This window comes from Lactobacillus sp. M0396 (assembly GCF_016101625.1).
Lineage (GTDB): Bacteria > Bacillota > Bacilli > Lactobacillales > Lactobacillaceae > Lactobacillus > Lactobacillus huangpiensis.
This window is the reverse complement of record NZ_JACFQE010000006.1, coordinates 57,672-115,342: the sequence shown is the minus strand read 5'-3', so window position 1 is coordinate 115,342 and position 57,671 is coordinate 57,672. Positions and strand designations below refer to the sequence as shown.

55 protein-coding genes, 2 tRNA genes and 1 riboswitch (2 of these 58 cut by a window edge) are annotated in these 57,671 nt (G+C 34.8%); of the genes, 15 read left to right on the top strand and 42 right to left on the bottom strand.

Annotated elements, in window-relative coordinates; translation table 11 throughout:
• From H3T43_RS08140 to H3T43_RS08070, 15 genes are all read right to left on the bottom strand, one after another.
• Nucleotides 1-927, bottom strand: partial view of a rod shape-determining protein gene (locus H3T43_RS08140; RefSeq protein ID WP_187154282.1) — the 5' portion only. Its footprint begins 63 nt before the window's first position; 927 of the gene's 990 nt are visible here — the first part of the coding sequence; the start codon lies at nt 925-927; its stop codon lies beyond the left edge, outside the window.
• 80 nt (nt 928-1,007) lie between these two features.
• Nucleotides 1,008-1,238: a DUF1146 family protein gene (locus H3T43_RS08135; RefSeq protein ID WP_198213854.1), complete on the bottom strand. Its 231-nt coding sequence runs from the start codon at nt 1,236-1,238 to the stop codon at nt 1,008-1,010.
• Between the two features lie 73 nt (nt 1,239-1,311).
• Complete coding sequence (locus H3T43_RS08130) at nt 1,312-1,749, bottom strand: F0F1 ATP synthase subunit epsilon (RefSeq protein ID WP_034981186.1); 438 nt, start codon at nt 1,747-1,749, stop codon at nt 1,312-1,314.
• Between the two features lie 11 nt (nt 1,750-1,760).
• Entirely contained in the window at nt 1,761-3,200 is a 1,440-nt protein-coding gene (atpD, locus tag H3T43_RS08125; RefSeq protein WP_034981189.1) for a F0F1 ATP synthase subunit beta, read from the bottom strand.
• Between the two features lie 22 nt (nt 3,201-3,222).
• Nucleotides 3,223-4,185 (bottom strand): F0F1 ATP synthase subunit gamma, encoded by a 963-nt coding sequence (locus tag H3T43_RS08120; RefSeq protein WP_198213852.1) that lies wholly within the window; start codon nt 4,183-4,185, stop codon nt 3,223-3,225.
• Nucleotides 4,186-4,196: 11 nt separating this feature from the next.
• Nucleotides 4,197-5,708 (bottom strand): F0F1 ATP synthase subunit alpha, encoded by a 1,512-nt coding sequence (gene atpA / locus H3T43_RS08115; protein WP_034981193.1) that lies wholly within the window; start codon nt 5,706-5,708, stop codon nt 4,197-4,199.
• 14 nt (nt 5,709-5,722) lie between these two features.
• On the bottom strand, nt 5,723-6,271 hold the full coding sequence (gene atpH / locus H3T43_RS08110) for an ATP synthase F1 subunit delta (RefSeq protein WP_198213849.1): 549 nt from the start codon (nt 6,269-6,271) through the stop codon (nt 5,723-5,725).
• Nucleotides 6,271-6,783 (bottom strand): F0F1 ATP synthase subunit B, encoded by a 513-nt coding sequence (gene atpF / locus H3T43_RS08105; protein ID WP_034981197.1) that lies wholly within the window; start codon nt 6,781-6,783, stop codon nt 6,271-6,273. Before atpF ends, atpH begins: the two co-directional genes overlap by 1 nt.
• A 42-nt stretch (nt 6,784-6,825) precedes the next feature.
• Nucleotides 6,826-7,050, bottom strand: a complete 225-nt coding sequence (atpE, locus tag H3T43_RS08100) for a F0F1 ATP synthase subunit C (protein ID WP_034981200.1) — start codon at nt 7,048-7,050, stop codon at nt 6,826-6,828.
• Nucleotides 7,051-7,068: 18 nt separating this feature from the next.
• Nucleotides 7,069-7,782 carry a F0F1 ATP synthase subunit A gene (atpB, locus tag H3T43_RS08095; protein ID WP_198213847.1) on the bottom strand — a complete coding sequence of 238 codons (714 nt, stop codon included), beginning with the start codon at nt 7,780-7,782 and terminating at the stop codon, nt 7,069-7,071.
• Between the two features lie 117 nt (nt 7,783-7,899).
• Nucleotides 7,900-8,529, bottom strand: coding sequence for a uracil phosphoribosyltransferase (gene upp, locus H3T43_RS08090; RefSeq protein ID WP_034981204.1), 630 nt, complete (start codon nt 8,527-8,529; stop codon nt 7,900-7,902).
• Between the two features lie 84 nt (nt 8,530-8,613).
• Nucleotides 8,614-9,618, bottom strand: a complete 1,005-nt coding sequence (locus H3T43_RS08085) for an L-threonylcarbamoyladenylate synthase (protein ID WP_198213871.1) — start codon at nt 9,616-9,618, stop codon at nt 8,614-8,616.
• Nucleotides 9,618-10,466 (bottom strand): peptide chain release factor N(5)-glutamine methyltransferase, encoded by an 849-nt coding sequence (prmC, locus tag H3T43_RS08080; RefSeq protein ID WP_198213845.1) that lies wholly within the window; start codon nt 10,464-10,466, stop codon nt 9,618-9,620. The genes H3T43_RS08085 and prmC overlap by 1 nt, the downstream gene beginning before the upstream one ends.
• Complete coding sequence (gene prfA / locus H3T43_RS08075) at nt 10,459-11,547, bottom strand: peptide chain release factor 1 (protein ID WP_034981210.1); 1,089 nt, start codon at nt 11,545-11,547, stop codon at nt 10,459-10,461. Before prfA ends, prmC begins: the two co-directional genes overlap by 8 nt.
• A gap of 17 nt (nt 11,548-11,564) precedes the next feature.
• The gene (locus H3T43_RS08070; RefSeq protein WP_187160276.1) at nt 11,565-12,164 is read right to left on the bottom strand and encodes a thymidine kinase; all 600 of its coding nucleotides are present in this window, start codon (nt 12,162-12,164) and stop codon (nt 11,565-11,567) included.
• 143 nt (nt 12,165-12,307) lie between these two features.
• On the opposite strand from H3T43_RS08070, the gene H3T43_RS08065 reads away from it, so the two are divergent.
• Nucleotides 12,308-13,660, top strand: coding sequence for a Mur ligase family protein (locus H3T43_RS08065; RefSeq protein WP_198213843.1), 1,353 nt, complete (start codon nt 12,308-12,310; stop codon nt 13,658-13,660).
• 64 nt (nt 13,661-13,724) lie between these two features.
• On the opposite strand, the gene H3T43_RS08060 is transcribed toward H3T43_RS08065, so the two are convergent.
• Complete coding sequence (locus tag H3T43_RS08060; RefSeq protein ID WP_198213841.1) at nt 13,725-15,326, bottom strand: ABC transporter ATP-binding protein; 1,602 nt, start codon at nt 15,324-15,326, stop codon at nt 13,725-13,727.
• Between the two features lie 445 nt (nt 15,327-15,771).
• On the opposite strand from H3T43_RS08060, the gene H3T43_RS08055 reads away from it, so the two are divergent.
• Nucleotides 15,772-16,599, top strand: coding sequence for a PRD domain-containing protein (locus H3T43_RS08055; protein WP_034981220.1), 828 nt, complete (start codon nt 15,772-15,774; stop codon nt 16,597-16,599).
• Nucleotides 16,600-16,611: 12 nt separating this feature from the next.
• Nucleotides 16,612-18,483 (top strand): beta-glucoside-specific PTS transporter subunit IIABC, encoded by a 1,872-nt coding sequence (locus H3T43_RS08050; RefSeq protein ID WP_198213839.1) that lies wholly within the window; start codon nt 16,612-16,614, stop codon nt 18,481-18,483.
• A gap of 64 nt (nt 18,484-18,547) precedes the next feature.
• On the opposite strand, the gene H3T43_RS08045 is transcribed toward H3T43_RS08050, so the two are convergent.
• From H3T43_RS08045 to H3T43_RS08020, 6 genes are all read right to left on the bottom strand, one after another.
• Entirely contained in the window at nt 18,548-20,293 is a 1,746-nt protein-coding gene (locus tag H3T43_RS08045) for a BspA family leucine-rich repeat surface protein (protein WP_198213837.1), read from the bottom strand.
• Nucleotides 20,294-20,734: 441 nt separating this feature from the next.
• A complete protein-coding gene (locus H3T43_RS09450; protein ID WP_232350313.1) occupies nt 20,735-21,058 on the bottom strand; it encodes a hypothetical protein in 324 nt (107 codons plus the stop codon).
• Nucleotides 21,059-21,070: 12 nt separating this feature from the next.
• A complete protein-coding gene (locus tag H3T43_RS08035) occupies nt 21,071-21,262 on the bottom strand; it encodes a hypothetical protein (protein ID WP_198213835.1) in 192 nt (63 codons plus the stop codon).
• 112 nt (nt 21,263-21,374) lie between these two features.
• Nucleotides 21,375-21,938, bottom strand: a complete 564-nt coding sequence (locus tag H3T43_RS08030; RefSeq protein WP_232350312.1) for a hypothetical protein — start codon at nt 21,936-21,938, stop codon at nt 21,375-21,377.
• A 1,365-nt stretch (nt 21,939-23,303) separates the two neighbouring features.
• A complete protein-coding gene (locus tag H3T43_RS08025; protein WP_198213833.1) occupies nt 23,304-24,443 on the bottom strand; it encodes a site-specific integrase in 1,140 nt (379 codons plus the stop codon).
• Between the two features lie 168 nt (nt 24,444-24,611).
• Nucleotides 24,612-25,589 (bottom strand): helix-turn-helix transcriptional regulator, encoded by a 978-nt coding sequence (locus tag H3T43_RS08020; RefSeq protein ID WP_198213831.1) that lies wholly within the window; start codon nt 25,587-25,589, stop codon nt 24,612-24,614.
• Between the two features lie 138 nt (nt 25,590-25,727).
• On the opposite strand from H3T43_RS08020, the gene H3T43_RS08015 reads away from it, so the two are divergent.
• The 6 genes from H3T43_RS08015 to H3T43_RS07990 all read left to right on the top strand — a co-directional run bounded on the left by H3T43_RS08015 (nt 25,728) and on the right by H3T43_RS07990 (nt 30,784).
• Nucleotides 25,728-25,931: an XRE family transcriptional regulator gene (locus tag H3T43_RS08015; RefSeq protein WP_198213829.1), complete on the top strand. Its 204-nt coding sequence runs from the start codon at nt 25,728-25,730 to the stop codon at nt 25,929-25,931.
• A 267-nt stretch (nt 25,932-26,198) separates the two neighbouring features.
• Nucleotides 26,199-26,450, top strand: a complete 252-nt coding sequence (locus tag H3T43_RS08010; RefSeq protein ID WP_198213827.1) for a hypothetical protein — start codon at nt 26,199-26,201, stop codon at nt 26,448-26,450.
• 5 nt (nt 26,451-26,455) lie between these two features.
• Nucleotides 26,456-26,707 (top strand): DNA-binding protein, encoded by a 252-nt coding sequence (locus H3T43_RS08005; protein WP_198213825.1) that lies wholly within the window; start codon nt 26,456-26,458, stop codon nt 26,705-26,707.
• 116 nt (nt 26,708-26,823) lie between these two features.
• A complete protein-coding gene (locus H3T43_RS08000; protein ID WP_198213823.1) occupies nt 26,824-27,591 on the top strand; it encodes a bifunctional DNA primase/polymerase in 768 nt (255 codons plus the stop codon).
• Nucleotides 27,591-29,021: a phage/plasmid primase, P4 family gene (locus H3T43_RS07995; protein WP_198213821.1), complete on the top strand. Its 1,431-nt coding sequence runs from the start codon at nt 27,591-27,593 to the stop codon at nt 29,019-29,021. The genes H3T43_RS08000 and H3T43_RS07995 overlap by 1 nt, the downstream gene beginning before the upstream one ends.
• Before the next feature lie 800 nt (nt 29,022-29,821).
• Nucleotides 29,822-30,784 carry a hypothetical protein gene (locus H3T43_RS07990; protein WP_198213819.1) on the top strand — a complete coding sequence of 321 codons (963 nt, stop codon included), beginning with the start codon at nt 29,822-29,824 and terminating at the stop codon, nt 30,782-30,784.
• 1,422 nt (nt 30,785-32,206) lie between these two features.
• Here the strand turns inward: H3T43_RS07990 and H3T43_RS07985 are convergent.
• From H3T43_RS07985 to H3T43_RS07960, 6 genes are all read right to left on the bottom strand, one after another.
• Nucleotides 32,207-32,599: a hypothetical protein gene (locus H3T43_RS07985; protein WP_198213817.1), complete on the bottom strand. Its 393-nt coding sequence runs from the start codon at nt 32,597-32,599 to the stop codon at nt 32,207-32,209.
• Nucleotides 32,600-32,995: 396 nt separating this feature from the next.
• Nucleotides 32,996-33,067 (bottom strand) — tRNA-Gln (locus H3T43_RS07980).
• 8 nt (nt 33,068-33,075) lie between these two features.
• Nucleotides 33,076-33,147: transfer RNA gene (locus tag H3T43_RS07975), tRNA-Glu, on the bottom strand.
• 158 nt (nt 33,148-33,305) lie between these two features.
• Nucleotides 33,306-34,157 carry a PRD domain-containing protein gene (locus tag H3T43_RS07970; protein WP_198213815.1) on the bottom strand — a complete coding sequence of 284 codons (852 nt, stop codon included), beginning with the start codon at nt 34,155-34,157 and terminating at the stop codon, nt 33,306-33,308.
• Between the two features lie 29 nt (nt 34,158-34,186).
• On the bottom strand, nt 34,187-35,593 hold the full coding sequence (locus H3T43_RS07965) for a glycoside hydrolase family 1 protein (RefSeq protein WP_232350311.1): 1,407 nt from the start codon (nt 35,591-35,593) through the stop codon (nt 34,187-34,189).
• A gap of 37 nt (nt 35,594-35,630) precedes the next feature.
• The gene (locus H3T43_RS07960; protein ID WP_198213813.1) at nt 35,631-37,556 is read right to left on the bottom strand and encodes a beta-glucoside-specific PTS transporter subunit IIABC; all 1,926 of its coding nucleotides are present in this window, start codon (nt 37,554-37,556) and stop codon (nt 35,631-35,633) included.
• 299 nt (nt 37,557-37,855) lie between these two features.
• Here H3T43_RS07960 and H3T43_RS07955 point away from each other — a divergent pair, with 299 nt between their 5' ends.
• On the top strand, nt 37,856-38,866 hold the full coding sequence (locus H3T43_RS07955; protein WP_198213811.1) for a serine hydrolase: 1,011 nt from the start codon (nt 37,856-37,858) through the stop codon (nt 38,864-38,866).
• A gap of 31 nt (nt 38,867-38,897) precedes the next feature.
• Here H3T43_RS07955 and H3T43_RS07950 read toward each other — a convergent pair whose 3' ends face one another.
• Complete coding sequence (locus H3T43_RS07950) at nt 38,898-39,074, bottom strand: hypothetical protein (RefSeq protein WP_162833769.1); 177 nt, start codon at nt 39,072-39,074, stop codon at nt 38,898-38,900.
• Between the two features lie 364 nt (nt 39,075-39,438).
• On the opposite strand from H3T43_RS07950, the gene H3T43_RS09635 reads away from it, so the two are divergent.
• From H3T43_RS09635 to pgmB, 3 genes are read left to right on the top strand one after another with little or no spacing between them, the layout of a single operon-like run.
• The gene (locus H3T43_RS09635; protein WP_223897038.1) at nt 39,439-39,591 is read left to right on the top strand and encodes a hypothetical protein; all 153 of its coding nucleotides are present in this window, start codon (nt 39,439-39,441) and stop codon (nt 39,589-39,591) included.
• Between the two features lie 17 nt (nt 39,592-39,608).
• On the top strand, nt 39,609-39,977 hold the full coding sequence (locus tag H3T43_RS07940) for a hypothetical protein (RefSeq protein ID WP_198213808.1): 369 nt from the start codon (nt 39,609-39,611) through the stop codon (nt 39,975-39,977).
• Nucleotides 39,958-40,623, top strand: a complete 666-nt coding sequence (gene pgmB / locus H3T43_RS07935; protein WP_198213807.1) for a beta-phosphoglucomutase — start codon at nt 39,958-39,960, stop codon at nt 40,621-40,623. Before H3T43_RS07940 ends, pgmB begins: the two co-directional genes overlap by 20 nt.
• Before the next feature lie 124 nt (nt 40,624-40,747).
• Here pgmB and H3T43_RS07930 read toward each other — a convergent pair whose 3' ends face one another.
• From H3T43_RS07930 to H3T43_RS07895, 8 genes are all read right to left on the bottom strand, one after another.
• Nucleotides 40,748-41,836: a PTS sugar transporter subunit IIC gene (locus H3T43_RS07930; protein ID WP_198213806.1), complete on the bottom strand. Its 1,089-nt coding sequence runs from the start codon at nt 41,834-41,836 to the stop codon at nt 40,748-40,750.
• A gap of 486 nt (nt 41,837-42,322) precedes the next feature.
• A complete protein-coding gene (locus tag H3T43_RS07925) occupies nt 42,323-43,780 on the bottom strand; it encodes a glycoside hydrolase family 1 protein (protein ID WP_198213805.1) in 1,458 nt (485 codons plus the stop codon).
• Nucleotides 43,767-44,129, bottom strand: coding sequence for a PTS lactose/cellobiose transporter subunit IIA (locus tag H3T43_RS07920; protein WP_034977712.1), 363 nt, complete (start codon nt 44,127-44,129; stop codon nt 43,767-43,769). Before H3T43_RS07920 ends, H3T43_RS07925 begins: the two co-directional genes overlap by 14 nt.
• A gap of 2 nt (nt 44,130-44,131) precedes the next feature.
• The gene (locus H3T43_RS07915; RefSeq protein ID WP_198213804.1) at nt 44,132-45,370 is read right to left on the bottom strand and encodes a PTS sugar transporter subunit IIC; all 1,239 of its coding nucleotides are present in this window, start codon (nt 45,368-45,370) and stop codon (nt 44,132-44,134) included.
• A 21-nt stretch (nt 45,371-45,391) separates the two neighbouring features.
• A complete protein-coding gene (locus H3T43_RS07910; RefSeq protein WP_034977708.1) occupies nt 45,392-45,700 on the bottom strand; it encodes a PTS lactose transporter subunit IIB in 309 nt (102 codons plus the stop codon).
• A gap of 168 nt (nt 45,701-45,868) precedes the next feature.
• A riboswitch (purine riboswitch) is annotated at nt 45,869-45,966 on the bottom strand.
• 109 nt (nt 45,967-46,075) lie between these two features.
• A complete protein-coding gene (locus tag H3T43_RS07905) occupies nt 46,076-47,464 on the bottom strand; it encodes an MFS transporter (protein WP_198213803.1) in 1,389 nt (462 codons plus the stop codon).
• A 190-nt stretch (nt 47,465-47,654) separates the two neighbouring features.
• Nucleotides 47,655-49,004 carry a glucose-6-phosphate isomerase gene (locus H3T43_RS07900; protein WP_198213802.1) on the bottom strand — a complete coding sequence of 450 codons (1,350 nt, stop codon included), beginning with the start codon at nt 49,002-49,004 and terminating at the stop codon, nt 47,655-47,657.
• Between the two features lie 79 nt (nt 49,005-49,083).
• Nucleotides 49,084-49,710, bottom strand: coding sequence for a VanZ family protein (locus tag H3T43_RS07895; RefSeq protein ID WP_198213801.1), 627 nt, complete (start codon nt 49,708-49,710; stop codon nt 49,084-49,086).
• A gap of 142 nt (nt 49,711-49,852) precedes the next feature.
• Between H3T43_RS07895 and H3T43_RS07890 the strand changes: the two genes are divergently transcribed.
• The gene (locus H3T43_RS07890) at nt 49,853-52,045 is read left to right on the top strand and encodes an LTA synthase family protein (RefSeq protein WP_198213799.1); all 2,193 of its coding nucleotides are present in this window, start codon (nt 49,853-49,855) and stop codon (nt 52,043-52,045) included.
• Between the two features lie 35 nt (nt 52,046-52,080).
• Complete coding sequence (locus H3T43_RS07885; protein WP_198213797.1) at nt 52,081-52,947, top strand: SPFH domain-containing protein; 867 nt, start codon at nt 52,081-52,083, stop codon at nt 52,945-52,947.
• A 45-nt stretch (nt 52,948-52,992) separates the two neighbouring features.
• Here H3T43_RS07885 and H3T43_RS07880 read toward each other — a convergent pair whose 3' ends face one another.
• The 5 genes from H3T43_RS07880 to H3T43_RS07860 form a co-directional block, all read right to left on the bottom strand.
• Nucleotides 52,993-54,444, bottom strand: coding sequence for a HAMP domain-containing sensor histidine kinase (locus H3T43_RS07880; protein WP_198213795.1), 1,452 nt, complete (start codon nt 54,442-54,444; stop codon nt 52,993-52,995).
• A gap of 8 nt (nt 54,445-54,452) precedes the next feature.
• Nucleotides 54,453-55,172, bottom strand: a complete 720-nt coding sequence (locus tag H3T43_RS07875; RefSeq protein ID WP_034977691.1) for a response regulator transcription factor — start codon at nt 55,170-55,172, stop codon at nt 54,453-54,455.
• On the bottom strand, nt 55,169-55,564 hold the full coding sequence (locus H3T43_RS07870; protein ID WP_198213793.1) for an SdpI family protein: 396 nt from the start codon (nt 55,562-55,564) through the stop codon (nt 55,169-55,171). The genes H3T43_RS07875 and H3T43_RS07870 overlap by 4 nt, the downstream gene beginning before the upstream one ends.
• A gap of 25 nt (nt 55,565-55,589) precedes the next feature.
• Entirely contained in the window at nt 55,590-56,558 is a 969-nt protein-coding gene (gene manA, locus H3T43_RS07865; protein WP_198213791.1) for a mannose-6-phosphate isomerase, class I, read from the bottom strand.
• A gap of 234 nt (nt 56,559-56,792) precedes the next feature.
• Nucleotides 56,793-57,671, bottom strand: partial view of an FAD-dependent oxidoreductase gene (locus tag H3T43_RS07860; RefSeq protein ID WP_198213789.1) — the 3' portion only. It continues 867 nt past the right edge of the window; only the last 879 of its 1,746 coding nucleotides appear in the window; its start codon lies off the right edge, out of view; its stop codon occupies nt 56,793-56,795.

Sequence of the window (57,671 nt, the reverse complement as noted above, 5' to 3'; positions counted from 1 at the left end):
AAGTGGATGATCAGCTGTAAGTACCGGCACTTTGAGGTAATATGAAATCAGCTTGTCAATATTTCTCAAAAGTGCCCCGCCACCAGTCAGCATGATGCCGCGGTCAATAATATCCGCGGAAAGCTCAGGCGGTGTTTTTTCTAAAACTTCTTTAGTAGCCGCAATAATGTTCATTAGACCGTCATGAAGTGCTTCTTGAATTTCAGGCGCTGTCACAGTAGCCTGCTTCGGCAAACCATCAACCACATCACGTCCACGAACCGAAATGCTTTTTTCTTTTTCTGGTTCATAAGCACTACCAATTTCAATCTTTATTTGTTCAGCCGTTCGGGAACCGATCAACAAGTTATACTTATTTTTTATGTATGTAACTATAGCCTGATTTAAGTGGTCACCGGCAAAACGAAGAGACTGACTTGTCACTATTTCACCCATTGATAAAATTGCAATATCAGTAGTGCCACCACCAATATCAATCACGATGTTGCCTTGGGGTTTAAAAATATCAAGACCAGCCCCAACGGCAGCAACCTTAGGTTCAAAATCAAGATAGACCTTTCCCCCACCAGATTTTTCAGCAGCCTGAATAATTGCTTTTTGCTCGATCTGAGTTACCCCTGTAGGAGCACATATTAAAATATTTGGTTTGGACATAAAGCCTTTTACATTTAATTTTTCAATAAAATAGGATAGCATTGCTTCAGTAATATCAAAATCCGCAATAACTCCATTCTTTAAGGGACGAATCACGCGGATATTACCCGGAGTTCTTCCCACCATTTTGTAGGCTTCTGTTCCAACAGCTACCACTTTATTTGTACTTGTATTGACGGCAACAACTGAAGGCTCATTTAAAACAATTCCCTTGCCTGAAACGTTAATGAGCACATTTGCTGTTCCTAAATCTATTCCTATATCTCGTGCCACAATAATCCTCCATAATATTCAATTCATATTTTACCACAAATACTTTAAATTTGTAGGCAACTTATTAGTTTTAACAAGTCTTAAAAGAAATTACTTAATTGCAAAGAAGTATCAAATAATGTGATGAAAAAATTACCAACAAGAAAACCTAGAGCAATCGCAGCAAAAATCAGCAGCAGCTGTGCTTCGAAGATCCTGTTTTTACGAATTATTTTTTCAATACGGACGCTTTTCATAATTTGAAAAGACAAACCGATTGTAATTAAATAAATTACTATACTAATTAGTGCGTGGACGCCAAGTTGAAACATATTCTTTCTCGCTTTTCTTAAGTCACAATAAAAGCGGACGCACAAAGCAGTGCATCCGCTTAAAACTTTAGTTTTATTTGTCTGAATTGTAAACACTTATTCGATTGACGGCTCTTCTTAGTGCAACCTGTGCCCTCTCAAGTGATCGCTGGTCGTGAGCAGCTTGAGCTTTTTTCAGTGCATTTTGTGCACGTTCTCTAGCTGCTTTAGCCCGAGATACATCAATATTACCTGCTCGTTCAGCACTGTCAGCTATAATCGTAGCTACATTATTAGAAAATTCAAAGTAGCCACCGCTAACAGCAATGTGATTGACAATATTGTTCATTTCGCGGCTTCTTTTGACCTTAATCTCACCAATTGCCAGTGGAGTCAATATTGGCAAGTGATTGTACATCACTGAACGTTGACCGTCAATTGCTCTCATTTCCACAATACTGGAGTGGTGAGAAAAAATCAGTCCATCTGGAGTTACAACATTTACCATAAAAAGTTTTTCTGGATCTGCCATTTGACATCACCTTACTTTTCTAATAATGCTTTAGCTTCTGGATCACTAGGAGTTACACCCATTTGCTCAGCCTTCTTTAAAACATCTTCAATTCGGCCTACACTACGGAATGCATCTTCAGGAAGATCATCTAAGTGACCATCCAAAATCATCTTAAAGCCTTTAATTGTTTCCTTAATTGGAACATAAGAACCAGGCACACCTGTAAATTGCTCTGCCACAAAGAAGTTTTGTGATAAGAAAAACTGTACTTTACGAGCACGGCTAACAATGACCTTTTCCTCGTCAGACAATTCATCCATTCCCAAAACTGAAATGATATCTTGCAATTCATGGTAACGTTGTAAAATATGCTGTACCCTTGTTGCCACTTCATAATGTTCTTGACCAACTATTTCTGGGTCCAAAGCACTGGAGGTTGACTGCAACGGGTCAACGGCCGGGTAAATACCTTGCTCAACTAAGCTACGTTCCAAGTTGGTGGTAGCGTCAAGGTGAGCAAAAGTAGTAGCTGGAGCTGGGTCAGTATAGTCATCGGCCGGCACATAAACCGCCTGAATCGAAGTAATAGAACCCTTCTTAGTTGAAGTAATTCTTTCCTGCAGCTGTCCCATTTCAGTAGCTAAAGTTGGCTGATAACCAACGGCACTAGGCATACGTCCTAACAGAGCGGAAACCTCGGAACCAGCCTGAGTAAACCGGAAAATGTTATCAATAAAGAGCAACACGTCTTGACCTTCAACGTCTCTGAAGTATTCAGCTAAAGTAAGTCCAGTCAATGCTACTCGCATTCTGGCACCAGGCGGCTCATTCATTTGACCAAAGACCATGGCTGTCTTGCTTAAAACGCCAGATGCTTTCATTTCAAAGTAAAGGTCATTACCTTCACGTGTTCTTTCACCAACACCGGTAAAGACAGAAATACCACCATGTTCTTGGGCAATGTTGTGGATTAGTTCCTGAATGATCGTGGTCTTACCGACACCGGCACCACCGAACAATCCAACTTTTCCGCCTCGAACATAAGGTTCAAGCAAATCAATAACTTTAATACCAGTTTCAAGAATCTCTTGACTTGTAGTTAACTCATCATATTTAGGAGCATTCTTATGAATGCTGTCACGAGCATGATCTTTGTCAAATTTAGGACCATTATCAATAGGCTGACCTAAAACATTGAAGACACGACCTAAAGTATCATTACCAACAGGTACAGAAATAGGTCCACCTGTGTCTTCGACTTTCATGCCGCGCCTAAGACCATTGGTAGATTCCATAGCTATCGTTCTTAAAACGCCATCGCCAAGTTCCAAGGTAACTTCAAGAACAACAGATTCATCGTCCGACTTAACGACGCGCAAAGCATTGTCAATATCAGGCAGATTTTTGTCAAGCGGAAATCTGACATCGACAACTGGGCCGATTACTTGAACAACTTCACCTTCACTCAAAACATCTACCTCCTTTTCTTAATTATTTCAAAGCATTAGCACCACTGACAATTTCAGTAATTTCAGTAGTGATTTCTGCTTGTCTTGCACGGTTTAATTTAGTAGTTAAACTCGAAACCAAATCATCAACGTTGTCCGTAGCACTCTGCATTGCTGTCATTGAACTGGCATGTTCTGCAGTTTTTGCATCCAGAATAGCTCCGTATATTGTAGAACGGGCATATTGAGGAATTAGTGTCGTTAAAACGGCATTAACATCAGGTTCGATATCGTATTCTAAGTCTTTATGAGCTTCAGCTTCTTTGACACCAATATCAATGTCAACGATCGGCAACATTTTTTCAACTCGAAATGCAGATGATAACGAGTTAATGTGGTGAGTGTAACAAACATACAGCTCATCATAAACTCCGTTCAAATACATTTTGATCGCAGTTGAAACAATAGGCAAAACCTCATCGAAAGTTGGTACATCACTAATGCTGTCATTTTCATACACAACATTGAGATTGTTTTTCTTGAAAAAGTCCGCACCAACCGAACCAACGGCTAAGACTTTAATATCTTTATGTTCAACTTTTGAGTCCTCAAACAGACCCATCATGTTTTTAATGACGGCACTGTTATATGATCCGACTAGACCACGGTCACCGGTAATAACCAAATAACCGGTAGAATTGATCTTTTTACGTGCCTGAACCATATCAGAAACAATCCCTAAACCAAAGACGTTTTCATAATCAATTTTGCCAATGCTGTCTTCGTCAATTGCTACATGCTCTTTACGCAAGTGATTGACTACCTCGGCACTCATCAAACGTGATAAAGTTTGTCGCACATGATCATTATAAATCGTGTAACCTTTATCCCGTTTTTCTGTTTGGTTTAATTTCGATGCCGAAACCATTCTCATGGCTTCGGTAATTTTACCAGTTTGCTTAACTGAAGCTATTTTTTTCTTCAACGCAAGTAAAGATGCAGGCATATAACTACCTCCTATTTATTACTTGGTGAAAAACTATCCGCAAATTTAGAAATTGCTTCCTGCAATTTCTTTTCATCTGGCAGGTCACCAGTCTTACGAATATGTTCTAGTAAATCTGCGTGATTAGTATCGAAGTTGTCGTATAACTCTTTTTCAAACTTGGCAATATCATCAACTGGAACAGAATCAAGATAGCCATGAGTTAAAGCGTAAAGAATGACAACTTGCTTTTCAACCGCAATTGGCGTATGTAAAGGCTGTTTCAAAACTTCAACGACTCTTCGACCACGATTCAGTTTGGCTTGAGTTGCCTGATCCAAATCGCTGCCAAATTGAGCAAAGCTTTCAAGTTCATGGTAAGCTGCCAAGTCTGTACGAAGCGTACCAGCAACTTTCTTCATAGCCTTAATTTGAGCACTACCACCAACACGCGAAACTGAGTTACCAGCATCAATAGCTGGACGAGTACCAGCAAAGAATAAATCACTTTGCAGGAAAATTTGTCCGTCAGTAATTGAAATTACGTTAGTTGGAATATATGCTGAAATATCTCCCGCTTCAGTTTGAATAAACGGAATGGCAGTCATTGAGCCGCCACCAAGTTTATCACTCAATTTTGCACTACGTTCTAGTAAACGAGAGTGCAGATAGAAGACATCACCAGGATAAGCTTCACGACCAGGCGGACGACGGAGAAGCAAAGAAAGTTCACGGTAAGCAACGGCTTGTTTTGACAGGTCATCGAAGACTACCAAAACATCCTTGCCATTGTACATGAATTCTTCGCCCATAGCCGTTCCGGCATATGGTGCTATATACAGCATTGGTGCCGGTTCACTTGGACCGGCTTCAACTACAATTGTATAATCCATTGCGCCAAAGCGCTTTAACGTTTCTACTTGTGATCTGACAGTTGATTCCTTTTGACCAATAAAGACATAAATACAAATAACATCTTGTCCTTTTTGACTCAAAATTGTATCAATTGCCAAACTTGTTTTACCAGTCTTACGGTCACCAATAATTAACTCACGTTGACCTCGACCGATTGGCACCAAAGCATCAATGGCTTTGATACCTGTTTGTAGCGGCTGATTAACTGACTGGCGTTCCATAACACCCGGTGCCGAAGACTCGATTGGACGAGTCTTTGACGTTTTAATTTCGCCAAGTCCATCAACTGGCTGACCTAATGGGTTTACAACGCGACCAATTAGTGCATCTCCAACCGGCACACGCATAATTTCACCGGTTCTTTTGACTTGGTCACCTTCACGAATATCATCAAAATTGCCCAAAATAATGATACCAACATCATTTGATTCAAGGTTTTGTGCAATACCATAAGAACCATTGTCAAATTCCAATAGCTCGTTGGCCAAAACATTGTTCAATCCGTGAGCCCGGGCGATACCATCACCTATGTAAGTAACAACTCCGACTTCATTAATGTCGAGTTTGTCATCATAGTGTTCAAGCTGCTGCTTGATTAAAGAGCTAATCTCTTCTGCTTTTATGCTCAATGGTTTCACCTCTTTTAATTTTTATTAACTAACTGCGCACGAATCTTTTTCAGTTTGTTTTTGACTGACCCATCGATTACGCAATCGCCAACTTTTAAAATTACACCGCCAATAATATTTTGGTCAACCACATTAGTGAGAATGACTTTTTGCAAATTATATTTTTGGGCGTAACCAGCACCTAATTTTTGTAATTGCTCCTGATCCAGTGGCACTGCTGAAACAGCAACGCCGGTTTCAATTTTTTGACTTTTATTATATAAATCATTGAAACAATTTATAATATCAGGCAATTCCAAAAAATGATCATAGTCTAACAATAAATTCAAAAAATTCTGAACTTCTTTAGTCAGACCCCGCTCAATCGCAGAAAGCGACTTTGCTTTTTCAGCACTGTTAAAAATTGGATCGCTAAAAACTTTCAAAATTTGCGGATATTCTGAGATGGCTTGTGCCAGTTCCTGCAAATCTGCATGAACTGAAGCCAAGGCATCCATATCTTCTGCATAATCAAATAGTGCAGTACCATAGCGTGCAGCAATTTCTGCTTTACTTAAGGCCATTATTTATTCAGCCCCTTAATAAATTGATCAACCAAATCTTTTTGGTCATCAGCAGATAAATTCTTAGAAATCACTTTTTCCGCAATCGTTACAGAAATATCTGCAACTTGTGCACGAGCTTCATCTAAAGCATCAGCTTTTGCCTGAGCAGCATCAGCTTTTGCTTTTTCATGAATAGAAGCCGCATTATCATTTGCTTCTGCCACAATTTGCGTACTGGTTTTCTCAGCACTTGCCTTTGCGTCAGTCAGAATTTGCGTTGCTTCTTGTCTTGAGTTCTTCAAGGCAGCTTCACGCTCATTAGCCAAAACCTCGGCCTTTTTGCGATTGTCTGCAGCTGAATCAAGATCACTAATTACCTTTTGGCGTCTTTTTTCCATCATGTCGGAAACAGGTCCCCAGGCATAATGTTTAACCAAAATAAGCAAAATTGCGAAAACAATTAAATACCAAAGAGTATTTCCAAGGTAAATGTGACCTGCTGAGGCTGCAAATAAAATTTGAAATGTCATTTACTGCCCTTCTCTCTTTTACCTAAATTATTTTAAATAAAATTAAACGAAGAGAATCAGGAAAGCAACAACAATCGCCAAAATAGGAACGGCTTCAATCAGACCAACACCAATGAACATTGTTGATCTTAAGTTACCAGCGCTTTCTGGTTGACGAGCCATGCTCTCAACTGTCTTAGTAATAACTTTACCGTTACCCCAAGAAGCTGCTAAAGCAGCGATACCAGCTACGATAGCTGCTGAGATATATTTAAAAGCTTGTGACATGTTTAAACCTCCAAAAAATTATTCTTTTGTAACCTTTTTTCCGACATAGACCATGGATAAAGTTACGAAAACATATGCCTGGATAGAGCCAATGAAGACAGAGAATCCTTGCCAGATCATAGCTAACGGTGCTGCTAAAACCAAAGTGATAACACCAAAGCTAGGAGCAAAGCTATTACCTATTAAAGTTAATAACACTTCACCTGCGTAGATATTACCATATAAACGCAAAGATAATGTCAAGAAGTTAGTGACCTCTTCAATCATATTAATGGGGAACAGGAAACTAACAGGTTCGGCATAATTACGCCAGTAGCCACCAGTACCGAATTTTTGCATTCCGAATGTAAATGAAAGAAGCAAGGTCATCATTGCAAACGACATTGTCGTCACCGGATCTGCTGTGGGAGATTTAACAAAAATATTGTCCCCCGCTTTTACCTCTAGGAAGAGGCCCAACTGGTTCATGAACCAAATGTAGATGAACAGAACAAAAGCATAAAGCGAAAGGTGCTTTCGCGCATCAACATCACTAACATTGTCTTTAACAATACCATCAGTGAAGTCTATCAAATATTCCATGATATTTTGCTTTTTATTCGGTTTCATCTCAACTTTTCCTGATAACCATATGCAGACAAACAATACTACAGCTGCCATTAAAGTTGAGCCGATGATCCCAGAAAGATCAAATGTCAAACCCAGAAATTTAAAAACAAATGATTGCTCCAATTCTTCGTGACCTCCCTTCTCGTGCCCAAATTATCGAACACTCATACAATATTAACACCATTCAATAATTTTGTGAAAAATGTAAGCGTATTTTGCAATTAATTTACCTAAAAACAGTTATTTAGTGCCAAATAATCTGTCGCCTGCATCTCCCAAACCTGGCGTAATATAGCCATTTGGCAGCAATTTTTCGTCTTCTGCGGCAGCATAGATATCAACGTCAGGATTTTCTTTTTGAATAGCCTTTACACCTTCAGGAGCAGCTACCAGAACAGCCAGTTTGATATCTTTGACGCCACGCTTTTTAAGCGCACCAATCGCCATATTAGCAGAACCACCAGTAGCAAGCATTGGATCAACTACCAAACATTCGCGTTCGGCAACATCTTTTGGCATTTTACAGAAATATTCATGTGGCGTAAGTGTTTCTTCATCCCGATACATGCCAATTACTCCAACTTTAGCTGAAGGAATCATTTCCATAACACCATTAAGCATACCAATACCGGCACGTAAAATTGGCACAATAGTCAATTTTTTGCCGGCAATTTCTTTTTGTGTGGTCTTGCCAATCGGTGTTTCAATTTCAACATCTTTTAGCGGCAAATCTCTGGTAATTTCATAAGTCATCAGTCCCCCGATTTCACCGACTATCCGCCGAAACTCGTTGGAACTTGTCTCCTTACGCCTAATAATTGTTAACTTGTGTTGAATTAACGGATGATTCAAAACCGTAAATTTGCCCATCTTTTTCCTCCTATAAACATAATTACGTTTACGAGTATTTTAATAAAAAAAACAAAGGGTTTAAAGTCCCTTGCTAGTAAATTTTTATTTTGCCATATAATGATGACCTGCAGCAGCCTTATTAAGCCGATTCATGTAGGCTAAAGTATCTTCGCTGCCGTTAAATCCCTGCACAAAAATTTGTTTAATTTCGGGCTTATCATCGAAGTAACGCAAACCCCCGAACAAGTTATGATCGGCATCAGCTAAATTTTTGCCTAGATTAAATTTATTAACTGCCGGTAAATTGATTTTGTTAAGCACATCGTTTAAAGCCATTACGCCTGTTGCACTCGTCAATTCAATATTTGCAAAATCCTGCGGATCATCGACAACGACTACAGGAGCGCTAGGAGCATAATGGCGATATTTCATCCCCGGAGCTTTTGGAACATCCTTATCAGAAACCTTGCCGCTGTTAATTAAAACTTTTTCACCCAAGGCATTGCTCAACTCTTCCGGTGTTATTGCACCAGGACGTAAAACGACTGGAGTTGGAACAGAGAGGTCAATAATTGTTGATTCCAACCCCACTTCTGTAGGTCCGCCATCAATAATCCCTGCAATTTTACCTTTTAAGTCATGATAAACATGCTGGGCAGTAGTTGGGCTGGGCTTAGTTGATGTGTTTGCGGAAGGCCCAACAATTGGATAACCCAATTTACTGATCAATTCATGTGTCAGAGCATCATGAGGGCAACGAAAAGCCACGGTGTCAAGACCACCGGTTACAGCTTTAGGCAAACTGTCAGGTTTAACATATAGCAAGAGAGTTAGCGGACCAGGCCAAAATTTTTTAATTAATTTTTGAGCACGTTCTGGAACTTCTTTGGCATATTTAGACATCATTTGAGCATCAGAGACTGTCACAATTAAGGGATTGTCACTAGGACGACCTTTAGCTGCGTATACATTTTTAACAGCTTGCTCATTTGTAGCAATCGCACCTAAGCCATAAACGGTTTCAGTGGGAAAAGCAACTAACTCCCTTTCAGCAAGCAATTTTACTGCATCTTCTATTTGATCTTGTGAAAAAATTTTTGTTTCCATCATTTATTCCACTTTCCCTTAACCATACGCGGTTTCCCGGCTAAATCTTTCTTAAATTCAATAGTAAAATCAGGCAATTCTTGAGCAAATAATTCAGCCAGCTGGTCTTTTTCGCTAAAGCCAAACTCCAGGAAAAATTCTCCGCCACTATTTAAGTGATCGCGCACCTGTTTAACAAATTTTTGATAAAATTCAATGCCGTTTTTACCACCAAAAAGCGCTTCTTTCGGTTCATTTTGCAGAACATTTTGGTCCATTACGTCTTTTTCTGTTTCCTTAATATAGGGTGGATTAGAAATTATTTTATCGAATTTTTCCAGTCCGATTAAGATATTGGCTTTGCGGACTGTTACATCTACTTTATGAATCAAAAAGTTTTCTTCGCTTGTTCTTAAGGCAGCATCGGTGACATCAGAAGCGTATAAATCAAGATTCGTAATTTGCTTTTTGGCAGCTTCTTTAGCTAGGGCTACAGTAATGCATCCAGAACCAGTACCTAAATCAAGCACCTTGTCACCATTATCTAGATCCTGCAGAGTCCATTCAACCAATTCTTCTGTTTCAAAGCGGGGTATTAAGACGCCGCGTTTTACTAAAATCTTGTAGCCAAAAAACCAGGAATAACCCAAAATATACTGAGGTGATATCCCTTTAGCCAGCTTGCGCACATCATTTTGTGCCTGTTTAACCTGCTGTGTCGTTAGTTCCATATCTTGTTTCAACTGAAACTCACTTGGACTCAGCTGCAATCTTTCAGCCAGCAAAAAAGCGATGTCTTCCGGCCTTTCTTCTGGTGCCGTTTCCGCAGCCCAAATTCTCAGACTTTTTAAAGTGTCAATCTTAGACATTTTGTTCAGCCAGCTCCTCTAATTGCTTAGTTTGGTTATACAAAATCAAAGCATCAATTATTTCGTCAAGTTCACCATTCATTACCCGGTCAAGTTTATTAAGCGTCAAGCCGATACGATGATCAGTCACACGATTTTGCGGGTAGTTATAAGTTCTGATACGCTCTGACCTGTCACCAGTCCCGACAGCATTTTTGCGTTTAGCATCATATTGATCCCGATTTTGACTTTCATAATAATCATAGACACGAGATTTTAAAATTTGCATCGCTTTTTCCCGGTTTTGCTGCTGACTACGTTGATCCTGCATTGCGACAACGATTCCTGTCGGCAAGTGCGTCATACGCACAGCACTCGATGTTTTGTTAATATGCTGACCGCCGGCACCACTAGAACGATAGACATCAACTCTAATATCTTTGGGATCTAAATCAAGGTCAACCTGCTCATATTCAGGCATTACGGCAACAGTTGCCGTTGAAGTATGAACACGACCTTGGGATTCAGTTACAGGAACGCGTTGTACGCGGTGCGCTCCGTTTTCATATTTAAGTTTTGAATAAACCTTATTGCCAGTAATCATAATGGCAACCCGTTTGTAACCGCCAACTTCGGTTGGTTCACTGTCGACAATAGAAACCTGCCAGTTTTGTCTTTCTGCATATTTTTCATACATTCTGAGCAAATCACCGGCAAATAAGGAAGCTTCATCCCCACCAGCTGCTCCCCTGATTTCCATAATGATATCTTTGTCATCATTAGGATCCTTTGGCAGCATTAAAATCTTGATTTCATCTTCCAGTTTGTCAATATCCTGCTCTAAATCTTCATTTTCTTCTTTGGCCATTTCTACCAAATCAGAATCATTTTCATTAGCAATAATATCCTTGTTATCAGAAATCTCTTTTTTATCAGCCTTATATTTGCGGTATTTTTCAACTACATCTCGCAAATCTGCTTCTTCTTTAGAAACCTCCATGTACCTTTTAGTATCATTGATAACTTCTGGGTCAGCCATCATTTCTTGTAATTCATCATAATGAGCAACAAGACTTTCAAGCTGTGCCATAATCTTATCCATGTTGTTCTAATCCCTTCCTATCTTTCTTGCTCAGGGTGAAAATAATGAAACCGACAAACCGGGTAATAACTTTCATCCCCGCCAATTTGAACCTGTTCGCCTTCATAAACCGGTTTACCATTGTGTATCCGCTGATTCATTGTAGCCTTTCTACCGCAGTAGTGGCAAATCGTTTTGATCTCTTTTATTTTATCAGCAAAAATTAATAAATTCTTGGTTCCTTCAAATAAATTATTTTGGAAGTCATTTTTTAAGCCAAATGTCATTACCGGAATACCTAAATCGTCCACTATTTGTGCGCATTCCACCACATGATGACGCTCCAAAAACTGAGCTTCATCAACAAACACGCAGGCAATCGCACCATCTCCACGTGCTTTTTCCTGCTCATTCAACTTTTTTATATAAGCAAAAATATCAAAATCATGGTCAATCGGAACTGCATTTCTGTGAAGTCCAATTCTTGAGGCCACAGTCCCAACTCCGCTACGATCATCGATCTTACTGGTTAACAAAGCGATTTTACGACCTTGAGCTTCATAGTTATGAGCATCCTTTAGTATCTCTAAAGTTTTGCCACTGCTCATCGTGCCATACTCAAAAAATAATTGTGCCATTTTTGCTCCTTTGTTTCATTTAAATTCACCTAACTAATCTAGTATAATGTAAAAATAAAATATGTGTAGTTAAATGGTTAAAAACTCGTTTTCAATTTGTGGCTATGCTATAGTTGATAGTGATTTTAAAGCGAGGGAAGAATATGAGTTTTAAGTCTGTAATAGCAAAAAGCGCGGGTAAATCAAGTTACTGGTTTTTACATAATGTTTTAAAAGGCGGTACCAGTTTTCCCGGCAAGTTGGCAATGGACCTGGATCCTGAAATTTTAAAAACACTAGCTGAAGGATATGAAACTGTAGTTGTTACCGGTACAAATGGCAAGACCATGACTACAGCTTTGATCGTTGCTGCACTAAGAGAAAAATACGGCGATGTTTTGACCAATCCATCGGGTTCCAACATGCAACAAGGAATTGTGACGGCCTTTTTAGCACACAAAAAGAAAAAATCTTCAAGACCAATTGCAGTGTTAGAAGTTGACGAAGCAAATGTCAAAATGGTGACGGAACTGCTTCATCCCAGCGTTTTTGTTTTAACCAATATTTTTCGCGACCAAATGGATCGCTATGGTGAAATCTACACTACATACGATAAAATTGTTGAAGGAATCAAACTGGCACCCAAGGCTACTATTATTGCCAATGGTGATGCCAGTATCTTTTCTTCAGTCGACTTACCTAATCCTAAAATTTTTTATGGCTTTAAACTGCCTAACGATGAACCGCAAAATGACAGCAAGGCTCCTGTCAACACAGATGGCATCTTATGCCCTAAGTGCGATCATATCTTACATTATCATGAACGTATTTATGCCAACTTAGGAGACTTTTTCTGTCCTAACTGCAATTATCACAGACCCGAATTAACCTATTCTGTTAACAAAATTATTGAGCAGTCACCAAATAATCTCAAATTTCAAATGGGCAAAAAAGACTACAGCATCAACATTGGCGGAACTTACAATATTTATAATGCTCTAGCTGCCTATTCTGTGGCACGTTATTTTGACCTAAGTGAAGAAGAAATTGCTCAGGCTTTTGGAAAAAACAAGCGGATTTTTGGCAGACAAGAATTAATTAAATATGAAGGAAAAGAGATTAACCTGATCTTAGTTAAAAATCCTGTTGGTCTAGATGAGGTGCTGCACATGCTTAACACTGAAAAAGATGATTATTCCTTAGTAGCCTTGCTTAATGCCAACCACGCTGACGGCATTGACACTTCCTGGATTTGGGATGGTCAGTTTGAAGACCTCAACCATAAGCAAATTAAAAAAATTTTGGTTGGTGGAGAACGCTGGCACGACATGGGCTTTCGTCTGGAAGTTGCAGGTTTTGATCTGGGTAAAATGGTTACCTGCACCGACAATGAGGAAGTAATTGCCAATATTGCTAACTTACCAACGAAAAAGGTTTACATTTTGTCTACCTATACTGCTATGCTCTCTTTACGCAAGACTATGGCTGAGAAAAAGATGATTAAGGCTGGGATGTAAAAAGTAGCAATAATATAAATTGAAAACCCGCAAAGTGTGCAATGAAGCATTTTGCGGGTTATTTTTATTTTGTATTTTGTGCTAAGTTAAAGATCTTGACGTTGTTTTCTTGCGCGATTTTTTCGTTAAAATTGTGAGCCACTTCAATAACTATTGAAGGCAGTTGGTAAATTAAGCGGTGTACTTCATCAGCATTTTGATGATCCAGGCTAGAAGTAATTTCATCTAGCAAAAAGATCTTCTTATGACGCAGCAGTCCTCTGGCAACAGCCAGTCTCTGCGCTTGTCCACCGGAAAGGTTTTTGCCTTGTTCCTTAATTTCAAAATCCAGTGCCTTGCTCCCTAATTCTTTGTATAAACCTACCTTTTTCAGAGAAGCAACTAATTCTTCGTCTGTGAAATTTTGCAAAAGAGAAAGATTTTCCCGAATCGTTCCTGCAAATAACCAGATATTCTGTGAAATAAACACAAAATCTGAATATTTCAATTTGTGTCCGCCAAATTTCACATCACCCTTTTCAATTGGAATGTATCCTGCTATTGCATTTAGCAAAGTCGATTTGCCAACACCCGAGGGTCCAGTAATAATCATTTTGTCGTTTTCATTTAAGCTTAAAGACAGGTTTTTAAAAATTTCCCGGTCACCACGTTTAACCGACAGTTTTTTAACAACTAGTCTATGGTCAGCTTCTGGCTGAGAAACTTCTTGATCTGTTTTTGTTTCAGTCCAAGAAATCTTTCTAATTCCTTCTGTACTTTGAATTTGAGTTTCAAAATTAGTCAGTTGCCGAAAGCCACCAACCACGTGATCCGCAGTAAGAGTCAAGGTAAGAATCGTACTTACTGTGACCCCTAAGATGCTGTTTTTGGCCATCCAAAGACCTATGAAAATCGGAGTTAAAGTTATTAATATGGCAAATAGCCAAGAAATAAACTGCAGAACATATTGGAAAGCATTCAATTGGTAATATCTTTGTTCCTCATCGTGCAAAGAATGATCAAATTTCTGCATAAATAGTTTTTTAACGCCAAAATTCGTAATTTCAAAACGCCCTGCAAATAAGTCACGCGTAATCGCTAAAAAATTGGAATTAGAATGGCTCCACATGTCTGTCTTAATTTTCATCTTTTCTTTACCCATATAACTGGGAAGAAGCGACATGAAGGAAAGAGCCAAATAAATCAGACCTAAAACCGGATTAGTCATTAATACTACAACTGTAGAAGATATCACTGTCATCAAACTTTGAAAAAGAAATAGAAGCGGTTCAAAATACTTTTCTTCTATCTGTTTGGAAATACTAGTCATGTTGTTCAAAACTTCAGATGAATCCAAGTTAGGATTGTTAAATGAACTGGCAAAATTTGCCCTAAAATAAATGCCTTTTATCTTTTCATTTAAAGTCTGAATTGCTTTTTGCATTAACAGGCTAAATAAGAAAAGAGAAACATAAACGGTTAAATATGATAAAACTGCGACTAGGCCAAATACGATCAAACTGTGACCATCTTTGACGTTAAGCCTGGGAATATAACCTAAAATATAGCCATTTAATACTCCTTCAAAAGAACTGGTAACACCAAAGATAAATAAACAAAGTATCATCCAGGGATTAAGATTGCTCAAAACCCATTTTAGTGTGACATTTACCTCTTTTTTGTTCATGCTTTTACCCCATCTTAGCTTAAGTTATTTAGTTTGTAATTATAGCAAGATTAAAAACAAATGACTATCAGATGTGAGTAAGAGGTCGATTTTTTCAGCTAAGTGGTTTAAAAAAAGTGAATGTAGTATAAACGTAATTGCTAAATGCAGATGTTTTTAAACAAAGTATTCGGCAAGCAAGATTTTGCTATTGGTAAATCAAGCAACTAGAACAAAAACAAGTGGTGAAAAAAAAGTTTATTGACCTAATTTTTGCAACTTAGTTTTTAAAAATTTACAATTTATAAAAGCGCTTGCATAATTGAAAAACTTCTGCTATATTTATCTTGTTAATGATAGCGTATGTAACTGGTAATGCAGGCAAGACTACATTGATGACTAAAATTTAGTTTTAAATCTTAGTTATTATTGTTGTTTTTGTCTGCTTTTTTAGTGGCAAACAAAAATGAATAAGATAAAGAAAATACTTAACGTTAATGTTGTTGTTATTGAACAAGATGGTACAGAGTATATTGCTTTTGGGAAAGGAATAGGATATCATGCAAAAATCAATCAAGTTATACCCGATGAAAAAATAAGCCGTATTTATACTTCAGTAGACAATAGTAAGCAAAATGAGCTAATTCAATCTTTGAAAAAAATACCTGCAAATATTATTAAAACAACAGAAGAAATTGTTGAATTTGCGGAGAAGTTTTTAAATGAGAAGCTGGATGCAAGTATTTTCTATTCACTTTCAGATCACTTATATTTTGCCACTCAAAGATTAGAGCAAAATTTAACTCTGGGAAATAGAATATACTTAGAAATGAAAACCTATTTTAAAGATGAGTTTAAAATAGGTATATTCTCACTAAATATTATTGAAAAAAATTTAGGCATCAAGATGCCACAAGAAGAAGCGGCAAACATAGCTTTTCATATTATAAATGCATCAAGCAAAGATGAAAGCAGTAATGTCTTAGAAATTTCCAGAATGATTGATAACATTTTACAAACTTTACGAGTTATTAGTCACGGAAAGTTAAAGTATGAGGGAATAAATTACGATCGCTTTGTGACACACATAAAGTTTTTTGCAGAAAGATATATAAATGATCAAATGTTTGCGGATGACCCTACTTTACTCGAAAAGGTGTCTGATTTATATCCCGAAGCAAGTAAAATTGCTTTTAAACTGAAGCAAACTTTAGAAGTAATATATACCAAAAGAATTTCAAAGGAAGAATTAGCTTATCTTATTATTCATATTCACAGAGTAATGATGTATTAAAGGAGAATGTATATGAGAAGCAATAAAGAAGTGACTGATTTAATAGTTGAAAATATTGGAGGGGCAAATAATATTTCAAGTATGTATCATTGTGCCACCCGCATTCGCTTTAATCTAAAAGATAAAACGAAATTCAACTATCAGTTTTTAAGAGAACAACCGGAAATTTTAGGCGCGGTCCAGTCTGGAGAAGAGTCACAAGTTATAATTGGTGCAAAAGTTGGTGAATATTTTAGGCAAATTCAAAAAGATTACCATATTTCAAGTGAAAATGACGAGTCTAACAATATCGAAAAAAATAAAGTCGGCTGGTTTAGGCGATTAATTAATGTTCTAGTGGGAATAATGGCTCCAATCATCACTGCTTTAATAGCTGGTGGTATGTTTAAAGTTATTATTTCTATCTTAACTACTTTTAATTTAATCTCACTAAAATCTCAAAGCTACGCCATTTTGAGTTTTATGGCCGATGCAGTATTTTACTTTTTACCTGTGATGCTGGCAGTAAGTGCTGCTGAATATTTTAAAACCAATAAGTTCTTGTCCATTGCAATTGCTGGTGTTTTATTGCATCCCAACTGGGCGGCTATGGTAGCTGCAGGCAAGCCTGTTGCACTTTTCGGCATTCCTGTTACTTTGGCTTCATATAGCAGCACTGTAATCCCAATAATTCTCTGCATTTGGATTCAGTCATACGTTGAAAAATTTGCAGAAAAAGTTTCACCAAATGTTATCAAAACCATGCTAAAGCCATTACTTATATTCTTAATTATGGCGCCGCTTGCTTTAATTCTAATTGGACCAATAGGATCTTGGTTAGGTAATTTATTAGCACTTTTAGTTAACACACTTAACAAATATGTACCTTGGCTAGTGCCAACTCTTATGGGCACCTTCACCCCACTTCTGGTTATGGTAGGTATGCATGTGGCTCTGACACCTCTAGCCTCTCTGGGATTTGCCAGTGCAGCAAGAAGTGAAAACGTGCAAGGACCTGGTATGCTTGCTTCAAATATAGCTCAAGCTGGCTGTTCTTTTGCAATTGCAGTAAAAGACAAAACTCCTAGAAACAGACAAATCGCAACGTCTGCAGGAATTACTGCCCTTTCTGGTATTACCGAACCTGCACTTTATGGTGTCACCTTAAAATACAAGCGTGCTCTATATGCTGTTATGGCAGCAGGTGGAATTGCCGGTTTTTATGCTGGGATTACCAAAGTTGTTCGCTATTCTTTTGGCTCTCCTGGTATTTTCACTATCGTAAACTTTATTGGTAAGCCGGGGAATTTCGTTAATGCAATTATAACTGGGGTTTTAGGCTTTGTATTAGCTTTTGTTTTTACTTACCTATTTGTCAAAATCGATCAGCCTGTGACCAAAAGCAATTTAGAAAACAGCACAGGAAATATAATAACTAGTAACAATATTGATAATTCTGAAGAAGTTGTCAGTGCACCTGTTGATGGTAAAGTCGTTGCTCTAGATCAAGTGAATGATGAAGTATTTTCTTCTGAATCTTTGGGTTCAGGAGTTGGAATTATTCCAATCAGTGATTTGATAGTTTCACCAGTAAATGGAAAGATCACAGTTGCATATAAAACAGGTCATGCCATTGGAATTACCACCCCTCTTGGTAATGAATATCTAATTCACATTGGCATAAATACTGTTAACCTTAAAGGAAAGCACTTCAAAGTTCTTACTAAAGAGGGACAAGAAGTCAAAAAAGGTGATCCTCTAGTTCAAGTTGATTTTGAAGCTATCAAAAAAGAGGGCTATGATCCAACAGTAATGGTCATTGCTTTAGACAAAAAGAATGATCAATTAACCTTCTTTTCCAAAGATAATGTCACAATTGACAATGAAATTTTCAAAATCAATTAAAATGTAATTTAACGAACACAGAAAAAGCATAATTCTTAGAAGTGAATTATGCTTTTTGATTATCTTAAAAGTTTGCTTTCTTAACAAATCTATTTTTATCTACAATATAATATTTTTTATTTTTAATTTTGATGGGATCACCATATGCTTTTGTTGTTGAACCTTTTTTCAAAACTTTCTTATTTTGGCGATCACCATATTGATTATAAATGTATGCATTATGTTTTATTTTACGGACTATAGAATCAACATTACCGGCAGCAATGTAATAATTTATTTTGCTATTGCCTTTACCATTTAGAACGTAAAAATTGCGTCCGTTGATAGTCGTTTTACCATATGTCATCAGTTTCGAACCAATTTTTAAAATAATTTGGTTTGCACGAGTACCAGTATTGTCATAAAGATAAGCATTGTGCATCAACACTACAGTCTTTTCGCTACTTGAACCGTTATTATTGCTTTCGTCTTTGTCCTTATTTTCATCATTATTCTCCACTGGATTTGTTGGCTCAACCGGAACGGGATTAGGAGCAGGATAATTATTGTCGGTATCATCTGGTGGTGTTACTAGTTTTTTCCAAGTATAAGCGCCCGGCTTAAGAGATCCATCTTGACTTTTTTGAATTAATTCAGCAGTAGTTAGTTGAGGTTCGCTATTATTATTGGTCAATCGCCATTTGTTGATAAAATTTTCTTTATTCGGTGTTTTTTCAGGATTTGGTTGCCCCAAAGCCACATCGGTACTTAATTTTGTTTTTGTGCCTAAAACTAAAGTAGTTATACCTGGTGCGTATTGGTATACAACCTTGCCGTTCACAATAGTCCCCACTGGTAGAGTCAAATCATATGCCAGCATATTTTTCATATTGGGACTTTGGGTAGTATCAAACGAACTCAAATCCAAGTAGTTGAGGCTGATCAAATAACTAAGCATATCTGCCATGTTAGTCACTTTTTCAGTATTGAAATGACTTAAATCAAGTTCAGTTAAATTATAATCACCATGAAACATATTTTTCATTGAAGTAACAGAACTGGTATTAAGATCTTTGACTCCATCAATTTTAGTAAGATTTGCACAGCCATTAAACATAAAAGTCATATCTTTGACATTTTTTGCATTGGAAGCAAAATTACCGCCAATATTTAATGATCCGTCATCACTATCTATGAACATATCCGTAAACATGTAACTCATATCAGTAACTGCAGAAGTGACCCAGCTTGATAAATCAAGAGACTTAATTTTACTGGCATAAAACATCCCTCTCATGCTAGTTACTTCTGAAGTATCAATGTTACTCAGACCACTAATCTCTGTGAGATTTATTAAACGCTCATCCTTTACATATCGAAACCAATAGCCAAAGTCGCCTACTAGTTTTAAATGCTGGTCAAATTGGATCCTCTTTACGTTTTTTAATATATCTGGGTCTGCAAATGCGCCCGCACCATTGTCTGCACCCTTAATTGTACCGGCACCCACTTTTAATGTGTTATTTGAAGGATCATAACTCCATTCAGGACCGTCAGCTCCCCATTTGCCAGACTTGACAACAGTTGATTCATCTTGAGTTTGTACAGAATTTTTTTGTATCTGAGAATCATCATCTACTCTTGTATGCAGTTCTTGATAACCAATTTTAGTAGATCCATCAATGCTCTTGCTGCTTCCTAATTGTATATTATTTTCATAATTTTTTAATCTATTAGCGCTAACAACGTTAACATTGACGATAATAAAAAGTGTAAAGGTTGCAACAGTTAAACTGCTTTTTTTAAGAGAATTTTTTAATGCTATATTCATATGTATTATTTTCCTTATATTAAACATTATACAAAGTTATTAACATTTACTATATAATATAAGATGATAACAGAGAAGTTTAATTTTACTTTTTATTCTGCTTGCTAACATGATTAATTTTACTGATATTTAAGTGTTATTTATCTAATAAACTAATAAGGGTATTGGAAATAAACCTCCAATACCCTTATTACCTCAGCATAGAGCATTATTTTTAAAAGCAAAATATCAATTACTTACGCAATTCTTACTCTTTAACTCTTTAATTATTTATATATTTTTTCAAGAACAACCCTTGATGTGATACTAGTTGATCAATCATCTTAAAAGAACTCTTGGAAAGATTTTTAAAATATGTATCATATCCATCTTCGATTACCATTATTGAAAACTGATTGCCATCATCGAAAATTATATACAAAGCAGACCAATTTTCAATAATTATTTTTTTATCAGTTTAGCTAATTTATCTAAACCAATTCGTCGTAAATCTTTATTTATCAGTTTTGGATAAAGTGGCTTCTGGTCAGTATCATCTAAAAAAACGTGTGAATCATAGTAGTAAAGAATTGTGAAAGCAATAAAAATAATTTTTTTAGCAAAATGAGGTTTAAAATCTTTGTTTAAATATTCTGATAGTTCAGAATAATCTTCATTGGGAAAAGTTATTGGTACAAAATCTATATAATAATAGTTTTTTGGATTTATTTCTGTATTTAATAATTTGTCTTTTATTTTATTGGCATTAGCCTTTTTTCGATTCATATTTCTATTTCTCTAATTTCTCAGGATTTTTCCATTAGCTGACAATATAGCTTGTCTGATTCCTTTTCTATTTTTGAGTTTCCATTTACCATGGCCATGACCATTTTTGTCTATAATTATTCTCCAGCCCTTGTCTTCTTTATAACCATGACCCTCAGGACCTAACAGATTATCTATGATAACATAGGCTAATTCAGAGTTCATTTTCTTCCTCCCAATTTTTTTAGATTTGATTCCAATCTTAATTATTTATAAACTGATTCCTACTTAAAAATACCACTAATATTGCCTTACTTCAGTTTCGCTTTTATTTAATTTAGAAAACAAAGTCTGAATCAGAATAAGTGTTTTTCTTCAAAAACAGTCCTTGATGTTCTACTAATTTGTCAATTATTTCTAAACCTTTTCCAGTAAGATTGTAAAAATATGTACTATACTCATCTTCAATACTCATTAATGAAGTCTTACCATCATTCTTAAAAAGTATATTAATTCCTTTGCTATTTTCCATAACCATCATTTTAATCAAAGTAGCTATAGCATTTAAACCGACATGTCTTATATCTTTAAACACTAAATCTGGATAAATAGGTTTAGTATATTTATTCTTTTTTAAATAAGTTAATGATCGAGGATCAGTATCTTTATCCCATTTATCTATAAAAACTTGCGAATCATAATAATATAGAATAGTAAAAGCAATAAAGACTATTTTATTTGCAAAATCAGGCTTATAATTTTTTTCTAAATAATCTGCCAGTTCTGAATAATCTTCATTGGGAAAAGTTATTGGTACAAAATCTATATAATAATCATCTTTATGGCTTGGCTTTGCACTTGCCAATTTTACAATTAACTCATAGGCTTTTTCGGGTTTCATTTTGATGACCTCATTTCTTTTTTATATTTGATCCCAATTTTAATTATTTAAAAGGGATTTTTACTTAAAATTACCAATAATATTGCCTTACTTCAGTTTTGCTTTTACTTAACTTAAAAAAACTCAATCAGAATAAGTAACTCACCTCTAAAATAGTCCTTGATACTCTACTAAATTGTCAATCATTTTTAAGGCCTTTCCTGTAAGGCTGCAAAAAGAAATATTAGAATATTCAATGCACATTAACGAAGTCTTACCATTGTTTTTAAAAAGTACGTTAACTATTTTCCATAATCATTATTTTAATTAGAATAGCTATAGCATTTAAACCAACATGTCTTATGTCTTTAAATACTAAATCTGGGTAAATAGGTTTAGTATGTTTATTCTTTTTTAAATATGCAAATGACTGAGGAACATCATCTTTATCCCATTTATCTATAAAAACTTGCGAATCATAATAATATAGAATAGTAAAAGCAATAAGCACAATTTTATTTGCAAACTCATAATTTTTTTCTAAATAATCTGCTAATTCTGAATAATCCTCATTGGGAAAGTTATTGGTACAAAATCTATATAGTAATTATCACGCGACTTTTGGCTTTGCAATTCTGCAATCAATTCATAGGCTTTTCAGGTTTCATTTTCATTCTTTACTTTCACACTATTTATTTCTATACGCAACACAATTATAATAACATATGTTACTTTTAAATCAATATGAACTTGTAAAATTGTCTAATGGAATTATTTTTAATCCCTTTATACAAAAACTTAATTAAAATCTATCACTAGTAATGAGAAGAATAATAATTTACTCATCTTAGAGTTGAAGGAAGAGACAATGCAAGAATTATACTATCACTGAAAATTTAAATTTTCTTGTTTGTTTTATTTTTTCTCTTTCATTATAGTTGTCATTGGTAAGCTTTATAATCTCCACCAGTTTGTTTTAGGATTATATGTTAATCTGAACTTACCAATAGTCATTTTATAGCCAGTAATCATTACAATTTAATTTTTCATAGAAAAAATGTAGAAAGAAAATAAATAGTTACCACTCCCAGAGGTAATTTATAATAGTAATTTTAATTCCAAACTCTTCTAATTTTGACAGATATATCAAAGATTACTCCGTCTTTACTTTACAAAAAATATGGCGTCTAAAATATGTCTTTCAGGTAATTTGGAAAAAATTTGAAAAAACAAAAATGCCTTTATACCAGTGTTTAAACCACCTGATATAAAGGCAAAAATGTCATTATTGGGATATCCGGGATAGCATTGCACTTGCTGTAATGCTTGTTACATCAACGTTTTCAGAACTCAATTTAAAATTTTGCACCGAATTTTGTACCCGATTTATCCATTCATGTAATTGTCTAGTTTTTCAACAGCCTTATTCTGATGATACTTTGATACGTGAGTGTAAATATCCATCGTAGTTTTAATGGACTTATGTCCTAGCCTAGCTTGTACGTCTTTCATAGAAACACCTGCTTCAAACAACAGTGAGGCGTTGGTATGCCTAAAACCGTGAATAGTAATGCGTCTAAGACCTGCTTTTTTGCAAATAGCTTTGTTCCAGTTGACAATAGCGCCCTCACTCAATGGCTTATTCTCTACACCACGGTTAAATATGACCTGATTACTAGTAATACTAATAACTACTGCTTGTTTACGTTGCTCTTGCTGCCACTGCTTTAGTATATTTACCGTACTCTTATCAATTGCTATTTTACGATAGCTACTACTGGTTTTTGGTGTTTGCACAATAACCTTATTATTTAGTCCTTTGGTAAGGGTACGTTTAACACTCAATACATTCTCTTTAAAATCAATATCAGACCATTTAAGCGCTAATGCTTCTCCTCGGCGCAATCCTGTATAAGCTAACAGTCTAAATAAGGTAAACGCCTTTTGATTGTATTTCTCAGCATACATCAGGAACTTCTTTAGCTCCTCTTTAGTATAAAAGTTAGTAAACTCCTTGTGGACATTCTTAACTTTAGGACGAACTACATTCTTCATAGGATTTTTATTGATTATTTCTAACTTAATAGCATAATCAATAACATCACTGGTATAGAAGATATACTTCTTATAAGTTCCTGGTGCATCCCTAAACCACTGGTTTACTGCCTTTTGGCACTGAATTACTGTTAGCTTGTCCAAGTATATATTACCTAGCACCTTAATCACATGGTCGTTAATAATACGTTTTGTGGTAGCAAAGGTGCTTTCTTTTACTGTCGGTCGATAAACCTCTAGCCACATCTCTATCACTTCAGAAAGCTTAAGACGCCGTTCATTAAATGGCCTATATTCTCCTGTCTCAATGGCTAACTCGGCTTTTAGATACGCTTCACGTGCTTCTTTTAGACTCTTTAAGCTGCTTTTTCTAATTAAGATAGATTTACCTGTACTACTGTCTTTACCAGCATAGATACTGAATTTATAGCGTTTCTTACCTGTTTTAGTTTCATATTCAATAATGTTCATAGTTTAGTTACCTCTTTTAGTTTTAAAAGGCAATGGTGGACTAATCAAAGTATCCTAACCTATATTTAAAGAATAAAAAATATAACCTTCTTAAAAAGACATCTTAAATCAGCTTTCCTATCTAATCCGAATTATAGGTAAACTCCTGTTTGCCTTTACTTTTATTCTTTAATTATGTTTATTATTTATGTAATCATCTATTTCGGTCGTATCCTCATTATTTTTTCTCTTAAATTTTCTATATACTTCTATAAGATTTTCAGCATCATGATTAATAATAAAGTTAATAAGTTGTCTATCATTATTTTTAACTCTTAACTCCATTTCATCTATAATCTCGTTTCCTTTTTTATCGAAGTCAATACGTTGGCTATAAATTGCAGTGTTTATAATATAAGATTTAAAATATTCTAACTCATTAAAATTATCAATTTCTTCTTTTAAATTTGATATAACTTTATAATAATTGTTTATTGCTACCTTAGCTTCTTCATAATTATAAAATTCTATCTTATCTATAGTTTCTTCGTGTAATTTGTTTTCATATGAAAATGCACTTCTGTACATTACCCCTAACGCAGTTACATTTGCAGTGGTTTTTATACTTTTGACCTTTAAGTCTAGCTTGTCATTAAATTTGTAAATTAAAAAACTAATTGGACCATCTTTAGTTATATTATTAAAAGTATCATCTTCTAAAAAGTCAGAAAAATGCTTCAACCAATATTTTTTCATAAGTTTTGTCAAAGGAAATTCTGTTTCATCCTTGGGATAGAGCTCATAAGGTAATTTATCTTTGCTAGTTATTTTTATATAAGTGTCTACATTATTTACTATATTGGGTAAATTTTTATATGTTATTCCATTTTTCATTAGAGAGTTTTCAATTTTGTAGCCATCAAAATAATATTTATGTAATAGTTCAGGAAAAATGCTTTTTAATTCTTTTTTAGAAAAAATTGTTCCTTGAATAAACGGAACAGAAACATTAAAAAAATTTGCAAGTTTTTCCCAAACCTTTGTACTTGGATTTCTTTTTCCAGTTTCATATTGACTAAGGGTACTATCTAACATACCAATTTGTTTACCTAACTCTTTTAGAGTTAGGTTATTTTTTTGTCTTAGCTCTTTCAGTCTATTTGGCATTTTCTTAATCTCCTTAAGCTAAATTATAGCATTAATTCACATTTTTGTGAATTATCCTATTGACACTCACAATAATGTGAATTATTATAAATATTGCATTCACACATATGTGAATTAAAATGATGAAGGGATGAGACTATGTATTTAACTGAACAACAAGTTTTAGCACTTAAACGTAAACGTGGTGAGCTCAATTATTCAACAGCTGATCTAGAAAAGATAACCGGAGTTAACAGGTGGACACTGAATGACATCATTAAGCACGAACATCGAAATGTTAACGAGAAAACTTTCAAGGCTATCAACGATTGGTTAATTGAACAATACACTACCATTAAATAGGAGATTATCAATGTAAAAAGAAGTTGAAATACCAAATTATCTTGACAATAAATTTATTCAAATTGCTTCAGAAAGCAGTACTTTAAATGAATGCTTAAGTTTACTCACAGACAAAATAGATGAAATTATAAGTCCTAGTGACTTAACGTTGGATAAATTGAATAAAATATCAGCTTTGGCCAAGTTAATTGAAAGTTATGCAGATAAACATAATAACTTGGTAAACCAAACTTATATGTTGGTTACTTGCGGAAAGGATTAACAAAAATGAAAACATTTGTTAAAAATACTAAAGCATTGAATACTGGATTAATAGCTGCATCCCTTCAAAGTGAAAACATGTTAAGAGCTGCGGAAATAATGCTTGAAAAACTACATAGTATACAGGGTCCTGAAGACATGACGCTAGATGATTATGAACAGCTTTATGCGTTAACAGACTTAATGAAAGTTTACGCAAAATACCAGCGAGATGAGATATCACATACACAAATGCTAATTGAGTTTAAAGAGGAGTAAAACTTATGGAAGAAAAAGAGATTAAGACTGTTATTGTTAATACAATTAAAGAAGCTCTTAGCAAACCCAAACCGTATTTAAATCGCCGTGAGATTGCAAAATATTTTGGTGTAGCTGATTCTACTATTAGCTATTGGGCTTCTTTAGGGATGCCGGTAGCTATTATTGACGAGCGCAAAATGTATGGCAAGGAAAGTATAACCAACTGGTTAAAGTCAAAAGAGCAAGCAAAAAAGCCCGTTACTAACCAACAGTAACGAGCAACAAGCAAAATAATCCATTAATAAAAATTAAAACCACAATAGGCAATGGTGGATTAATCAAAGTATTCTAAATGAATTATTTTCTTAATTATAGATAAAACGAGGTATTTATGCTAGTAGATTATGCTATTAAATATTCTGAACATGGTTTTTCAGTAATTCCAATTGGTCAGAATAAGCGGCCATTAATTAAATTTGCTGATAGACCATCCTTAACAGTAAAACAAATTAAACAAATATGGGCTAAATATCCGAATGCCAATATTGCGCTAAAGACCGAACAATTTTTTGTCATTGACGTTGATCGTCACGGTAATAACGTGGATGGCTTAAATTCAATTAGAGAGCTTAATCATCCTGAATGGTTTAAAGATACCTTGACAGAAAAAACGGCTCATGACGGTTATCATTTCTTTTTTAAAAAGCCCAAAGATTTTAATATTAGCCAACATATTGGTTTCTTACCAAGTGTAGATTTAAAAGCACATCCTAATAACTACATAGTTGTAGCACCTAGCCGAATTAACGGTAACCCTTATCAATGGCTTAATCATTGCCCTATTAAGACAGCACCACAAGGCTTAATTAATCTAATCAGGAGCAGACATCAAGCTAAAGACACCCTTTATAAAACTAACAGTAATAAAACCAAAACAGCACAGCTTTTTGAAATGATTACTACAGGTTTGGGGGAAGCTGGAAACCGCAATGATACCTTAACTAGCTTTATAGGTAGTTTGCTATTTCGTGGTGTTGACCCCTATTCAGTAGCAGAATTAGCACACATTGTTAATGAACACACTCCCGACCCTTTACCTGAAAAAGAAGTCATTAAGACTGTTAATTCAGTAGCAAAGAAAGAAAACAGGAGGTGTTAATGTTAATGATCAAAGAAGAACTCGATACAGTAGAATTAGATAAAATTAAAGATCGACAAAGTAATCCAACAATATCATGGATTTATAGAGATGAACAAAGTGACAAACGCAAAGTTGACATCCCTAAACTAGGAAAAGATGTTCTTGCAGAGCATGATTACACAATAGCCGAACATGGCAACAAAGAGGAGTTTTACGAGTATAACGAAGTAAAAGGGTACTGGGAGCTTAGAAACATTAAAAGCATTAAGAGCTTTATTACAGAGCTTTTAAACAGATATAACGTGTGGACTGATCGAGTGGCTAGGGATGCTTTTCATTTTGTTTGTGACAGCATTCAGCGTGTTAAATGGATAGATACGTTTGGTAAAAAGCAAGGTAATTATTTTAACTTCAAAAATGGTGTTTGGAATTGGGATGATTTCAAATTGCAAGAGCATTCGCCTAAGTACTATTTTACATCATGTGTTGATTATGACTTAGTCCCCTTTGATGTAGAAAAAGAGTTAACTAATATCAAGAATAAAAAAGCAGCGCAATTTGAAACAACTAAATGGCTTTGGAAATCGTTTGGTGAAAACATAACTCCAATAATGGAATTGATCGGTTATTCTTTCTACCCCAGTTACAAGCCCATTCAAGCTTTTGTTTTGATAATAAGTAATGGTGGTGACGGTAAGACAACTTTTGCCAATTACCTGCAGACGCTATTAGGCCAGGAAAACGTTGCTCATGTTTCTCTAGAGAACTTGACAGATGATAAAAGCAACAACTTTAGTTTTTCAGAACTAGCTGGTAAATGGCTAAATATCCATGATGATATTTCAAAGTCCTTTATTAAGAACCCAGCTATTATCAAAACCTTAACAGGTGGCGGTGAAATGAACGCTCCAGTAAAAAATAAAGCTGATATCACCTTTTCTAACCATGCTAAGCTGCTCTTTATTGGTAACGAAGAACCTAGTTTTTCCGATACCAGCAATGGCTTTAAGCGCAGGGCAAACATAGTTCACTTCATGCGAATAAAGAACTTTGATAAAGCCATCGATACTGAAAAAATAAAAAAAGAACGTGGTAAATTTGTTTATTTATGTATTTACATAGCAGAGAAAGCTATGGCTAAACATACCCTTACACAAACTTTATCAATTTTGAAAGCAAGAAACAAATGGTTAACTGACAATGATCTAGTTCAGCAATTCATTAATGAAAATTACATTCAAAGTGAGGGTTCAACAGTAAACCAAGAAAATTTATACCAGACTTATAAAAATTGGTGTGATGACAATGGAATTAAACATCCCCTCACAATGACTAAACTCAAAAACGAATTAGAAAGAAAAGGGATAGTACGAATTAGCAAACAATTGAGATTATCAAACGGCAAAAGACCACGCCTTTATTTCTACAAAAATATCAAAGCTAAATAACTAAGGGAACAAAAAACAATCCTCATAAGCACTGAAATATCAGCAAAGGAACCCATGTGAACAATTAAAGAACAAAATTCAAAATGACCAAATCCCTTGAATAACTAGGTAAGGAACAAAGGAACACTCTTATATTAAAACAGCAGAAGATATATATAATATATATACATGCGTGGGTAAAATCGTTAAAAAATTTGTTCTTTGTTCCCAACCTTGATACTGTAGGGCTTAGGTCTGTTTTTAAATTTGTGACAGCACAAAAATAATTGTGACAAATACTTCTATACATTCGCTAAACAATTTCAGAAAGCGTGAATGGTCAATTACCTTTTATATAAAATTAAGTAAGGGAATTAAATTATATGTATTACTCACTTGAAGATTTAAATAACTTCGATAAATTAGATTTTGTTATGCAGATTGAAAAAAATCTGGTAAACAAGCTGCTATTCATTTCTGCGATTGTATGACATTAATTTTAAATAAAGCAAAACATAGCGAGTATTTTGATGAAATGAACGATGAGCTAACTTGGTCTAGGATAGCCGTTGAGCATGACGGTACACCTACACTATTCTTTGGTTCCTTTTCAACTAAGTCATTTTATATATACACCATAAAAGGTAATCAAATTAAACGTGAGGTTAAGCAACTAGTAAATGACTAATTACAAATGTTTATGCTAATAAATGCTAAAGCTAATAGGTATCGTTTTTACTTATCCTCTTTTCAGTATACTCTTTTAAAATAAACTAGCTAAAACGGCTAGTTTTTTGTATTATTTTTATGAGGTGAATTGGATGAACTGGATTCTTAATTGGGGATTTCTAATTTTAAAATTGATTTGGACTATATTGTCGTTGCTATTTCTTATTTTTACATTTTTTATGATTTTTTTGTTTATCAGATTTGAACAAAATAAAAAAGGAAGCAAAAAAATTAAAACATCAATAAATTGGTATAAAAAATTTAATAATTTTTGTAAATGTTATATTGATGAGAAGAAATCAATATTGCTTTATATTACTTTGGCCATTATGATGTTGGGGTTACCAATAGCCATTCAAAATAACTATGTAAGAATTGGTATGAGTTTGAAAAGGTGCATTAATATTGGAGCTCCAAGTGCTTGGCTTGGCTTTTGGGGATCATATTTAGGAAGTATACTATCAATTAGTTTTGCATATATTAATTCAAAAATTGAAGCTAATAGACAAAAAGAAAGCTTAGAGCGACAACTTGAACAAAGTAAAATAAACGATCTAGACAATGCAATTAAAATAGATGAAATCAATAATTTAACAATGATATTAGGAGAGGTATCAGATTATATGGCCAACATTTGCTCTCTTAATCTTTTCGAAAAATACCCAAATGAAGTCATTGATCTAAATACGTTCGAGTCTTTTAAAGGTGAATTTAGTAATCTAGTTATTAAGTACATGAAAAATTGGAATAAATTCATTTTGAGATGTTATATTTCTAATGAAGAATACTATAATCTTAGGAATCTTAATAAAAAAGTATCAAAAATATCTCATAAAATTGGCAATAGTATACTTCAATACGAAGAAAAGATAAACTCTAATTCTGACAACAAAACCCTTATAAATATACTTCAAGAAATTTCTAAGAATCTTAGCTATTTATACGACACGTCTGAGGATCTTAGGAATTATGTGACAAAATTGTTAGTTGAAAATAAGGATGGCATACAAAATAAACAAGATAATTTAGATTCAAAATCTAAGGCTGTTTTCTGACTATATTACAATATATCAAAAATAAAGACACAATAATGTCGGTAAAACAGACATAGATGTGTCTTTTTGTTTACTCTGATTTTATAAGGTGCTAATTACTTATTAAACAAGATTTATATTGATATTTGAATCGAATAGTGTGTGGTTATTCACGGCTGCAGTATTTATCTTTGGACAATTGGCAAGATCTGTAGTTTCTTTATCTTTATAATTTTCAAAGTTATTGCCGATAGTTATCATGACATGCATCCCTTTACTTAGCAATGATATACAGTTCCCTACTCTGATAATAAATTGATCCCCTCCCCTAACCTTTGTAGGCGAATAGCCGCAACATGTGGTGTTTGCTTACATGACAGACTTAATTTTTAAATTTTTTTGATAAGAGAGGGTAAAACACTTGCAAACATTGATTTAATGGCTTTTATGGTGCTTGAACAGCGCTTAAGTGGCTTAATAATTACAGAAAACATGTAAAAACGAATATGTTCTGTTTATGCTAATAAATACTAACCTTATTTATGGTTTGCTATAAGTGCTTTCATACTAATAGACGTCAATTAGGCAAATTTTTCATTAAAATAAAAAATTATGAATGCTTCAATAGCCAAATTTTTGTATGCATTGTATGCACCCTTTTTTAATGTAAGAAGGCTTATACATCAGCAATTATAATCAATTAGTCTGCAATAAAAATGTTGGAAAGTGTTGGCTTTTTATTCAGAAGTAGTAACTAATTATTACCGTCAGGGATACCAAAATGTCAAATCCGTGCTGAAACTATATTGTTACAGATATTTTTGGACTAAATGATAACGTGAAATTACTCAAATATCTTAATAAATTCCGTATAATATTATTTCTAAAGAGAGTTTACATAATATAAAGCTTTTCTCCAATTAAAATTGTAAATAATTCGCTTACTAGAAAGGGAGCCTTAACGTGGGGCCCCCTTATTTATATTTAGTAATTAAAAAATGCTCTAAAAAGTTTAATCACTTAAAAACTAGTTTTGGCTTTAAAATATTTAGCAATTATGCTAATTTTTATGCCCGATCCACATTTGGTTTGGGGTACAAAATAAGTTAAACAACCTACATTCTATTTCAATTGTAATAACTAGTGTGAAAGCACTAGGACAATCCAACTTTGGTTTTTCCCTATTGATTATAAAAGGGATGCCCATTTCGTTCACCCCTCTGAATAACGCATAAAAAGTGTGCAGTTTTCAAAAAAGTGTGCAGCGACAAAATACGCTATAAATCAGCATTCTTGACAGTTTTTGTTAAATAAATATCCTAGTAAATGCTAGTATTTGCTAGGATTAATTGTTTTTAACTAGTTGAAATAGACACATAATATTTAGATTAAAACCTGAAAAAACTTGAACATTTTTCTTAAAGCTACTGTGAAAGACGATCACTAATTTATTAGCTTAACGAAAGGTTCTATACCTATCTTCTTTTGATATGTAGCAAAGTTTTTCATAAATTCATTTATAGCTATCTGCTTCAGCTCCCAATATCTAGTTTTACCATAGCCCATTTTTTTCATGACTTCTTTATTAGTATGGTCAAATAAATAAACACCAGTAAGAATTTTCTTTGATTTAATAGAACATTTCTGAATAGCTTTGCCCACACACCAAGTCACGTTCTCAGCAAAAGTAATTTCTTCAGTGGCTATTACCTTATCCATTGTAGTAAGATTATCTATCTTATCAGCCGTTAAATCAGTTTTATGCCTACCTGAGTGCGCCACAAACATATCTAAATCTTGCTTAAGAAATACTTTTAGATTTTCCGTCACTTCCATAGGGATGGTTTCCTCCTTACATGTCCTTTTCTACCTCAAAAGATCTAATTTATTTATCCTAATTGCAAAGACAATTACTTATTCTCTTATTCTATAAAAAATGAAAAATTTGTACCGATTTTGCAGTTTCAAACAAAAAAGAAAGTCCAAAATAGACTTTCTTAAGGTAAATAAACTATAAATTATTAAATCTCTGAACACTTGATATTATAGCACTTTTCAGTACCTAACTATACCAATTTTAAGATATTTTGACTAATCCACCATTGCCAAAAAATTTGCACCGAATTTTGCACCTATTGGGCTAATTTCAGTTAATTTCAAAAAATGGCAAAAAATAAAAATGCCTTAGTACCAACACTTCAAGCTAGTTGAAACTAAGACAAATCATGAAAATTGGGATATCCGGGCTCGAACCGAAACATGCAGGAACCAGAAACCTGTGCCTTACCATTTGGCTATATCCCAGTGTTAAATCACCCGCACGAGAATTGAACTCGTAACTCCACCTTGAGAGGGTGGCGTCTTAACCATTTGACCAGCGGGCAAAATCAACAGTAATTATTATGCTTGAAGAGACAGTTATTGTCAAGTACTTTCAGTTCAAAAACTAAATTTAACTAATGAGTATTTTTAACACAAAGAAAAACTTCCGAAAAGCTCTTCAATCCGGAAGTTTTTTTATTATTGCCCCATTTTTTACCAACTACACTTTTTTGCAGTTTTCTTCAACTACTTTGTGCAAATGAACAATTAGGTATATTTTTTCCTGTTTAGTAATCCTCAAGTTAATTTTTTTCCTAATAAACTCATCGAAAGCATTAATAATTTCAACTTCCTTGGGCATTTTTGCAGCCAGGTCTTGGTAAAGTCCCTCTTGATCTTCATCTGAAAACAGTTTGTTTTCATAAACTCTTTCACAAAAATAATTTAGATGAGTCAAAAAGCGCGAATAAGTGAAAGTATTTTGGTCGATTTTCCCCCCGATAATCCTTTGAGCTATTTTCTCAAGACTACTCACCAAATCAGCTATTTCCCTGTTTTTCTGTTGATCTTCAACATCAACTTCCGCATCCACAAAATGTAGGCCAATGCCCGTTGCTTCGCTATTTGGTAACGAAACATGCATTTTTTTATTAATCAAATTAACTGCAAATAACCCTACCTGATATTCGTTTCTATGGTGAAGTAAAACGTCAGGATAGTTGAAATTTTCGCCAATATTTCCCTCTTTAACTCGCTTTACCACAAACGAAATATGATCAGCCAAGGATAAATAAAGGTAATCTTTTACTTTGATTTGATATTTTCTGGCGGCAAAATCTATTATTTCCCTAACCATATTTAGATAAGTTTCGTCTATCGTACTGGCTAGCTGAATAAAGTTTTTTAGCATTTTATTATCGGTTAAGACAAAAATCTTTTGAATTTCATCTTTTTTAACAGGATAACCAATTGCTTTATGGTAGCCTAGACCCTTGCCCATTAGGATACACTCTGCACCTGATTCATCTAATGCCAAAATAAGCGAATTATTCAAAACTTTTAGCACTTTCATCAGCTCACCGCCTAATTGCATACAATTGTTTAGTTGACCAATCCGTTATTTGCAATAACTTTTTGGTACCAGTAAAAACTGTCCTTGGGAATCCGACGTAGATCTTTTAGATCATTGTCAGTTCTATTGACGTAAATAAAGCCATAACGCTTTTTAAATCCCTGATGTGAACTTAACAGATCCATAACTGACCAAGGACAATAACCGATTAGCTTTACCCCATCCTGAATTGCATCATAACAAGCCTGGATATGATCTGCAAGATATTTTATGCGGTATTGATCATGAATCTTGCCATCCTTTGCCATAATGTCTGGCGTACCTAAACCATTTTCAGTAATAATCATTGGCAAACGAAACTGACGATAATATTCATTCAGTACAATTCTCAACCCCATAGGATCGATTTGAGCACCATATTCCGTTGCAGACAAGTTAGTATTTTTTTCGATCTTAAAATAGCCATACAGATCAAAATCCACATCATTTTTCCTTGTACCAAATTGGTGCTTGGCATCACTCGGTAAGTAACTGGCAACGAGCGTACGATAATAATTGACTGCTATGAAGTCAGGCCGAGCATCGCGCAATACTTGCTCATCTTGATCTTGCATTGATGGAAAAATGCCCACTCTTTTAAGGTAATTGCTATAGTACCCTGGATATTGTCCGTAACAATACATTTCCAGGGCATAATTAGTTTTAAAATTGTCATTCATTTTAGCAGCCCAAACATCTAGTGGCTTGGTAGATGCTGGATAAGTCATGGTGGATGATATTGCAGGTCCTATTTTACCGTTTGGCACCATCTTATGACAATCTTCCATAACACAGGCACTTGCTACAAACATATTGTAATCCATTTGAGCTCTGACACGTTCTTTATTCTTAGCTTCAACATGATACATGTTTAAGCGCTCGTCCACACGAACCATTAGGTTTTGTTCATTGATCACCTGCCAGTTCTTGACTCTGTCACCAAATTTTTTAAAACATATTTGGGCGTATCTTCTAAAAGCTGAAATGCAAGACCTGTTTTCCCAGCCGTTGTATTTTTCTACCAAGGCTAGGGGCAAATCAAAATGATATAGAGTTACAAACGGCTCAATCCCATTTTCAATCAGGCAATCAATCACTTTACTGTAAAAGTCTATCCCCTTTTGGTTAACCTGACCATCACCGTCAGGAATAATTCTCGACCAGGCAATGGAGAAACGGTATACTTTAAGACCTAATTCTTTCATTAAAGAAATATCTTCTCGATAATGATGATAAAAATCACTGGCTACTTTCGTATCAGCTTGCTGAGGACCAGCATGAACAAAAGAATTATAATCTGCTACTGATTCTCCCTTGCCATCTTCGTTCCATCCGCCTTCAATTTGAAAGGCTGATGAAGATGCACCCCATAAAAAGTCTGGGTTAAATTTTTCCATAATTACTCCTCTAATAATCATATCTTAGATTTCGATATTATGATTTCCATAACAGGTATAACAACTGGTCGTTATTAATGACGTTATCCTTGTTCGTCGAACCAATGGCTGCATAGTTTTTCGAATTAGTCACTACAACGGTCGTGGTTAAGTCATAACCTGCCTGCTCAATCTTTTGCATGTCAAATGAAACTAGCAGCTGCCCCTTCTTGACATGATCTCCATCTTGAACGTGCTTTTCAAAATACTTTCCATTTAGTTTAACAGTGTCAATGCCAATATGGATCATCATTTCAATTCCACTGTCTAATATTAAACCAATTGCATGTAAAGTCGGATATATCATGCTGACTGTGGCATCTGCAGGAGCTAAAATTTTTCCTGAAGCAGGTTGAACTGCAATACCTTTACCCAAAACTCCGGATGCAAAAACTTCATCTGAAACCTGAGCTAGAGGTATCGTTTTACCTTCAAGAGGAGAATTTACAGATAAGTCGCAGTCATCTGCAACTAAATCTTCATCAATGGTTTTAGCAGGATTTTCTTCCTGATTATCCTCAATTTGATCCGTTTTTGAACTATTTTTTTCTACAAGATCATCACTAGGTAAATCATTAAAACCTAATATAACTGTTAAAATGCAAGCTCCACCAAAGGCAATTAAGCAACCCAAAATGTAACAAATAAATGCCTTAGTTCCGGCAGAAGCATATACGGGAATGGTCAAGACACCTTGATTTGCAAAAGCATTCCCATAAGAGCCTCCCCAGCCCATTAAGGCACCGCCTAAAGCACCACTAATTACTGCATAAACCATAGGCTTTTTCAGACGCAAGTTAGCACCATAAATAGCCGGCTCGGTAATACCAAACAATGCTGTCACTGTAGCTGAAGCTGCCACGGTTTTCAGATTTTTGTTTTTAGTTCTGAAGAAAACTCCCAAAGCCGCACCAGCTTGTGAAAAGTTTGCTGCACCAGCAAAGGCAAGCAGGTTTTGCCGTCCCGTTTTAGCAACATCGTTTATACCAATTGGAATGATTGCTCTGTGAGCACCAAAAATAACAAGTACACACCAAATACCTCCAACAAAGGCACCTAATAAAATCGGACTCAAGTTCATGATATAGTGATATGCCCAGTTAACTGCGTTACCAATATAAATACCAATCGGACCGAAAATCATTAAGGTTGCAGGTACCATAATAAGTAAAGACAAAGTTGGTACCATAATAATTTTGAGCACATCCGGCATTATTTTTTTAACAAATTTTTCAACGTATGCCAGTACAAAAACCGCTATGATGATGGGAACAACAGAGGAAACATAATTTGCCTTGGTAATTCCAATCCCAAACAGCGTTACTGCTTTGTTTCCCGTCATCAACTCTACCAAAGTGGGATAACATAGCGTTGCTCCCAGAGTCATAGCTATGTATTCATTTGTTTTAAAAACTTTAGCAGCCGATCTAGCCAAAATCACTGGCATAAAATAAAATAGAGCATCTGACGCAGCATTCAAAATAATATAAGTATTAAATGTCTTTATATCAACATGGTAGACATTTAAGCCAATTAATGCTGCAACAGCCAAAATACCCTTTAACATTCCCGAAGCGGCAATGGCCGGAATAGTTGGCGTAAAAATAGCAGTTACAACATTTAAAATCTTTGTCCCAATACCAACTTTTTTGTCTTGCTCATCATCTTCCGTAGCGGTACTTTCAAGCAACGGCATGATTTCATCATAAATTGCTTCCACTTTATTACCTAAAACTACTTGAAACTGACCACTGGCCTCTACAACCTGAATCACTCCCTCTATACTGGAAATTTTGTCTTTGCTTGCTTTACTTTCGTCTTTTAGAACAAATCTCAACCTGGTAAAACAATGCGTTAAACCAGAGACATTATCTTTTCCGCCCACTCCATCTATGATTTGTAGCGCGATCTTATGATTATCCATAATTTTCCTTCTTTTATTTAAATAAAAAAGACCAAACATACGTAAATAAAACCGTCCATCTCGGTTATTAATTACATACATTCGATCTTGCCTGCATTACCAGTAACACGTCAAATAAAAGTTCTTTTATTTTACAAACTTAAATTTAACATTAGAAATCAATTTATGCAAGCGATTACATAAAATTTACCATTAAATCTATTTTTTAACATTTAAAATTTCATTCGCACTTATTTGCAAAAATAAACCAACGAATTGTATATAATATAATTAGAAATATTAACTGAAAGACAGATTTTATGATTGACTACTCAAACACCCAAAATTTAATTGAATCAATGGTTACGGAACGCATTGTGCCAGGCGTAAACTATGCTTTTTTTAAAAATGACCAAGTTTTCACTTCAACCGTCGGCTTTGCAAGTACTTATCCGACAGTTACTCAGCTTAGCCCATTTGCCTTTTATGATTTAGCCAGTCTGACCAAAGTAATTATTACTGAAAATATTTTGCTTAAATTATATCAAGACGGACAGCTCAATTTTACTGAACCACTGCACGACTTTATTCCTGAATTTAAAGATGAACGTGTCCGCCTTTTTCACTTGCTTACCCATACCAGCGGAATTCGTGGCTGGATTGAAAAGCGTGATCAATTATCCCATGACGAATTAATCAATGCCATCATTCATTTACCTGTCACAGACGAGTTTGAACATAAAATGCGCTATGCCGATACGAATTTTATCTTGTTGGGGTTGGTTGTTAAAAAAATATTTGGTCAACCAGTTCAAGAAGTTGGTCAAAAATTAATAATTGAGCCCTCTGGTTTAAAAAATATGACATTCAATCCCCCTAAGGACTTATGTGTGCCCACTGCTGTTTACCAAGGGAAAGTTTTGCAAGGCGAACCGCACGATCCTAAGGCACGCCAGCTTGGCAGTGATTGCGGGTCAGCAGGACTTTTCTCCACAATGAATGACTTGGCTAAATTAAGCAAAGGTTACTTGGGTTTGGATAAACAAATTCTGCCCTTCAGTCAAGAACTTGTCGCAATGTTATTCGATAATAAAAATCCGGCGGGTGTCAAGCCACGCTCATGGGGCTGGGACTTGCGCTTTGACCCTCAGTTGCATTACCCGCTGATTCTGCATACCGGCTTCACCGGTGTTCTTATGCTTCTTGACCGCGTAAAAAAGTCTGGCTTAATTCTTTTGACCAATCGTATTCACCCTACTGGTCATAATCAGGTCTTTCTAACTATGAGAGAAAGAATTATTCAGAGTTTTTTAAAAGAAAATGACGAGTAAAAAACAGCTTCATATAATAGAAGCTGCTTTTCTAGCACTTTTTACGATTTGGCCAAAAATGATAGACAAGGTCAACTACTGCTTGAGCCAGCATACCGCCTGCCATCCAGTACATCCCCATCATCATATTGCCGGTAAAGGTATAATAAGCAGTAATAGCGTAAACGACTACCCACAAAATTTTGAAAAACAAATTATCACACATCATTTGTAAAAAAACTCCCTTCAATTCATTTCAAATTATACCTTTTTTTAGGCAAAAATTGGGGCTTTTTTTAGTTATTTAATCCCTGAAAAGTCGAATTGCTAAAATTATTTACAATTATTGTTATTATATAAAAATGTTTACATTCGTAAGCGTTAATAAACTTTTTTGAAAATAATTTTTTTGATGAAATCATTTTAATGCTTTTTATTCGTTATGTAATTTAATTGCTTTTCAAACTATAAAAAAAGACTTTAATTTCATCATTTTAAAGTCCTTTTATTGTTATGCAAAATAATTAGAAACGGTAATCAATGCGCATGATTGTGGTATTAGTTCAAAGTTAATCTTGCCATCTTGTATTTTTATGCTTTCCACTTTTAGAAGTGAAGTAACACAAAATTTTCCAAGCTGGCTCTATGACGTTAATTTGGATGCCACTACTATTTGGAAACGCTGGAATTCAGTCTTGCCTGAAGGCTCAAGGTCAACCTTAGTATTCCTTTTGGTCAAAGAGTAACCGTAAAATTACCTAGAGTGAAGGATAAAGTAGAAATTAACAGCAAGCGATTATCTTTGCCATTGGAATTAACTAACGGTGATTTTACAATTTCTTATGTGCCAGAAAACAGTTATATTGAATACTACAATATCAATATGCCCGTAAAAGAATTAATGAGCGATGCGGAACTTGTTAAACAGCTAAGACCAATCAATACTGTTTTTGACTTTTTGCAAGATCCCGATAATCTCAAAAAATTTGGTGAAAATTCTATGGTAGAATTGAATAGTCTGTTGCCATTTATTAATATTTCAGACGAAGATTTTAACCAAATTAGTAAAATACTTGATACTACGCCAGTAACAAGTGAAAGGAAGTTTTTAAATGAAAGGCGTTCTCTTTGATTTAGATGGGGTCATTGCAGATACATCCGTATACCATTTCCAAGCTTGGAGAAAATTAATCAAAAAACATTTTAATCTCGAATTACCGGATGAACTTGAAAAACAAACAAAAGGTGTAAGCCGAACAGATTCTTTAAAGGCAATTTTAAAATTTTTAAATATCTCCGTGTCACAAGAACAATTTAATGAAATGACCACTGAAAAGAACAACATTTTTCGTAATTTGTTAGCTAGTTTAACTCCCGCAAATATCTTACCTGGAATTAGTGAATTAATTTTATCCCTTAAAAAAAACAACGTTAAACTATCTTTGGCTTCTGCTAGTTTAAATGGTCCATTCATACTAGAAAAATTACAATTGACAGATGCATTTGATGCTATTGCAGACCCAAGTAAAGTTGCTGCTGGTAAGCCAGCACCAGACATTTTTATTGCTGCAGCTGAAGCAATTAATCTTAAAACACAAGATTGCGTAGGTATTGAAGATTCAATTGCAGGTATCACTGCTATCAACAAGTCAGGTGCTTTATCAGTTGGCGTTGGCTCTATAACGGATCTAAAAGATGCTAAATTACTTTTTCCTAAGACAGCAGCATTAAATTATGATCAAATCGAAACTGCATGGAAAAAAATTAATTTAAATTAGTAACCTGTTTACAAATAAAAACTCGTGAATAAAACAAAATTTGTTTTTCACGAGTTTTTTGATGCTTAAAATAAATTGGTGTAAATAAGGATTGGTTTTTTATGACAGATTTAAGTAATTACATTTATTCACCTAGATAGGCAAAGGCTACCTTTTCATCATAAACATGAAAGACCTTTTCAAAGAGGAAACGGCATACCATTGCTACTAGAACTGGAAATACTATCCAGACAATCAAGGCCATTACAATATTAATACTTGCTTTGCCAGCATCTAAGGATGCCAGGGGCCCTACCAGGCCAACGAGACCGAAACCAGCAGAAGCTGGAGTTCCACTAACGTGAAATAGAGCCACTGGAATAGCGGAAAGCGCTGCTGTAATTAATGTTGGTAAAACAATAACTGGATGCCTGAAAAGATTGGGCATCATCATTTTCATTGCTCCTAATGCAATTGCAATAGTAACTCCTGATTTATTAGTTCGCCAAGAATGAACGACCAATACCAGTGTCGTTGCCGCGACTCCCATTGCTGCTGCACCTGCCGAAAGACCATTTAATTGGATAGCCATTCCAATTGCCACAGTTGATATTGGTGAAATTATCAAAATTGCAAACATACAGGAAATTAAAATACACATTAATATTGGCTGTAAATTAGTAAAGGAATTAATTACTGACCCAAGCCAGGTGGTGATTTTGCTTACATATGGCAAAATCATCATGCCGATCCAACCTGCTCCACCACCAACAACAATCGGGGCTGCAACAATTTTGACAGAGCCAAAACGTTGACCCACTAATAACAAAAGCCCCACAGCCAAGCCAGCTGTAATCATGGTATTAATAAGATCGCCTGTTCCTGCCGAAACAAAGATGCCTTGAGCTTTAGTAGCAGGATTCACAATTTGTGGTACGAATTTTGTAACTCCGGAGCCAACATAAGCAGCGGCTCCTACAATGGCAACATCCAGTGGAACCATTTTAAATTGGATGGCAATTAACGCCCCAATTAGCAAAGGTGTAGCACATTGAAAAATCAGTAATGCCTGGTTAATAGATGCCGTCACCGGATTTTGACCAAATAATTTTAAAATTGCACTGACAACTGCATTTGGAATCAAGCCTACGATTATTCCAGTTGCAGTTCCTGCTAAAATGTTGTTTAGAAAAGTTTTTACTGTTAGTTTGTTAGTATTGGTTGTGTCAGCCATATTTGTACTCCTTTAATATAATAGTGATTAGGTATACATTGTCAGCAAAATAATTTGTGACAAAATCGAAATATGCTGATTGCTAATTCGCCTCATTGCTTTTTCCTCCTTAAATTTAATTATTAAGTATTTTATCATTTTATTTAAAAATGTACATAAAAATATTAAAAATATTTAATTTTATACTAGGTAATAAAAAAGTATAACTAGATACTCTTGGTGTCTAGTTATACTGCAAAAATGTATTTTATTTTTATAATATCAATGATAATATCATTAAAATTTCAAAATCAGTCTTTTTAACGAAAAACTTAAGATAACAAAATTGTTACCTGTTTAAAAGTTAACGAAACTGGTTCTCACTATTCTTAAGCAAAAAACTTTTTATAATGTACTAAATCCTCTCGAGAAATTTTCGCTATTAATTAAATCATCTCAAAAAGTGCATTTGTTGCTTTTAAAATTTTTTTCTTATTCCTGATTCATTTATATATATTTACCATTCGAGCTAATTACTTGTTTATACCAGAAGTAGCTGTCTTTTAAGTAACGTTTTCTGCTTCCCTGTCCGTTATCATCAATATCTACATAAACAAAGCCATAACGTTTTGACATTTGTTGAGAAGAACACGAAACGATATCAATCGGTCCCCAAGCGCAATAAGCAATTACTTCTGCCCCATCATGTATTGCCCTTCCTACTTGTTCAATATGCATACTCAGATATTCTGAACGATAAGGATCATATATTTTTTTGTCACTTTCCAATTTGTCATAAGCACCTAAGCCATTTTCAGCAATAATAATTGGTTTTTGATAGCGATCATAATATTGAGATAAAGTATTGTATAGTCCTTGAGGATCAATAGCCCAGCCCCAACTACTTTGTTTCAAATTCGGATTTTGTAAATTATCTGCTGGCTGCATCTTATTCTTCGTTGAGTCAACCATACGAGAATAGTAATAAGAAATAGCTAAAAAATCCATACGATTTTCGTTAATTAATTTCAATTCATTTTGCGTAATATCAAGTTCAATATTCTTATCATTAAAATAATTTAAAGCAAATTTGGGATATTTACCTCTAAATTGAACATCTGTCACAAAATATTGCATACGATTTTGCTGCATTGCAAGTATAACATCGTCCGGCTTACTACTTGCAGGATAAACAGTACCATCAGCAACCATTGTTCCAATGTGTATATTAGGATTATTCAAGGAACGTGCATAATTCTTTATTTCGGCTCCTGCCACAATTTGATTATGCATTGCTTGATAAAGAGCTTGTTCTTGATTTGGATATTGATCACTAGCTACACCAACTGAAAGCCAAGGTTCTATTTGAACCATATTAATTTGATTAACTACAATCCAATATTTTACGCGATCACCGAACCAATCCAACAATACTTTGCCAAATTTCACAAAAAGAGGAATTACTTTCTTATTAGGCCAACCCCCATATTTAAGTGTAATATTAATAGGAGTTTCATAATGATTCATTGTGATAATTGGTTCAATTTCTAATTGCACCATACAATCAATCATGTCTGAGTAATGCCTTAGTGCCTTTTCATTAGGCTTTTCATCGTCTCCATTAGGAAAAATTCTCGACCAATCTAGAGAAGTTCTAAAGGTAGTAAAACCTGCATTAGCTAAAAGCTGTAAATCTTCTTTATAAGTATAGTAAAAGTCAATACCAAAACGTTTGGGATAATAATTTTCAGTATCTTGACTGTTTTTCTTAACTTCGTTTAGCGTCATCCCTTGTGACTCCGCGGCTTGCAACTCTTTATTTGATAATCCTTGAAGATAGGGTTGCACATCTGAGGAATTTAATCCTTTTCCATCTGCCTGAAAAGCACCGTCCGCTTGACTTGCAGCTTGAGCACCACCCCATAAAAAGTTTTTGGGAAAGTATGGAAAATTATTTTTTCTCATTCAGATCACCTTTACACTGACAATCACGCTTTTCAAATATCTTTATTAAATGATTTGCCAAATTATACTCAGTGTTGATTGTCATCAAAGTATCTTGAGCATGTGTAAATAATACTGAGTATTGTATTGGCTTACCTTCAGCTTCTTCTTGAATTTTTTTGGTTTGCAGACGATGAGCTTTTACTAATTTTTCATTTGCTTTCTTCATGTTCTCTTTTGCGTTATCGTAATTCGAATTTGCCACATCATCCAGGGCTTTACTGATAAAATCACGGGCATCACCGGCGTTTAAAATAATGTTCATTGTATTTTTAACATTTTCTTCACTGAATTGATTATTATCTTCCACGTCTATGCCTCACTTTCAGTTTCTTGTTTAACCAAATTTCTGTCATAAACTTTGAAAAATGGATAATAAATTAAACCACCAACGATAAAAAGGATTACTAATAAAATCATAGAGCTGAATGCTGGACTGACAATCCAAGTAACAAAAGGAAATGGAATATACCACATTTGCATTAATGAGTGTGGTATAGGAGAAAGACCTGATTTAAACCAAAACGCAGTAATCAAAGGCAAAACAATGCCATTGATCCATAATGGAATCATTAAGTAAGGATTCCAAACTATTGTGCCAAATACAACAGGTTCATTAATATTAAAAATTGTTGGTAAAACACTGGCTTTTCCAAGTGCTTTAAGTCGATTCGATTTTGCCCAAAATAGCATCATTAAGACAAGCGGCATTGTACATCCAATACCACCAATCCAAGGAAAACTAAAAATAAGCTCACTAGTGAATATATGTTTAGCTGCATGTCCCAAAGAGTATGCACTTGCATTGGCAGCTATACCAGCCAGCATTACTGGCTTATCAATTCCAGATAATACCCAGCTGGAAATTCCCATTGAATAAATAAAACACTGTAAAAATAAATAAAATGTAAAACCCCACCAAGTATCTAAAGATGTCGCTATAGGTGAAAAAATAGCTACAATTAAGTGATAAAGATTAAAGTGTAAGATATCCGTAAGCAACCAACCTGTTGCTATTACAACAGCAATAGGCAACATTGAATCAAACCAAGCAGTCACAAAATCCGGCATTGAAGTATCATCACTAAAGAAACTAAACTTAGCAAATAGTTCCATAATCAAAGCAACAAAAACACCAACAACTAAGGCAACAAACATCCCTCCTGCACCGAGTTCTGAAAATTGGTAAGAGATTACATTACCAGTTTTATCCCATGAAGGGTTAGCAAGCATCAGAAAAAGCGCAACTGAGGATAGGCCTGCTATAATTCTTTGCTTATTGATCTTTTTAAATTCCATGAAATTAAATGGGACTAAAAAGGCAACAAAAATTGAGGTCAAGCCAAAAGTGAAACTATTAATTGGCGAAAGATTTGGCCACCATTTCCAAAAGTTTGTCGGTATATTTAATAAAGTAATTAGTGAACCGACGAAGATAAATGGTAAAACTTCCAAAATAGAATTTTTGATAGTGATAATCCATTGATTATTAGCAACTTTTTGTGCCTTAGGAGCAAATTTTGTATTTAAAAAGGTCATGAAGCCATTCATTCTTAAATTTTCCTTCTTTCTTTATTGTTCTAATTCTTTTTTCAAATGATCTATTGCACCCTTACCATCAAGGATTGCATAATATTCTGGCTTCATTAAGATTACTTTTACCTGTGAAGGTACTCTTTCTTTTATTGCATTAAATTCAGCTTTCAAGTGAGGTCCAACCATTAGTGCATCAATATCATTAGCATAATCTGAAAGCTCTGCTTCGCTTCTTGCTTGAATTTTAAAATCCAAACCTGCTTTTTTTGCAGCTTTACGCATATTTGCTGCCATAAAGCCAGAAGATGCTCCGGAACCACAAATTAATAGAACATTTTTTGTCATTGTTTTTTCCTTTCAAGTATTTTTTGGTGATATTTCTTGACTATTTTTTTAACATACTTTTAGTTTGTTTTATGTATATGGTTTTTTCACTTTTTCTCCTCAAAACATAAAACGACTTTTCTACCAAAGCCATGGTAAAAAAGCCGTTTTAAAAACAGAAATCAATGTTTTAAATGCTGATTTATCCATAGTTCGGAATTTACGGTTCCGAGTAGAAACTGTCGTCCGTATTACGACAATATATAGATATCTATATCTCCTGTATTTTAGCAAAGCTTTATTTTAAGTGCAAGATCGCCAAAAATAGAAAAAGGGAATATTTTAGCAAATATTCCCTTAATAGTTCATTTTCAATTTTGATATTTATTTTTGATTTTAATTCAATTTCTTCTCAAGTCTAAATAAGTTTAAATAACTGAGCAAAATTATCACACTGACAAATGTCAAAAATAAAAATGCTTCCTGAGTGCCTTGGGCCGTAAGTGCTGCATAATTACCAGGTCTTTTTTGCCAAGATGAAATAATAGCTGCCATTACTGTTGTTCCCATTGATCCAGCATATTGTTGGCCAGTTTGAAAGACTGCGGTCGCATCAGTATGCAATTCTTCTGGTTGTAATTTCGATGCTTCAGCCATAGTGTTGTTAAACGCCATCTGGCGACCAATAATCATAATGCCATAAAAAACACCGACCATGAATGTACTGATTTTCAAACTAAACAAAGAAAAAAGCAAACAGGCCGTTAAGCAGAATACTGTTCCCGTAAGTAGTGGCAATGGCGCACCCTTTTTATCATAAATATGACCAAACCAGGGGTTTAAAATACCACTGATAATACAACCGGGAAGCAAAACCATACCTCCGATTAAAGAACTGGCATGATTAACAATTTGCACATAATTAGGCACAGCGAAACTGGTACCAATATTGATAAACTGCAATAATAGATAAGATATCATGGCAAAAATAAAGGGTTTATTTTTAAAAATATTCAAGTTTATCAGTTTCTTTTTGCTGGAGCGTGGCAATTTTATAAACGCGTATACCAAAATTGCCACAACAATCATGCTAAGCCAAAAACCAATATCTCTAAAACCATTACTAATTCTATTGAAACCTAAGTTAAAAATTACCATTGCACTAGCAATAACAATATAACTTAGCCAGTCAAAAGTCGGATGTTTTTTCTCATGGTATTGTTCAATTACGAATAAACCCAAAATCATAATAAATACAGCAATTACAGCTACAATCTCAAAAATTAGTGGCCAACCAAAATAGTAAACAACTGTGCCACCAAATGTGGGGCCTAGAGACGGTGCAAGAATAATGACTAAACCAGTCAAACCCATATAGAAGCCCCATTTTTCTTGCGGCATTAATTCCACTACCATATTAAACATTAACGGTATTGACAATCCTGCTCCAACCGAAGAAATCAAGCGACCTGCGAGTAAAACCCAGAAATTTGTTGCAAAACCAGCCACAATTGAACCAGCGATGAATGCAATTGCGGCAGTTAAAAACAATTGTCTTGCTGAAAAGCGGTCATTTAGATATGAACTTGCAACCATTATTACAGAGATCATCAATAAATATCCCGTTGTAGTCCACTGAACTAATCCCAACCCAATATGAAATTGTTTCATCAATGTGGGAAAAGTAACATTTAAACTTGTTTCTGTCAAAATGGAAACAAAAGCCATTAAAGCACAACTGATAATTGCCAGAACCCTCTTGGGTGTTTCTTTCTTTTCTTCCATATAATTAAATCTCCCTAATAAAAAAAGGTTAAAAGTCAAAAACTTTTACCCTTTCCATAATGGTTAACATGAATAGATACAATGTACAGGATGATATATATTTTATAATTAATTTATATCAATATAGCTTGTATAAAGTAAGCATATAATTATAATAAGCTTATTTTAAAAAAGTTTCAATAATAAAAAATTATTTTTCTTCCTTGAATCTAGCTGTCAAATCATCGTGTAATTCTTCATAACCTGGTTTATTAAGCAATCCAAACATGTTCCGTTTATATTCTTCAACACCAGGTTGGTTGAATGGATTAATGCCATTAACGTAGCCAGAAACAGCAATTGCCAGTTCAAAGAAGTAAATTAGGTAACCTAAAGTGTGTTCTGTTTGATCAGGAATATTAACTGTCATAACAGGAACACCACCATCAGTGTGAGCAAGAACAACTCCTTCATAGGCACGTTCATTTACAAAGTTTAAACTTTTGCCAGATAAGAAATTTAACTGGTCTAAATTACGATCATCAGAAGGGATTTTCACATCATTTGCCGGATTTTCGACTCTAATAACTGTTTCGAAAAGATTTCTTCTGCCTTCTTGAATATATTGACCCAATGAGTGCAAATCAGTCGTAAAGTTGGCACTGGCCGGCCAAATGCCCTTATTATCCTTTCCTTCTGATTCTCCCATTAATTGTTTGCACCATTCACTGAACATTCTTAAAGTTGGTTCATAGTTTTCAACAATTTCAGTGGTGTAGCCTTTGCGATAAAGAATATTACGCAAAGCAGCATATTGATAAGGAGTCGCGTTGCTTAAATCCGTATTAGTATACTCTGCTCTGGCATCAGCAGCGCCTTTCATTAATTGGTCAATATCAGCTCCCGAAACTGCAATCGGCAACAAACCAACAGCTGATAGTACGCTGTAGCGTCCACCAATGTCATCCGGCACAACAAATTCTTCATAACCTTCAGCATCTGCTTCAGTTTTTAAAGCTCCTTTAGCACGATCTGTTGTAGCAAAAATTCTATTCTTAGCCTCATCTGCGCCATACTTCTCAATCAATTTATCTTTAAAAATTCGAAAAGCAACAGCTGGTTCAGTAGTAGTACCAGATTTAGAAATTACATTAACACTAAAGTCCTTGTCACCGAGCCATTCAATCAAATCATGCAAATATGAACCTGATAAGGAGTTGCCGCAGAATACAACAGTAGGATATTTTTCTTTACCCTTGCCATAAAATGCACCATTTAAAAACTCAATAGCTGCTTGAGCGCCTAAATATGAACCACCAATACCGATACAAACTAAAACTTCAGAGTCACCTTGAATCTTTTGGGCTGCTTTTTTGATTCTGGCAAATTCCTCTTTGTCATAATTAACCGGCAAATCGACCCAACCTAGAAAATCATTGCCTGCACCTGAACCATCTCTAAGTTCTTTATCGGCAACGTTAACTAAAGCTTGCATCTCACCTAGTTCATTATCGTGAACAAATGGTGTCAGTTTTGTACCATCAAATTTAATTAAACTCATAAACACGCTCTCCTTACTGAATTAAATATGTATTTCACAAGAACATTTTAGCAATCTTATTTTACAAATACCAGTGCTTTTAGTTAGTTTTATGGGTCCTTCTCCTGATTATCATTACAAGCCAATAGCAGAAATATCCAATTACCGTTCCGCAACTGTTAAAGAACACATCATCAATATCTGTAACTCCAGTTTCCAGTAAAAACTGCATCCCTTCAATAAAAACTGAAAAAATGATACCAGCGAGAACAACACGCCAAAAGGTTTGTTTTTTGGAAAAAACAAATGGTGATAAAAATCCAAATGGAATAAAGCACAGGATGTTACCCAATGAATTGTATACAAAGTCTAGCCTGCTGGGTGCATGATACATTTTCCAGGTTTCCCTCAAAAAGACAAAATTTATTTCGTTTAAAGGTCTGTGCAGATTAAGGGTCAGGTTCCAGGGAAAATAAGTGTTACGAAAAGTAGTTAACATCAGCACTAAAATTAAATAAAAAGCAAATAACCATACTGACGCTTCAGATTTAATTGTACGCCGACTCCTAATAGTCATTAGCCAGATTAAGCGTATTACCATAAAAAACAGGAAATAAAAGATAGTTTTATCAAGTGCCAGTACAATCAACTTAATCAAAGCAAAATGATTTATTTTAGTAGCGTAAAGTTGCGAAAGCAGGTTATATAGTGGTCCTAAAAATATCATTCTGATTCAATTCCTAAAATATAGTTCATTTAAATTATACTCAAGTTTCTGCTATTAATTATTAAAAAAGGTCTAACAAAACAGAAAAGATTGTCTAAAAGGACAGAAACTTTTAAAATAGTCTGATAAGGGAGAGTTCATTTTGAATAAAAAAAATCTGACTAACTTCATTCAGACTCGTATAGGCTTTTTCTGCCTTCTGATTGTTTTGTTTGCGCTCAAGTACATTTTTGCAGCCTACCATGATTTCAATTTGGGTATTTCAGATCCTTATCAACATATTATCATGTGGTTAAGTCCTGTTGGTAGTGCAATTTTACTAATGAGCATTGGATTATATTTTTCCAAGCCTCTTGTTTCATATTGTGCAATGGTCCTGCTTGATGTAGCAAATTCGGGACTGTTATTTGCTAATGTTCTTTACTACCGTCAATTTTCTGATTTTATTACGGTGAAGACCATTACTAATGCTGGTAAAGTTGCACCTGGCTTAGGAAAAAGTGCAGTCGCACTGCTTCAACCTTCTGACCTGTTGTTGTGGCTTGACCTTATCATAATTATCATATTACTAATTTCGCACAAAATCAGAATTGATCAAAAATCTTTTGGCCTCCTTACACCTTTTGCTGTTACTTCAGTTGGTGCTTTAATTTTAGTGCTAAATGTTTTTTTGGCTGAATCTTCCAGACCACGCTTGTTAGGTACCACATTCGATCGTTCATACATTGTTAAATATCTTGGTATTGATACCTACACGGTTTATGATGCTGTTAAAAATGAACAAACCGAACAGGTAAATAAAAATGCCAATACTGCTGATTTAAATAAAATTTTAGCTTATACCAAAAAAAATAAATTACCAGTAAATACAGAATATTTTGGTAAAGAAAAAGGCAAAAATGTAATAGTAATTCATTTGGAAAGCTTTCAACAGTTTTTAATTGATTTAAAAATTAATGGTAAGGAAGTTACTCCCTATCTCAATTCACTTTATCACAACAAACATACATTAAGTTTTGCCAATTTTTACCACCAAGTTGGAATTGGCCGAACCAGTGACGCCGAAAACATGTTGGAAACCAGTACCTATGGTATTTCTGACGGATCATTATTCACTGCCATGGGCAGCTCAAATACTTTTCAGGCTGCTCCTCAAATTTTGCGTCAACAAGGCAACTATACTTCTGCTGTATTTCATGGAAATGTTGGCACTTTTTGGAACCGTGATGATGTTTATAAAAATATGGGTTATAACTATTTCTTTGACCAAAATTACTTTAGTCATGATAAAAATGACCATATTGGCTATGGCATCAAAGATAAAATTATGTTTGCTGAAAGTATCAAATATTTAGAAAGAATGCAGCAGCCTTTTTATACTAAATTTATTACCGTTACAAATCATACTCCCTTTGACATGGACGAAGAGGATCTGGATCCGAGCTTTAAAACCAGTGATACTTCAGACAATTCAATTAATAACTACTTTGAAACAGCTCATTATTTGGATCAATCTATCCGAGAATTTTTCAATTACCTGAAGAAATCAGGTTTGATTAAAAATACTATGGTTGTAATTTATGGAGATCATTATGGACTAACTAATTCTGAAAATGAAACTTTGGCACCAATCGTAGGTGAAAGTTCTGACACTTGGAATACCTATAATAATGTTCAAATGCAACGTGTACCTTTTATGATACATGCTACGAATTTAAAGGGAAAAATCAAACAGGAAGTTGCAGGTGAAATAGATGTATTGCCGACTTTGCTCCATCTTCTGGGAATTTCAAATCGCAATTATATACAGTTTGGCAGTGATCTGCTAGCTCCAAAATATCGCCCGTGGCTTACTTTTAGGAACGGCACTATTGTTAGTCAGAAATACGTTATTATTGGAGGTAAGGGGTTAAAGGGCATTGTTTACGACCGTAAAAGTGGCAAGCAGATCATTAATTTTACTGAACAAGAAAAATATGAAATTACAAAATTAGCAAAAGAAGGCAAAATGTCACTGAAATACTCTGACTTACTAAATAATCATAATTTGTTGCGTTTCTATACTCCCAGCGGCTTTAAACCTGTTGACCCTACACAGTTCGACTATTTAACCAATTATAGACAGATGGAAGAGTTCCGGCAGAAATTGAAAAATAAATCCACAGCTCTTATAAACAAACAACGCAAATCTACTACCAGATTATACAAAACGGACGCTACTGAGCTTGAGGGTCGTGAAGATGAAATCACAACAATTCCAGAATCTGTTTCGGGCAATCATTTAACTGAAAAGCAGAATAAACCTGGAAAAAATCGTAAAAAGTCATATAATTAAGAAATAATCATAATTTTTTAATTTGGGAGGTTAAAATGAAATTTATCATAATTGTCGTGCTGGTTTTGCTTTTATTATGCTCTATGTGCCGTGTTGTCCCGCAAAACAATGAAGGTTTAATAGAAACATTAGGCAAATATTCCAGAACCGTAAAAGCTGGTTTAGTACTAATCATTCCGGTAATACAGAGATTGCGCAAAGTTTCCCTGGCGATGTTTCCGGCAGAAATTTCGAAATATTCAATTATTACTAAAGACAATGCAGAAATTACTACCAGCTTAACCTTAAATTACTTAGTAACTGATTCATATAAGTATTTTTACAATAATACAGATTCAGTTAAATCAATGGTTGAACTTATCCGTGGCCATTTAAGGGACATTATTGGACGGATGGATCTAAACGATGCTTTAGGCTCAACAAGTAGTATAAATAGTCAGCTTTCGGAAGCTATCGGTGATTTAACGGACGTTTATGGAATTCGTGTAGTCAGAGTCAACATTGACGAACTTTTGCCTAGCACTGAAATTCAAAAAGCCATGGACAAACAGTTAACTGCTGATCGTGAGAAAATAGCTGCTATTGAAAAGGCTGAAGGTGAAGCTAAAAATATTGAATTGACTACAAAAGCTAAAAATGATGCTTTAATTGCAACAGCTAAGGCTAAGGCAGAAGCTGTTAAAACAGGAGCAGATGCTGAAGCATATCGTATAGATCAATTGCAAGCGAGTCTGGCTAAGGCTAGTGACGGATACTTTAAAAATCAGAGTCTGGACAGTTTCAATAATTTAGCCAAGGGACCTGACAACTTAATTGTAGTTAATAAAGATGACCTCACAAATCTGGGAAGCATCCCAGCAACTGCAAAGATTTGGCATGAGACAACTAAAGATAAAGAATAAACTCTGAAAAACAAAAAATCATTTCCAAATTTGGAAATGATTTTTTTAGTTTTCGAGATATTGTTCATATCCACGATCGAATAAAATAATAGTAAATTCTGCCCCATGATTCATTTCTGACTGCACGCTTATTTTGCCACCATGCTGTTTAACCAAAGAGGAAACTATCGACAATCCTAATCCATATTCTCCTCTTCCAGAGCGACTGCGGGATGGATCAGCTTTAAAGTATCTTTCAAAAACATATTTAATTTGTTGCTGATTCATCCCAATACCGTTATCTTCAACAATAATAGTTGTTGCATGTGCAACTCTATAGCCGCTTATTTGAATTTTGCCATCAGCAGTAAATTGAATTGCATTCTGGACTAAATTGACCATTATTTGCGTAAAACGATCTTTATCAGCATAAATTGGCAGATCTCTTGGTGCATTGACAATTATTGTGTCATTAGCCTTAGCAGCATTTTGTTTAAGCTGCATTGTCACATCATCGAGCGTTTTTCTAGCATTAAAGGTGGTCTTAACTAAGTTTATTTGATTATTACGAATTTTCTCATAATCCAAATTTTCGTTAACTAATCGAATCAGTCGCTTAGTTTCCCTATTCATCAGGTCAATAGATTTAGGCTTTGCTTTATCAGGAATAGCATCATATTGCAAGCCCTCTAAAATACCATTAATGGTAGTCAGAGGGGTACGCATTTCATGTGCTGCATCAGCCATAAATTGATCACGTCTTTTTTCCTGCTCCTTAACTTCTTGGTTTGATTTCTTTAAAACGCGAACCATTTGATTGAAGTTGTCAGCCAGCTGGGTTATTTCGTCATGTCCACTGTAATTTGTTTGTACATCAAAATCACCAGCTGCAACTTTCTTTGTAGCAAGTGACAGTTTTTTTATTCTGTCCGTTGCATAGAAGGAAAGAATGAAACTAAGCACCAGCCCAACGATTATTGCCGAAATAAGAGCATTAAACAAATTTTGCTTGGCTATGGTCACTGGCCTTTCAACTATGGCAACTCGCACGCCTAGCCAAATCGCTCCAATGAATTTACCTTTGTTTTTCCATGGTAAGAGAACACCGGTACAAGCATCTTTTTTATGTCCTAAGCTGGAAAGTGCCTCATTATTATTTTTTATATGAAGCTTTTTCCCTTTCTTTAATTGCGCAACCCGCTGTGAGGTTAGTCGGATGTCTTCATTTTTCTTAGGATAAATTTGAGCACCTTGATCATCAAAAACACTGAGATATACCCTGTCACTATGGAGAACAAATTCCAGTTTATGCAAAAATTTGGGATTCAACATAGCCGAGCCATCTTTTTTATCACTTTCAGCTAAAGTACCTAAAGCTGAGGCAAAGTCTTCCATTCTGCGATAATTATATTCATATGATTGTTTAGTTGCATTATTTATTTCAGAAAAACCGATTATTGATACCGTAGTAAGAATGATAAGTAAAAAGCTAAGCATATGCTGATAAATTAACTTCATGTTAAAACCTACGAATCATCAAATTTATAGCCAACGCCCCAAACGGTTTGGATGACATTTGCACCTACTTTTTCCAATTTTTGGCGTAGTTTTTTTATATGTGCATCCACGGTGCGATCTTCACCATAATAATCATAGCCCCAGACGGACTCTAATAATTGTTCACGAGAAAATACTTGTTTAGGCTTCTGTGCCATAGTATAAAGCAAATCAAACTCTTTAGGTGTAATATTTTCAACATATTGACCATCATAAAGCACTTCACGCCGACTTTTAGAAATTTTTATGTGATCCGTTTCGACATCAAATTTTTCAGTATTCTCTGCTGATTTTGTTTGTTCTTGTTTATCCTCAATTCTAATTCTTCTTTGTAAAGCCTTGATGCGAGCTATTAAAGCCAGGGGACTAAACGGTTTGGATACATAGTCGTCAGCACCAGCATTAAATCCTTGAATCTGTTCTTCTTCACTACTACGAGCAGTCAGCATGATAATTGGTATGGATGGTGAAATTGCACAAACTTCTTTAGCAACTTCTATGCCATCTTTTTTCGGCAAGTTAAGATCTAATGTTATTAAATCATATTGATCTGGATTTTTTGCAAACATTTTAACGGCTTGTTCTCCATCAGTCGCAATTTCAGTGGTCCATCCTTCTTTTTCAAAGAACATTTCCATCATTTCTGCAACCGACTGATCATCCTCGACCATTAAAATTTTCAATTTCATTTTCGGTCCCTAAATCCTTTTGTTCTCTCCTTTTTTACTTTGTCAGGGTCTACGTAATCTGCTGGCAATTCATGGCGTTTTTGCAAAAAGCTTTTTAAACTTTTTTCCGTAGCCATGATTGGAAAGATAATGAAAAGATAAAATGTCAGCAGCCAAAGTAAAAAATATCGATCCCATTTAAGCAAATGGATTCCAATCCCTAATACTAATTGGATTAAACCAAATATAATAAAATAGTAACTTGCCTTGTGCTGAGCAAATTTGAAACTAGCTTTATTAACTTGGGCCAAGTACGAATAATAACTATAAAATGGACGTGGTCTTTTAGGAGGCGATATCAGCCATAACAGTCCAACCACTATCATAATCGAACCGCATGCTATATAAATCATTCTTTTTTCCTTTCCACCTTAAGAATTAATCCTGATTACCAGGAGCAGAAATAACCATTTTCATATTACCTGAAAATTTAAATTCCTTAATATTATTTGGAATTATCATATTTGTGCCAATAGATAAATTGAAAGTCTTGTTTTCGCACTCAATTGTACCTGAACCATTGATAATGGTTACTAATAAAAATGGATGTTTATTTAAACCAGTATTCCATTGACCATTTAGATCTATTTGCCATAGATAAAAATGGGGAGACAATGGTGGCTCAACCAATGTCTTAATCGTGGCATCTTGTTTTTTACTAGTTGTTATTTTAAGTTTTGGGTCAACATGAGGTACTTTAGTGACCTCAATAGACTTCTGGGTATGCAGCTGCCTTTTTTTACCAGTTTTCTGATCTACACGATCATAATCATATAAACGGTATGTAACATCACTTGACTGCTGCGTTTCAATGACTAGGATTCCTTTAGTCAGTGCGTGAATCGTTCCTGAAGGAACATAGAAAAAGTCACCAGCTTTAACAGGAACCTTGCGCAATAATTTGTCCCACTCGTCCTTGTGAATCATTTCAGCAAGTTCTGAATGTGTTTTAGCAGTATGACCATATATTAGATATGATCCTGGATCTGCTTGTAAAACATACCAGCTTTCTGTTTTTCCACTGTCATTTTCTACTTTGCGAGCATATTCATCATTTGGATGAACTTGCACAGATAAATTATCATTGGCATCCAAAAACTTAACGAGGAGCGGAAATTCTTGACTCTTGGGGTTACCAAATAGTTCCGGATTTTCATAATATACTTTACGTAAACTCTGTCCTTTAAAGTCACCGTTTGTAATAGTTGAAGCGTCATCCCTATATCCGGAAATAACCCAAGCTTCACCAACTTTACCGTCAGGTATATCGTAATTAAAAATAGTTTTTAATTTTCGTCCACCCCAAATTTTGGGTCTAAAATATGGGTTAAGAAAAAATGGCTCCATTATGATCACCTCACTATTAGTTTAATCTTTTAAACTATAAATTTAAAACTATTTTTTCAAATATGAAAACAAATGTTATTATTTTAAAAGCTGATTCCATAATAAAATATTTATAATAAATAATTTAGTTTATTTTAATATAACGTTTCAAAAATACCAAAGAAAAAACCTGTCATATTGTTTTGACAGGTTTTTAAATGGGGAATAATTTACTACTATTTTTATTGTTTTCTTCTACTTTCTTTTACTCTTTAATCCCTCCAATCTTGATTCTGCAATCTCATGTTCCAACTCGTTTTCATATTGTTCTCTTTGAGCTTTATCCCAGCCATAATAATCAGACATGTGTTTAATCACACCATTCTTTACTTGGTCTAAAGTATCACTCTTGAATAAAATATGATAAGTACGTCTTAATAGGTAGTCAACTGGTGTTAATGTCATTTCCTCTGCAAGAGAGTAATCAAGAGCTGCAGTTTCACCAATACTCAATCCTTCTTCTGGTTTGATTGTTTGGGCATAGTCGTAAATTTGCTCCGCCTGAGAACCAAATAAGTTTGCAATCTCTTTTGCATCATCAGCTGCAAGGCCAGCAGCCACACCATCTTTCGCAATGAGAGCAAGTTCAGCTTCTGCGTTGTCAGAATCGAAATCGCCACCAGCAACTTTAATTTCTGCTGAATCTTGCAACGTAAAGTTTTTAGAAAACTCGTCATGAAATTTTTGCTGAATTTTCTTCATTGCACCATTAGCCATGATGCGGTAATCTGTCAACTTACCGCCGGCTAAAGTGATCAATCCATCTTCAGCTTCAGTTAACGAACTACCACGCGATACCGCAGATGGTGCTGAAGTACTGTCAGAAACGCTGGCACCAGTTGCTGCATCTGCAGCTTCGTTACCTTCCACTTCAACTTCGATTAGAGGTCGTACACCGGCCCAACTGGCTTCAATATCGTTAATCGTTAAATGAGCTGCAGGATACTTTTTATTGATGATATTTAACAAGTAGTCTACATCGCTTTTTTCAACTGTAGGATGAGCATAATCACCTGTAAAGTCAGTATCCGTTGTGCCGAAATAGGTTTTACCTTCCCGAGGAATAGTGAAAAT

Excerpts from the sequence above, each read along its gene's own strand:
- H3T43_RS08135 (WP_198213854.1), bottom strand. The coding sequence starts at position 1,238 with ATGTTTCAACTTGGCGTCCACGCACTAATTAGTATAGTAATTTATTTA.
- H3T43_RS08130 (WP_034981186.1), bottom strand. The coding sequence starts at position 1,749 with ATGGCAGATCCAGAAAAACTTTTTATGGTAAATGTTGTAACTCCAGAT.
- H3T43_RS08120 (WP_198213852.1), bottom strand. The coding sequence starts at position 4,185 with ATGCCTGCATCTTTACTTGCGTTGAAGAAAAAAATAGCTTCAGTTAAG.
- atpH (WP_198213849.1), bottom strand. The coding sequence starts at position 6,271 with ATGGCCTTAAGTAAAGCAGAAATTGCTGCACGCTATGGTACTGCACTA.
- atpF (WP_034981197.1), bottom strand. The coding sequence starts at position 6,783 with ATGACATTTCAAATTTTATTTGCAGCCTCAGCAGGTCACATTTACCTT.
- atpE (WP_034981200.1), bottom strand. The coding sequence starts at position 7,050 with ATGTCACAAGCTTTTAAATATATCTCAGCAGCTATCGTAGCTGGTATC.
- upp (WP_034981204.1), bottom strand. The coding sequence starts at position 8,529 with ATGGGCAAATTTACGGTTTTGAATCATCCGTTAATTCAACACAAGTTA.
- H3T43_RS08085 (WP_198213871.1), bottom strand. The coding sequence starts at position 9,618 with ATGGAAACAAAAATTTTTTCACAAGATCAAATAGAAGATGCAGTAAAA.
- prmC (WP_198213845.1), bottom strand. The coding sequence starts at position 10,466 with ATGTCTAAGATTGACACTTTAAAAAGTCTGAGAATTTGGGCTGCGGAA.
- prfA (WP_034981210.1), bottom strand. The coding sequence starts at position 11,547 with ATGGATAAGATTATGGCACAGCTTGAAAGTCTTGTTGCTCATTATGAT.
- H3T43_RS08070 (WP_187160276.1), bottom strand. The coding sequence starts at position 12,164 with ATGGCACAATTATTTTTTGAGTATGGCACGATGAGCAGTGGCAAAACT.
- H3T43_RS08065 (WP_198213843.1), top strand. The coding sequence starts at position 12,308 with ATGAGTTTTAAGTCTGTAATAGCAAAAAGCGCGGGTAAATCAAGTTAC.
- H3T43_RS08060 (WP_198213841.1), bottom strand. The coding sequence starts at position 15,326 with ATGAACAAAAAAGAGGTAAATGTCACACTAAAATGGGTTTTGAGCAAT.
- H3T43_RS08055 (WP_034981220.1), top strand. The coding sequence starts at position 15,772 with ATGAATAAGATAAAGAAAATACTTAACGTTAATGTTGTTGTTATTGAA.
- H3T43_RS08050 (WP_198213839.1), top strand. The coding sequence starts at position 16,612 with ATGAGAAGCAATAAAGAAGTGACTGATTTAATAGTTGAAAATATTGGA.
- H3T43_RS08045 (WP_198213837.1), bottom strand. The coding sequence starts at position 20,293 with ATGAATATAGCATTAAAAAATTCTCTTAAAAAAAGCAGTTTAACTGTT.
- H3T43_RS09450 (WP_232350313.1), bottom strand. The coding sequence starts at position 21,058 with ATGAATCGAAAAAAGGCTAATGCCAATAAAATAAAAGACAAATTATTA.
- H3T43_RS08035 (WP_198213835.1), bottom strand. The coding sequence starts at position 21,262 with ATGAACTCTGAATTAGCCTATGTTATCATAGATAATCTGTTAGGTCCT.
- H3T43_RS08030 (WP_232350312.1), bottom strand. The coding sequence starts at position 21,938 with ATGAAACCCGAAAAAGCCTATGAGTTAATTGTAAAATTGGCAAGTGCA.
- H3T43_RS08025 (WP_198213833.1), bottom strand. The coding sequence starts at position 24,443 with ATGAACATTATTGAATATGAAACTAAAACAGGTAAGAAACGCTATAAA.
- H3T43_RS08020 (WP_198213831.1), bottom strand. The coding sequence starts at position 25,589 with ATGCCAAATAGACTGAAAGAGCTAAGACAAAAAAATAACCTAACTCTA.
- H3T43_RS08015 (WP_198213829.1), top strand. The coding sequence starts at position 25,728 with ATGTATTTAACTGAACAACAAGTTTTAGCACTTAAACGTAAACGTGGT.
- H3T43_RS08010 (WP_198213827.1), top strand. The coding sequence starts at position 26,199 with ATGAAAACATTTGTTAAAAATACTAAAGCATTGAATACTGGATTAATA.
- H3T43_RS08005 (WP_198213825.1), top strand. The coding sequence starts at position 26,456 with ATGGAAGAAAAAGAGATTAAGACTGTTATTGTTAATACAATTAAAGAA.
- H3T43_RS08000 (WP_198213823.1), top strand. The coding sequence starts at position 26,824 with ATGCTAGTAGATTATGCTATTAAATATTCTGAACATGGTTTTTCAGTA.
- H3T43_RS07995 (WP_198213821.1), top strand. The coding sequence starts at position 27,591 with ATGTTAATGATCAAAGAAGAACTCGATACAGTAGAATTAGATAAAATT.
- H3T43_RS07990 (WP_198213819.1), top strand. The coding sequence starts at position 29,822 with ATGAACTGGATTCTTAATTGGGGATTTCTAATTTTAAAATTGATTTGG.
- H3T43_RS07985 (WP_198213817.1), bottom strand. The coding sequence starts at position 32,599 with ATGGAAGTGACGGAAAATCTAAAAGTATTTCTTAAGCAAGATTTAGAT.
- H3T43_RS07970 (WP_198213815.1), bottom strand. The coding sequence starts at position 34,157 with ATGAAAGTGCTAAAAGTTTTGAATAATTCGCTTATTTTGGCATTAGAT.
- H3T43_RS07965 (WP_232350311.1), bottom strand. The coding sequence starts at position 35,593 with ATGGAAAAATTTAACCCAGACTTTTTATGGGGTGCATCTTCATCAGCC.
- H3T43_RS07960 (WP_198213813.1), bottom strand. The coding sequence starts at position 37,556 with ATGGATAATCATAAGATCGCGCTACAAATCATAGATGGAGTGGGCGGA.
- H3T43_RS07955 (WP_198213811.1), top strand. The coding sequence starts at position 37,856 with ATGATTGACTACTCAAACACCCAAAATTTAATTGAATCAATGGTTACG.
- H3T43_RS07950 (WP_162833769.1), bottom strand. The coding sequence starts at position 39,074 with ATGATGTGTGATAATTTGTTTTTCAAAATTTTGTGGGTAGTCGTTTAC.
- H3T43_RS09635 (WP_223897038.1), top strand. The coding sequence starts at position 39,439 with ATGCTTTCCACTTTTAGAAGTGAAGTAACACAAAATTTTCCAAGCTGG.
- pgmB (WP_198213807.1), top strand. The coding sequence starts at position 39,958 with ATGAAAGGCGTTCTCTTTGATTTAGATGGGGTCATTGCAGATACATCC.
- H3T43_RS07930 (WP_198213806.1), bottom strand. The coding sequence starts at position 41,836 with ATGGCTGACACAACCAATACTAACAAACTAACAGTAAAAACTTTTCTA.
- H3T43_RS07925 (WP_198213805.1), bottom strand. The coding sequence starts at position 43,780 with ATGAGAAAAAATAATTTTCCATACTTTCCCAAAAACTTTTTATGGGGT.
- H3T43_RS07915 (WP_198213804.1), bottom strand. The coding sequence starts at position 45,370 with ATGAATGGCTTCATGACCTTTTTAAATACAAAATTTGCTCCTAAGGCA.
- H3T43_RS07910 (WP_034977708.1), bottom strand. The coding sequence starts at position 45,700 with ATGACAAAAAATGTTCTATTAATTTGTGGTTCCGGAGCATCTTCTGGC.
- H3T43_RS07905 (WP_198213803.1), bottom strand. The coding sequence starts at position 47,464 with ATGGAAGAAAAGAAAGAAACACCCAAGAGGGTTCTGGCAATTATCAGT.
- H3T43_RS07900 (WP_198213802.1), bottom strand. The coding sequence starts at position 49,004 with ATGAGTTTAATTAAATTTGATGGTACAAAACTGACACCATTTGTTCAC.
- H3T43_RS07895 (WP_198213801.1), bottom strand. The coding sequence starts at position 49,710 with ATGATATTTTTAGGACCACTATATAACCTGCTTTCGCAACTTTACGCT.
- H3T43_RS07885 (WP_198213797.1), top strand. The coding sequence starts at position 52,081 with ATGAAATTTATCATAATTGTCGTGCTGGTTTTGCTTTTATTATGCTCT.
- H3T43_RS07880 (WP_198213795.1), bottom strand. The coding sequence starts at position 54,444 with ATGAAGTTAATTTATCAGCATATGCTTAGCTTTTTACTTATCATTCTT.
- H3T43_RS07875 (WP_034977691.1), bottom strand. The coding sequence starts at position 55,172 with ATGAAATTGAAAATTTTAATGGTCGAGGATGATCAGTCGGTTGCAGAA.
- H3T43_RS07870 (WP_198213793.1), bottom strand. The coding sequence starts at position 55,564 with ATGATTTATATAGCATGCGGTTCGATTATGATAGTGGTTGGACTGTTA.
- manA (WP_198213791.1), bottom strand. The coding sequence starts at position 56,558 with ATGGAGCCATTTTTTCTTAACCCATATTTTAGACCCAAAATTTGGGGT.